The sequence below is a fragment of the Xanthomonas sp. WHRI 10207 genome (assembly GCF_040202975.1).
Taxonomy (GTDB): domain Bacteria; phylum Pseudomonadota; class Gammaproteobacteria; order Xanthomonadales; family Xanthomonadaceae; genus Xanthomonas.
In genome coordinates this window covers 342,175-395,167 of record NZ_JBEGDX010000001.1, presented here as the reverse complement: position 1 = coordinate 395,167, position 52,993 = coordinate 342,175, and the positions used below count along the sequence as shown (strand labels likewise).

At 64.1% G+C, this 52,993-nt stretch carries 41 protein-coding genes, 8 tRNA genes and 2 pseudogenes; 15 read left to right on the top strand and 36 right to left on the bottom strand.

The features are described from left to right. Positions 1 to 2: 2 nt before the first annotated feature. The 9 genes from ABQU90_RS01810 to ABQU90_RS01770 form a co-directional block, all read right to left on the bottom strand. Positions 3 to 76 (bottom strand) — tRNA-Asp (locus tag ABQU90_RS01810). A 92-nt stretch (positions 77 to 168) separates the two neighbouring features. Further along, positions 169 to 245: transfer RNA gene (locus ABQU90_RS01805), tRNA-Asp, on the bottom strand. Positions 246 to 272: 27 nt separating this feature from the next. After that, positions 273 to 347 (bottom strand) — tRNA-Val (locus ABQU90_RS01800). Between the two features lie 11 nt (positions 348 to 358). Next, positions 359 to 631, bottom strand: coding sequence for a non-specific DNA-binding protein Hbs (gene hbs / locus ABQU90_RS01795; RefSeq protein ID WP_002806049.1), 273 nt, complete (start codon positions 629 to 631; stop codon positions 359 to 361). A 214-nt stretch (positions 632 to 845) separates the two neighbouring features. Further along, positions 846 to 3,317: an endopeptidase La gene (gene lon / locus ABQU90_RS01790; RefSeq protein ID WP_055845973.1), complete on the bottom strand. Its 2,472-nt coding sequence runs from the start codon at positions 3,315 to 3,317 to the stop codon at positions 846 to 848. A gap of 145 nt (positions 3,318 to 3,462) precedes the next feature. Beyond that, positions 3,463 to 4,749 (bottom strand): ATP-dependent Clp protease ATP-binding subunit ClpX, encoded by a 1,287-nt coding sequence (gene clpX / locus ABQU90_RS01785; protein WP_055845975.1) that lies wholly within the window; start codon positions 4,747 to 4,749, stop codon positions 3,463 to 3,465. 125 nt (positions 4,750 to 4,874) lie between these two features. Then, positions 4,875 to 5,501: an ATP-dependent Clp endopeptidase proteolytic subunit ClpP gene (gene clpP, locus ABQU90_RS01780; protein ID WP_323521801.1), complete on the bottom strand. Its 627-nt coding sequence runs from the start codon at positions 5,499 to 5,501 to the stop codon at positions 4,875 to 4,877. A gap of 95 nt (positions 5,502 to 5,596) precedes the next feature. Then, on the bottom strand, positions 5,597 to 6,889 hold the full coding sequence (gene tig / locus ABQU90_RS01775; protein WP_323521800.1) for a trigger factor: 1,293 nt from the start codon (positions 6,887 to 6,889) through the stop codon (positions 5,597 to 5,599). A gap of 200 nt (positions 6,890 to 7,089) precedes the next feature. After that, a tRNA-Leu gene (locus tag ABQU90_RS01770) sits at positions 7,090 to 7,174 on the bottom strand. A gap of 272 nt (positions 7,175 to 7,446) precedes the next feature. On the opposite strand from ABQU90_RS01770, the gene ABQU90_RS01765 reads away from it, so the two are divergent. Both ABQU90_RS01765 and ABQU90_RS01760 read left to right on the top strand, forming a co-directional pair. Beyond that, complete coding sequence (locus ABQU90_RS01765) at positions 7,447 to 8,715, top strand: two-component system sensor histidine kinase NtrB (RefSeq protein WP_311239712.1); 1,269 nt, start codon at positions 7,447 to 7,449, stop codon at positions 8,713 to 8,715. A 729-nt stretch (positions 8,716 to 9,444) separates the two neighbouring features. Further along, positions 9,445 to 10,707, top strand: coding sequence for an alpha/beta hydrolase family protein (locus ABQU90_RS01760; RefSeq protein WP_323521798.1), 1,263 nt, complete (start codon positions 9,445 to 9,447; stop codon positions 10,705 to 10,707). A gap of 266 nt (positions 10,708 to 10,973) precedes the next feature. Here ABQU90_RS01760 and ABQU90_RS01755 read toward each other — a convergent pair. The 4 genes from ABQU90_RS01755 to ABQU90_RS01740 form a co-directional block, all read right to left on the bottom strand. Continuing rightward, a tRNA-Lys gene (locus ABQU90_RS01755) sits at positions 10,974 to 11,049 on the bottom strand. Between the two features lie 83 nt (positions 11,050 to 11,132). Beyond that, a tRNA-His gene (locus tag ABQU90_RS01750) sits at positions 11,133 to 11,209 on the bottom strand. 32 nt (positions 11,210 to 11,241) lie between these two features. Then, positions 11,242 to 11,318, bottom strand: a tRNA-Arg gene (locus ABQU90_RS01745). A 42-nt stretch (positions 11,319 to 11,360) separates the two neighbouring features. Then, a tRNA-Pro gene (locus tag ABQU90_RS01740) sits at positions 11,361 to 11,437 on the bottom strand. 150 nt (positions 11,438 to 11,587) lie between these two features. On the opposite strand from ABQU90_RS01740, the gene ABQU90_RS01735 reads away from it, so the two are divergent. After that, positions 11,588 to 12,349, top strand: a complete 762-nt coding sequence (locus tag ABQU90_RS01735; protein ID WP_055845987.1) for a Bax inhibitor-1/YccA family protein — start codon at positions 11,588 to 11,590, stop codon at positions 12,347 to 12,349. 135 nt (positions 12,350 to 12,484) lie between these two features. Here ABQU90_RS01735 and ABQU90_RS01730 read toward each other — a convergent pair whose 3' ends face one another. The 3 genes from ABQU90_RS01730 to grxC all read right to left on the bottom strand — a co-directional run bounded on the left by ABQU90_RS01730 (position 12,485) and on the right by grxC (position 14,519). Beyond that, positions 12,485 to 13,492, bottom strand: a complete 1,008-nt coding sequence (locus tag ABQU90_RS01730) for an isocitrate dehydrogenase (RefSeq protein ID WP_006451741.1) — start codon at positions 13,490 to 13,492, stop codon at positions 12,485 to 12,487. Positions 13,493 to 13,821: 329 nt separating this feature from the next. Further along, entirely contained in the window at positions 13,822 to 14,217 is a 396-nt protein-coding gene (locus ABQU90_RS01725) for a carboxymuconolactone decarboxylase family protein (protein ID WP_319607152.1), read from the bottom strand. Then, positions 14,214 to 14,519, bottom strand: a complete 306-nt coding sequence (gene grxC, locus ABQU90_RS01720) for a glutaredoxin 3 (RefSeq protein ID WP_055845990.1) — start codon at positions 14,517 to 14,519, stop codon at positions 14,214 to 14,216. Before grxC ends, ABQU90_RS01725 begins: the two co-directional genes overlap by 4 nt. 149 nt (positions 14,520 to 14,668) lie before the next feature. On the opposite strand from grxC, the gene ABQU90_RS01715 reads away from it, so the two are divergent. The 8 genes from ABQU90_RS01715 (at position 14,669) to lpxH (ending at position 25,221) form a co-directional block, all read left to right on the top strand. After that, positions 14,669 to 16,315 carry a M48 family metalloprotease gene (locus ABQU90_RS01715; protein WP_055845992.1) on the top strand — a complete coding sequence of 549 codons (1,647 nt, stop codon included), beginning with the start codon at positions 14,669 to 14,671 and terminating at the stop codon, positions 16,313 to 16,315. A gap of 179 nt (positions 16,316 to 16,494) precedes the next feature. Further along, a complete protein-coding gene (gene phoB / locus ABQU90_RS01710) occupies positions 16,495 to 17,184 on the top strand; it encodes a phosphate regulon transcriptional regulator PhoB (protein ID WP_002806631.1) in 690 nt (229 codons plus the stop codon). 76 nt (positions 17,185 to 17,260) lie between these two features. Beyond that, complete coding sequence (gene phoR / locus ABQU90_RS01705) at positions 17,261 to 18,589, top strand: phosphate regulon sensor histidine kinase PhoR (RefSeq protein ID WP_323521796.1); 1,329 nt, start codon at positions 17,261 to 17,263, stop codon at positions 18,587 to 18,589. Between the two features lie 120 nt (positions 18,590 to 18,709). Beyond that, positions 18,710 to 20,812, top strand: a complete 2,103-nt coding sequence (gene ppk1 / locus ABQU90_RS01700; RefSeq protein WP_055846336.1) for a polyphosphate kinase 1 — start codon at positions 18,710 to 18,712, stop codon at positions 20,810 to 20,812. Positions 20,813 to 20,869: 57 nt separating this feature from the next. Continuing rightward, positions 20,870 to 22,396 carry an exopolyphosphatase gene (ppx, locus tag ABQU90_RS01695; protein ID WP_115512381.1) on the top strand — a complete coding sequence of 509 codons (1,527 nt, stop codon included), beginning with the start codon at positions 20,870 to 20,872 and terminating at the stop codon, positions 22,394 to 22,396. 229 nt (positions 22,397 to 22,625) lie between these two features. Continuing rightward, positions 22,626 to 23,762, top strand: coding sequence for a glycosyltransferase family 4 protein (locus ABQU90_RS01690; RefSeq protein WP_323521795.1), 1,137 nt, complete (start codon positions 22,626 to 22,628; stop codon positions 23,760 to 23,762). After that, a complete protein-coding gene (locus tag ABQU90_RS01685; protein WP_055846003.1) occupies positions 23,743 to 24,285 on the top strand; it encodes a phosphatase PAP2 family protein in 543 nt (180 codons plus the stop codon). The genes ABQU90_RS01690 and ABQU90_RS01685 overlap by 20 nt, the downstream gene beginning before the upstream one ends. Before the next feature lie 192 nt (positions 24,286 to 24,477). Then, positions 24,478 to 25,221 (top strand): UDP-2,3-diacylglucosamine diphosphatase, encoded by a 744-nt coding sequence (lpxH, locus tag ABQU90_RS01680; RefSeq protein WP_323521794.1) that lies wholly within the window; start codon positions 24,478 to 24,480, stop codon positions 25,219 to 25,221. 428 nt (positions 25,222 to 25,649) lie between these two features. Here the strand turns inward: lpxH and ABQU90_RS01675 are convergent, their stop codons facing one another. The 12 genes and pseudogenes from ABQU90_RS01675 to ABQU90_RS01625 all read right to left on the bottom strand — a co-directional run bounded on the left by ABQU90_RS01675 (position 25,650) and on the right by ABQU90_RS01625 (position 39,352). Then, the gene (locus ABQU90_RS01675) at positions 25,650 to 26,069 is read right to left on the bottom strand and encodes a hypothetical protein (protein ID WP_323521793.1); all 420 of its coding nucleotides are present in this window, start codon (positions 26,067 to 26,069) and stop codon (positions 25,650 to 25,652) included. A 148-nt stretch (positions 26,070 to 26,217) separates the two neighbouring features. Beyond that, a complete protein-coding gene (locus tag ABQU90_RS01670; RefSeq protein ID WP_055846011.1) occupies positions 26,218 to 27,471 on the bottom strand; it encodes a zinc-dependent metalloprotease in 1,254 nt (417 codons plus the stop codon). A gap of 1,025 nt (positions 27,472 to 28,496) precedes the next feature. Then, complete coding sequence (locus ABQU90_RS01665; RefSeq protein WP_115553177.1) at positions 28,497 to 29,303, bottom strand: ferritin-like domain-containing protein; 807 nt, start codon at positions 29,301 to 29,303, stop codon at positions 28,497 to 28,499. Beyond that, positions 29,300 to 29,857 (bottom strand): hypothetical protein, encoded by a 558-nt coding sequence (locus ABQU90_RS01660; RefSeq protein WP_323521791.1) that lies wholly within the window; start codon positions 29,855 to 29,857, stop codon positions 29,300 to 29,302. Before ABQU90_RS01660 ends, ABQU90_RS01665 begins: the two co-directional genes overlap by 4 nt. A gap of 22 nt (positions 29,858 to 29,879) precedes the next feature. After that, complete coding sequence (gene purF / locus ABQU90_RS01655; protein ID WP_055846019.1) at positions 29,880 to 31,346, bottom strand: amidophosphoribosyltransferase; 1,467 nt, start codon at positions 31,344 to 31,346, stop codon at positions 29,880 to 29,882. 30 nt (positions 31,347 to 31,376) lie between these two features. Beyond that, complete coding sequence (locus ABQU90_RS01650) at positions 31,377 to 32,132, bottom strand: CvpA family protein (protein WP_323521824.1); 756 nt, start codon at positions 32,130 to 32,132, stop codon at positions 31,377 to 31,379. Positions 32,133 to 32,357: 225 nt separating this feature from the next. Then, entirely contained in the window at positions 32,358 to 33,422 is a 1,065-nt protein-coding gene (locus tag ABQU90_RS01645) for an SPOR domain-containing protein (RefSeq protein WP_323521789.1), read from the bottom strand. Between the two features lie 67 nt (positions 33,423 to 33,489). Beyond that, the gene (gene folC, locus ABQU90_RS01640; protein ID WP_349780873.1) at positions 33,490 to 34,791 is read right to left on the bottom strand and encodes a bifunctional tetrahydrofolate synthase/dihydrofolate synthase; all 1,302 of its coding nucleotides are present in this window, start codon (positions 34,789 to 34,791) and stop codon (positions 33,490 to 33,492) included. Positions 34,792 to 34,978: 187 nt separating this feature from the next. Then, positions 34,979 to 35,473 (bottom strand): annotated as a pseudogene (locus tag ABQU90_RS22735) (hypothetical protein). A 148-nt stretch (positions 35,474 to 35,621) separates the two neighbouring features. After that, a complete protein-coding gene (locus ABQU90_RS01635) occupies positions 35,622 to 36,179 on the bottom strand; it encodes a hypothetical protein (RefSeq protein ID WP_349780872.1) in 558 nt (185 codons plus the stop codon). A 62-nt stretch (positions 36,180 to 36,241) separates the two neighbouring features. After that, entirely contained in the window at positions 36,242 to 36,886 is a 645-nt protein-coding gene (locus ABQU90_RS01630) for a histidine phosphatase family protein (RefSeq protein WP_323521784.1), read from the bottom strand. A 384-nt stretch (positions 36,887 to 37,270) separates the two neighbouring features. Next, on the bottom strand, positions 37,271 to 39,352 hold the full coding sequence (locus ABQU90_RS01625) for a phosphocholine-specific phospholipase C (RefSeq protein WP_323521783.1): 2,082 nt from the start codon (positions 39,350 to 39,352) through the stop codon (positions 37,271 to 37,273). A gap of 104 nt (positions 39,353 to 39,456) precedes the next feature. Between ABQU90_RS01625 and ABQU90_RS01620 the strand changes: the two genes are divergently transcribed. Together ABQU90_RS01620 and tdh are read left to right on the top strand one after the other, a co-directional pair. After that, the gene (locus ABQU90_RS01620; protein ID WP_323521781.1) at positions 39,457 to 41,871 is read left to right on the top strand and encodes a TonB-dependent receptor; all 2,415 of its coding nucleotides are present in this window, start codon (positions 39,457 to 39,459) and stop codon (positions 41,869 to 41,871) included. A 653-nt stretch (positions 41,872 to 42,524) separates the two neighbouring features. Continuing rightward, positions 42,525 to 43,559: an L-threonine 3-dehydrogenase gene (gene tdh, locus ABQU90_RS01615; protein WP_193552432.1), complete on the top strand. Its 1,035-nt coding sequence runs from the start codon at positions 42,525 to 42,527 to the stop codon at positions 43,557 to 43,559. Between the two features lie 137 nt (positions 43,560 to 43,696). Here the strand turns inward: tdh and ABQU90_RS01610 are convergent, their stop codons facing one another. From ABQU90_RS01610 to ABQU90_RS01590, 5 genes and pseudogenes are all read right to left on the bottom strand, one after another. Further along, positions 43,697 to 44,416, bottom strand: a complete 720-nt coding sequence (locus ABQU90_RS01610) for a TorF family putative porin (protein ID WP_115512395.1) — start codon at positions 44,414 to 44,416, stop codon at positions 43,697 to 43,699. Positions 44,417 to 44,709: 293 nt separating this feature from the next. Then, positions 44,710 to 45,741 carry a sulfate/molybdate ABC transporter ATP-binding protein gene (locus ABQU90_RS01605; protein WP_311239722.1) on the bottom strand — a complete coding sequence of 344 codons (1,032 nt, stop codon included), beginning with the start codon at positions 45,739 to 45,741 and terminating at the stop codon, positions 44,710 to 44,712. A gap of 7 nt (positions 45,742 to 45,748) precedes the next feature. Further along, a complete protein-coding gene (cysW, locus tag ABQU90_RS01600) occupies positions 45,749 to 46,702 on the bottom strand; it encodes a sulfate ABC transporter permease subunit CysW (protein WP_055846044.1) in 954 nt (317 codons plus the stop codon). After that, a complete protein-coding gene (gene cysT / locus ABQU90_RS01595; protein ID WP_055846046.1) occupies positions 46,699 to 47,556 on the bottom strand; it encodes a sulfate ABC transporter permease subunit CysT in 858 nt (285 codons plus the stop codon). The genes cysW and cysT overlap by 4 nt, the downstream gene beginning before the upstream one ends. Before the next feature lie 2 nt (positions 47,557 to 47,558). Then, a pseudogene (locus ABQU90_RS01590) lies at positions 47,559 to 48,655 on the bottom strand (sulfate ABC transporter substrate-binding protein). A gap of 92 nt (positions 48,656 to 48,747) precedes the next feature. Between ABQU90_RS01590 and kbl the strand changes: the two are divergent. Together kbl and ABQU90_RS01580 are read left to right on the top strand one after the other, a co-directional pair. After that, positions 48,748 to 49,956, top strand: a complete 1,209-nt coding sequence (kbl, locus tag ABQU90_RS01585) for a glycine C-acetyltransferase (protein ID WP_323521780.1) — start codon at positions 48,748 to 48,750, stop codon at positions 49,954 to 49,956. Positions 49,957 to 49,958: 2 nt separating this feature from the next. Further along, complete coding sequence (locus ABQU90_RS01580; protein ID WP_323521778.1) at positions 49,959 to 50,363, top strand: HNH endonuclease; 405 nt, start codon at positions 49,959 to 49,961, stop codon at positions 50,361 to 50,363. On the opposite strand, the gene ABQU90_RS01575 is transcribed toward ABQU90_RS01580, so the two are convergent. From ABQU90_RS01575 to ABQU90_RS01565, 3 genes are all read right to left on the bottom strand, one after another. Then, a complete protein-coding gene (locus ABQU90_RS01575; RefSeq protein ID WP_323521776.1) occupies positions 50,302 to 51,162 on the bottom strand; it encodes a pseudouridine synthase in 861 nt (286 codons plus the stop codon). The genes ABQU90_RS01580 and ABQU90_RS01575 overlap by 62 nt on opposite strands. Positions 51,163 to 51,181: 19 nt before the next feature. Then, entirely contained in the window at positions 51,182 to 51,682 is a 501-nt protein-coding gene (locus tag ABQU90_RS01570; protein WP_055846060.1) for a hypothetical protein, read from the bottom strand. A gap of 201 nt (positions 51,683 to 51,883) precedes the next feature. Beyond that, on the bottom strand, positions 51,884 to 52,981 hold the full coding sequence (locus ABQU90_RS01565) for an OmpA family protein (protein WP_055846063.1): 1,098 nt from the start codon (positions 52,979 to 52,981) through the stop codon (positions 51,884 to 51,886). Between the last annotated feature and the right edge of the window lie 12 nt (positions 52,982 to 52,993).

Here is a 52,993-nt window from a genome sequence, read left to right as displayed (position 1 = left end):
GGCGGAGCGGACGGGACTCGAACCCGCGACCTCCGGCGTGACAGGCCAGCATTCTAACCAGCTGAACTACCGCTCCGCTTTAAACTTGGACATCTACCCCACGGCATTCCCATTGCAAATGCTGTGGAGAAAACGAAGCCCCCAATCGCTCAGGGGCTTCGGTGTAACTGGCGGAGCGGACGGGACTCGAACCCGCGACCTCCGGCGTGACAGGCCAGCATTCTAACCAGCTGAACTACCGCTCCGCGCTTAAAACTTTGCTTGGTGCTTAGTGGTGGGTGCTGAGGGTTTCGAACCCCCGACCCTCTCCGTGTAAGGGAGACGCTCTACCGCTGAGCTAAGCACCCTAGCGAGTCGATTAGTTTACTGCATCCTTCAGGGCTTTGCCAGCCTTGAATGCAGGATTCTTCGAAGCAGCGATCTTGATGCTGTCGCCCGTCTTCGGATTGCGGCCGGTACGCTCAGCGCGCTCGCGGACCTGGAAGGTGCCGAAGCCAACGAGGGTGACAGCGTCGCCCTTCTTCAGCGCCTTGGTGATTTCGCTCACAACCGCGTCGACAGCACGGCCAGCTTCAGCCTTGGAGATGTCAGCGGCAGCGGCAACGCCATCGATCAATTCGGTTTTATTCATTCTTGAAACTCCCTTTGCGGCAGATGCCGCGGAATCGACAATCGGCGCTCTTGCCGTTAGCGAAGAACCCGACACAAGTGGTATCGCGTGACGCATCACATTTTGCCGCGCCCACGAGTCGTGCATTTATACCAGCGCCCCCAACAGCGCGCAAGCCAAAACCCAATAACGACGCGGGTTTTGGCTTGTTTCGGGACGTCTTAGACAGCGCACGTTAGTGCTTGACGCGGGTACCCGGGGTAGTACGCGACTTGCCGCGCACGGCAACGCGCGACGCAGTCTTGCGGGCCTTTTCCTTGCCTGCCTTCTTCGGTGCGAGCGGACGCTCCAGGGCGAGATCCAGCACTTCGTCGATCCACTTGACCGGCACGATCTTCAAATCGCGCGTAACGTTGGCCGGGATATCGGCTAGGTCCTTGCGGTTCTCGTCCGGGATCAACACGGTGCGGATGCCACCACGCAATGCCGCCAGCAATTTCTCCTTCAAGCCGCCGATTGCCGACACACGACCGCGCAGCGTGATCTCGCCGGTCATCGCCACATCGGCGCGGATCGGCACCTTGGTCAATACCGATACCAGCGACGTCACCATCGCGATACCTGCGCTGGGGCCGTCCTTCGGTGTGGCGCCATCGGGCACGTGCACATGCACGTCCTGTTTCTGCAGGAAATCCACATCGATGCCCAGACGCTCGGCGCGCGAACGCACCACCGACAGCGCAGCCGATGCAGACTCCTTCATGACGTTACCAAGCTGACCGGTCAGGATCAGATTGCCCTTGCCCGGCACCAACGTCGATTCGACCTGCAACAACTCGCCGCCGACTTCGGTCCAGGCCAGACCGGTGACCAGACCGATTTCGTTTTCTTCTTCGGCACGACCGAAGTCGAAGCGACGCACGCCCAGGTACTTATCGAGATTCTTCGACCCGACCGTCATCAACGCCTTCGGCTTGCCCTTCTTGGCGACCACTTTCTTCGCTGCCGGCTGCGGGCCGGCAAGCGCGATTTCCTTGACCACCTTGCGGCAGATCTTGGCGATTTCGCGCTCCAGATTACGCACGCCGGATTCGCGGGTGTAATAGCGCACCACATCCTGGATGGCGTCGCTGCCGATTTCGATCTCTTCCGGCTTCAGGCCGTTGGCCTTGATCTGCTTGGGCACCAGGTAACGCATCGCGATGTTGAGCTTTTCATCCTCGGTATAGCCGGGGATGCGGATCACTTCCATGCGGTCCAGCAGCGGGCCGGGGATGTTGAGCGAGTTGGAGGTGGCGACGAACATCACTTCCGACAGGTCCAGATCCACTTCCAGATAATGGTCGTTGAAGGAATGGTTCTGCTCGGGATCGAGCACTTCCAGCAACGCCGACGACGGGTCGCCGCGGAAGTCCATCGACATCTTGTCGATCTCGTCCAGCAGGAACAGCGGGTTCTTGCTGCCGACCTTGTTGAGGTTCTGCACCAGGCGACCCGGCATCGAGCCGACGTAGGTCCGGCGATGGCCACGGATCTCGGCCTCGTCACGGATACCGCCCAGGCTCATGCGCACGAACTTGCGGTTGGTCGCCTTGGCGATCGACTGGCCGAGCGAGGTCTTGCCCACGCCAGGCGGGCCGACCAGGCACAGGATCGGACCCTTCATCTGCTTCACCCGCGACTGCACTGCCAAGTACTCAAGGATGCGCTCCTTGACCTTGTCCAGGCCGTAGTGATCGGCGTCCAGCGTGTCTTCGGCAACCTTCAGATCCTTGCGGACCTTGGTGCGCTTCTTCCACGGCACGCCCAGCAACCAGTCCAGATAGTTGCGTACCACCGCCGCCTCGGCAGACATCGGCGACATCTGCTTGAGCTTGTTGAGCTCGGCCTTGGCCTTGGTCTCGACCGGCTTGGGCATGCCGGACTCGGCGATCTTGCGCGCGAGTTCTTCCAGTTCGCCCGGCGCATCGTCCAGATCGCCCAGCTCCTTCTGGATCGCCTTCATCTGTTCGTTGAGGTAGTACTCGCGCTGGCTCTTTTCCATCTGCGACTTCACGCGGCCGCGAATGCGCTTTTCCAGCTGCTGCACGTCGATTTCGCCATCCACCAGCCCAACCAGCAGCTCCAGGCGTTCACCGATCTCGGTGATCTCCAGCAGGCGCTGCTTGTCGGCCAGGCGCACGCCAATATGGGCGGCGATGGTGTCGGCCAGACGGCCCGGCTCGTCGATGCCGGCCAGCGTCTGCAACAACTCCGGCGGCAGCTTGCGATTGGTCTTGACGTACTGCTCGAACAGGGACATCAGCGAGCGTGCGATCGCTTCGACTTCGCGCGGCTCACGGCCATCGCTGGCCTCCACTTCGGTGCCCTGCCCCTGCAATGCGCCGTCCAGTTCGACGACCTTGTCGACAGTGACCCGCGACAGGCCCTCGACCAGCACCTTGATGGTGCCATCGGGCAATTTGAGCAGTTGCAGCACCTGCGCCAGGGTGCCGACGGTGTACAGATCGCCGGCGGCCGGGTCGTCGGTTTCGGCCGACTTCTGCGCCACCAGCAGGATGCGCTTGTCCGCCTCCATGGCCTTTTCCAGCGCGCGCATCGACTTGTCACGGCCGACGAACAGCGGGATCACCATGTGCGGAAACACCACCACGTCGCGCAGCGGCAACACCGGCAGATCAAGAACTTCTGGTTGGGACTGGGCCATGGGGCGCTCCGCAGGAATCGGGGAAATTAGGGCGTAAAAAAAGCCGATGGCCCCGTTATGGGGCCATCGGCGAGGTGTTGCAAGTAGCTGTCGGAAACCCTTTATCCGCGAGCGGGGCCAAGGCCTGGCAACGCGAATGCGCAGCTCAATCGCCGGACGCAGCCTTGGCCGGGGCCGGTTGCGCCTGGTAGATCAGATACGGCTCGGATTTGTGTTCGATCACCGACTCGTCCACCACGACCTTGCTCACATTTTCCTGCGAAGGCAGCTCGTACATCGTGTCCAGCAGCACCGATTCGACGATGGTGCGCAGACCACGCGCGCCGGTCTTGCGCTTGAGCGCCTTCTTGGCGATCGCAGATAGTGCGTCCGGGCGGAACTCCAGTTCCACGCCTTCCATGTCGAACAGCTTCTTGAACTGCTTGGTGATGGCGTTCTTGGGCTCGGTCAGGATCTTGATCAGTGCCGGCTCGTCCAGCTCCTCAAGCGTGGCGACCACCGGCAGGCGGCCCACAAACTCGGGAATCAGACCGAACTTGATCAAATCTTCCGGCTCGACCTCTGCCAGGATCTTGCCGACTTCCTGCTTGCGCTCGCTGCTCTTGACCTTGGCACCGAAGCCGATGCCGCCAGCGTCGTTGGAGCGCGCCTGGATGACCTTGTCCAGACCGGCGAACGCGCCGCCGCAGATGAACAGGATGTTCTTGGTGTCGACCTGCAGGAATTCCTGCTGCGGATGCTTACGACCACCCTGAGGCGGCACCGAGGCAACCGTGCCTTCGATCAGCTTCAGCAGCGCCTGCTGCACACCTTCGCCGGACACATCGCGGGTGATCGACGGGTTCTCGCTCTTACGCGAGATCTTGTCGATTTCATCGATATAAACGATGCCCTGCTGCGCTTTTTCGACGTCGTAGTCGCACTTCTGCAGCAGCTTCTGGATGATGTTTTCCACGTCCTCGCCGACATAGCCGGCCTCGGTCAGCGTGGTGGCATCGGCAATCGTGAACGGCACATTGAGCAGGCGCGCCAGCGTTTCGGCCAGCAGCGTCTTGCCCGAACCGGTCGGACCGACCAGCAGGATGTTGGATTTGGCGAGTTCGACTTCGTCGTTCTTGCTGCGGCTCTCGATACGCTTGTAGTGGTTGTACACCGCCACGGCGAGCGTGCGCTTGGCGCGCAGCTGCCCGATCACGTATTGATCCAGCACTTCAAGGATCTCGCGCGGCTTGGGCAGACTGGAACGTGCCGACTGCGCCTTCTCTTCGAGCTCCTCGCGGATGATGTCGTTGCACAGCTCAACGCATTCATCGCAGATGAATACGCTGGGACCGGCAATCAGCTTGCGGACTTCATGCTGACTCTTACCGCAGAACGAGCAGTAGAGAATCTTGTTGCTGTCGCCGGAACGACCTTGGCGGTCTTCGCTCATGCTTCTGTTACCCAGTTACCCCACCCGATGCACGGGGGTTCGATTTCGAGAATAGCACAGGGTCGGGAGGACGTTCGCCCCGCCCGACCCTGCCGGTTTTTCCTGCAATTTCAGCGACCTGGCGATCAAGACGGCTGGATCGACTCTTCCGGACGACGCTCCAGCACCTGATCCACCAGACCATAGGCCTGTGCATCGACCGCGCTCTTGAAGTTGTCGCGCTCGGTATCGCGCGCAATGGTCTCAAACGACTGGCCAGTGTGCTTGGCGAGGATCTCGTTCAGGCGCGACCGCAGGGTCAGGATCTCGCGCGCATGGATGTCGATATCGGTCGCCTGGCCCTGGAAGCCGCCCAGCGGCTGATGGATCATCACGCGCGAATTCGGCAGCGCATAGCGCTTGCCGGCCGCACCCGATGCCAGCAGCAGCGCGCCCATCGAGGCGGCCTGGCCGACGCAGATGGTGGCCACGTCCGGCTTGATGTACTGCATGGTGTCGTAGATCGCCATGCCGGCGGTGACCACGCCACCGGGCGAATTGATGTAGATGCTGATGTCTTTTTCCGGATTATCCGCTTCCAGAAACAGCAACTGAGCCACGATCACGTTGGCCATATGGTCGTCGATCGGACCGACCAGGAAGATCAGACGCTCCTTGAGCAGACGCGAGTAGATGTCATACGCACGCTCGCCACGGCTGGTCTGTTCGACCACCATCGGCACCAGATTCAGGGCTTTGGTCACAATGCTCATCGGTCTTCCTGTTGTGGCACCAGCTTGCGCCGATAACCGGGTTTGACGTCCGCATCCCAGCCAGCGGGATGCGGGTTGGTGTCACACCGCCGCTTTTAGACGCGGATCGCGTCCTGGAACGACAGCGGCTGCTCGGTATGCTGGGCGCGCTCGGCGATCCAGTCGATCACCTGCTCCTCCATCACACGGCTCTGCAGCCCACCCATCAGTTGGGGATCGTTGCGGTACATCTCAATGACCTGTTCCGGCTCTTCGTAGGTCGAGGCGATCAGACGCAGCGTTTCGCTGACGCGCTTGGACTCAAGCCGCAGTTCGTTGCGGCGTGCTACTTCACCGACCAGCAGACCGACCAGCACGCGCTTGGCAGCGGCATCCATGAAACCCTGGTGTGCATCGTCCGGCACCTGGCCTGGATCGCGACCACTGCGGCGCACCTGCTCGACCTGCTGGGCCAGCATCGAACGGGCCTCGTTCTCGACCAGACGCGGCGGCATCTCGACGTGCGCGTAGGCGGCGATCAGCTGCTCGCCCACTTCGCGACGCAGGCGATTCATCAGCGCGCCCTTGAGCTCGCGCTCCAGGTTGGTGCGGATGTCGGCGCGGAACTGCTCGGCATCGCCGCTTTTCACGCCGAAGCTCTTGATGAACTCCTTGTCCACCACCGGCAGCACCGGCTCGGACACTTCAACTGCTTTGACATGCACCTGCACGGTCTTGCCAGCCAGCTGCGGCACGCGCCACTCGGCCGGGAAATCGATGGTCAGGGCCTTGTCTTCACCCTTGGTCAGGCCTTCCAGGCCCTTCTCGATCTGGTCGAACATCACGCCCGAGCCCAACACGCTGCTGCCGGTTTCCACGCCTTCGGCGGGCAGACGCTCCTCGCCGGCCTGCGACCAGGTCTCCAGCGCCACCAGATCGCCGACCTGCGCGCCGCGCTCGACCGGGTTCCAGGTACGGCGCTGCAGACGCAGGTTTTCGATCATCTGGTCGATGTCGGCGTCGGTCACGTCGGCGGTATGACGCACCACCGACAGCTTGGCGACATCGATATCGCCAAAGTCCGGCACCACTTCGAAGGTGGCGACGAAGTCGAAATCGCTTTCGCCCTGATCGATGCGCGGGTTACCGGCCAGACGCAGCGAGTGCTCGCGCACGGCCGAGTCGAAGGTTTCACGCAACAGGCCTTCCATCGCCTCGGCACGCACCTGCTGACCGAAGCGCTGCTCGATGACCTTGGTCGGCACCTTGCCGGGACGGAAGCCCTTGATGCGCGTGGTCCGCGCCAGTTCGCGCAGGCGGCCACCGACGTGGGTCTCCAGACGCTCCTGCGGCAGGGTGAAGGTCAGGCGGCGTTCCAGATTGCCGGTGGATTCGATCGATGCTTGCATGTTGACTCCTGCCACCGACAGCACAAGCGTCGGCACGAGATGGAAGAGACGGGTTGACGGATGGCGAGAATGCCGCCGAGCCTTGTAGTTTCGCCGATAACGGCGACGGCTGCCAGCGGAACGCGCGCACCGGCGTTTGCAGCGGACAAGACGGGTTTGCCGGAGCGGCAGCGGCCGGAGCACTCACGGCCGCACTGCATTGGTGCGAAAGGGGGGACTCGAACCCCCACGCCTTGCGGCGTCAGAACCTAAATCTGGTGCGTCTACCAATTCCGCCACTTTCGCGATGTCGCAGGTGCGTGCGCATTGTTGCAGGGATGCCGGCAAAGAAAAAGCGCCGCGAACGGGCTGCCAAGGCAGCGCGCCGGGTTGAGGCAGGCATGGCATGCATGGACCTGCCAAATCGGCGCTCCGGAGGTGCCCGCCAACCGAACTCAAGTGAACGATTCACCCCCCGGCCTGATCCCAGCCCAAACCTGATGCTTTTGCGTGTACATGACTGCGTCAATATTTGCGAAAATTCTGTTAAGCCCAAGTCGAGAGAGCGCGCCGTCGCAATGAGAGACCGATACCGTCAGATCGTGGCACTGTCGCGAGACTGCATCAAAGAGATCGACCTCGACGGGCGGATCACGGCGATCAATGCCAATGGACTGACCGTCTTGGGGGCCAGTCGTCCCGAGCAGTTGCTCTCTCGCCCGTGGCGGGACTTCTGGCCGGCGGGAGCCGTCGGCTTGATCGATACGGCACTTACTGCATCGCTCGCGGGCGCGGTGCACGAGTTCGAGGCCAGCTGCGTCAACTTCGTTGGCGTGCGCCAGACCTGGCAGGTGGTCACCAGCCCGTTGTTCGACGCAGACGGCAACGTCGAGGCGATCCTGGCGGTCAGCAAGAACATTTCCGACCGCCGTGCGTTGGAAGCTGCCTTCCATACGCTGGACCGCACCTTGAAGGCAGAGCGCGAGTTCTCCACGGGCGCACTGATGCTGGCACGCACGCGCGAGAATTCTCTGTCGACCGAGCTGCACAGCCTGCGCGATCTACAGGAGCGCATCGAGGACGATCTGGATATTGCGCGCGCCGCACAGGGTGCTGCCGAACGAATTTCCGAACAGGCACAGAAAGGCGAGGCGGTCGGGCAACTGCTGGCCGGCGTGGTGCACGATCTGAACAATGTGCTGCAAGCCGCTACCTCGGCGATCGACCTGGTGGTCCAGCGTGGGCAGATCGACGCACAGGACACCAAACTGCTCGGCGTGGCCGATGCCGCGCTTCAACATGGCTCGGTCATGGCGCAGCGGCTGGTGGGATTTTCGCGCCAGTATCCGTATAGCCCCGAACCTGTTGACCTTGCCGCACTGGCCGACCAGCTCAATCCGTTGCTGGAACAGGTCATCGGCACAGACCTGCGCTTGCAGGTGAACACTGCTGCGGGCGGATGCTGCGCCATGGTCGACCGGCATACGGTGGAGCGCGCGATCTTGAATCTGGTCATCAATGCGCGCGATGCCTGCGCAAGCGGCGGCGTCATCCGTGTGGAGACCGGCCAAACGCAGGTCGCCAAGGCCGATGCAACCTTGACCAAACCCGCTGGCGAGTTCGCCACCATCGCGGTTGCCGATGACGGGCACGGCATGGACAGCCATGTGCAGTCGCGTCTATTCGAGGCGTACTTCACCACCAAGAGCGCAGACAAGGGAGCCGGGCTGGGCCTGGCGCAGGTTTACAGCGCGGTGCGCCAGGCAGGCGGCTTTATCGACGTGACATCGGCACCGGGCAAGGGCGCGCGTTTCCTGCTTGCGTTTCCGCGCGTGGACCAGGCGTAACACTCGGTTGGCGAATGCAAACATGCGTAGCTGCATGCGTTTGTTATGCAGATAAATTGACGTAAATCGCTAACTGCGGCGATTGCGCGCGGCGTTGCAATTGCAGAATTCTTTCACCACTGTCTGCAACATATCGGTAACACCCTTGCCTTAATCGAGGCGAAGGGAAGTTTCGAATATCTAAGGCGGCAGTTGGTAGCCTGCTGATCCAGTGATGCAGCAGCATCCATTCGGTATTCGATACTTCTTACTTAATGCCCATGCAGATCGTTCCGGCATGGATGTGTCGTGCTGCCTACCGGGCGACTGCATGCAGTCGCCGCCATAGTGAGTTACCAGCAGGGAACCAGGCGTCGCGCACCTCTCTGCCACCTTCCATCACTCTGCGAATCTATTGCGTCAAACACCCGATAAACGCGGAGCGGCGATTAATCGCGTCAGACCGCGCGCGTTCGCGCTGGGAGTGCGGGCTTCGTTGTTGGGAAATCCTGGCCTGCCCCACAAGCACATCATCTGGCGCTGTTAACTCGCACTCGCCTTGTCGGCATATCGCGTGCCGCTTTTTTTGAAAGCCCACTGGCCGATACGCACCTGACTGCACGTCGTTATCGGATACAAAACTTGCACCAACGCCAGCAAGGGATTGCGTCGCAGCGGAAGCTTTCGAGTTCCCGGTCGCTCCCCACGCAATCCGCACTTCTCGGGTAACTACACATGAGACACCACTCCATGGTCCAGATACGGAATCGCAATGCGTCACGCCTGTTCACTGCCATTGGGACTGCACTGGCTTTTCTGCCGATGATCGCAATGGCATCGCCTGCGCGCGGCACCCTGCTCAACAGTAACTTCCTGACCAGCTATACCCGCTCGGCACTTGCCGCCTTGCTGCCCGACGACAAAGCCAGCGACCTTCCGACATGCGATGTTCGCGTGGCCGAGTTCACCTACGCCACGATCGGTGTCCAGGGAGAGCCGACCACCGCGTCGGGCGTTCTGCTGGTGCCGGGCGGCACACGCTGCACAGGCCCCTACCCGTTGCTGAGCTGGAACCAGGGCACCCAACCCAAACGTACTGCGGAACAGGCGAAGGACATCCGCGATGCAAAGGGCGACGACCCGCTTGTCACTCGATTGGCAGGCAAGGGCTATGTGGTGGTCAGCACCGATTATCTGGGATTGGGCAAGTCGCAGTATCCGTTCCATCCTTATCTGCACGCGGCCACCGAGGCCAGTGCGAGCATCGACGCGATGCGCGCCGCACGCCAGGTTCTGGCACGTTTGCACACGCCACTATCGGGCAAGGTCATGCTGTCGGGATATTCGCAAGGCGGGCATGCCGCGATGGCGACCCAGCGCGAGATCGAAGCGCACGATTCCAAGGAATTCAATCTGGTTGCCAGCGCGCCGATCTCCGGGCCGTATGCGCTGAGTCAGACCTTCCTGGACAGCTGGAGCGGAACCAATGCGGTTGGCGAAAGCACCTTCGGCCTGGTGCTGGCCACTTACGCGCTGGTCGGCATGCAGCATGCTTATCACAACATCTATCTCGCTCCGTCGCAGGTCTTTCAGGACCCGTGGGCGAGCAAGGTCGAGGGTTACTTTCCGGGTAAGGATGAGCTGACCGATCTTGCGATCGGCGACGCACTGCCGGGCATCGACAAGATCGGCAGCTATTTCCAGCCGAGTTTCTACAAGGACGTGCCACGCAATCCGAACAACCCGTTCCGCAAAGACCTGGCGCGCAACGATCTGCTGGACTGGACGCCACGCACGCGCACGCTGCTGTGCGGCTCGTCCAATGACGCCACCGTGCCACTGAAGAACGCCACCACCGCCATCGACAGCTTCAGGCGACACGGCAGTACGCAGGTTTCGGTGCTGGATCTTGGAAGCGGCAACAGCGACGACAACAGCGCTCTGGAGCACCTGATCATCAAGGAGAGCTGCATGATCGCCGTGCGCCAGCAACTGCTGGACAAGCAGCGCTAAAGCCAGGGCGCGCGATGCATCGCTGCGAGGCGAGGCGACAACACATCAGGCGGTACCCGGAGCATTGTCGCCGTCTTCGGATCACCACTTCGTCATCTCCAAGATGACGAGGTCGAGCCGATCGATTTCGCGCACCGAGGTGGGCACCAAGGGTTGCGATAAACGCGTAGATGGCCGCGCAGCGATGCGGGGAATACAGTGCGCCTGGACCAGGCATCGGCACAAAGAAAAACAGCCACTCAACTTACGCTGAGTGGCTGCCTGTCTGGTGGGCCGTCAAGGATTCGAACCTTGGACCTATTGATTAAGAGTCAACTGCTCTACCAACTGAGCTAACGGCCCTGAAACTGGTCGCACATTGTATGTGCATTTTTGCTTCGTTGCAACACCCCGCGATGCGTCGGGTCAAACTTTCCTGCAATCAGTGGGGTGGCTGAGGGGACTCGAACCCCCGACATCTGGAATCACAATCCAGTACTCTAACCAGCTGAGCTACAGCCACCACTGAAAACCTACTTCCTACCGCACCGCCGATGGCGCGCCCGACAGGACTCGAACCTGTAACCGCCGGCTTAGAAGGCCGGTGCTCTATCCGGTTGAGCTACGGGCGCCCGGACCGAACTTTGCACTCCCACGCCGTCAAGAGCTCGGAATGGTCGGGGTAGAGGGATTCGAACCCCCGACATCCTGCTCCCAAAGCAGGCGCGCTACCAGACTGCGCTATACCCCGGCGGGACCTTTCCATCCCAAAGGCTGGAAAGGTCGGCTATTTTGGGAACGATTGGCCTCGCTGTCAATCACTCTGTGTAAATTCGGCGATCCGGTATCCTCGCAGCAACGCTCACCGGTACGGCGAGCACCACTTTCATGGAGAACACGCATGCGTAGCGGTAACCCGGCTCTTCGGGAATCCACGTTCCTCGACCTCGGCTCCGGCTCGGTGGTCACCCGCGATGGTCAGGCGATGACACTCAACGGCACGGTCAACAAGACCGGCCTGCTGTTGCTGATGGCCGTCGCCACCGCTGCGTTTGCCTGGTCGCAATCGATCGGTGCCGACGGCGCGCCGCTGCCGGCAGCACGCCTGTACATGATCGCCGGTGCGATCGGCGGGCTGGTGTTTGCACTGGCGACCAGCTTCAAGCCGACCTGGGCACCGGTCACCGCGCCGCTGTACGCGCTGATTGAAGGCTTTTTTCTGGGTTCGATCTCGGCCGTCTACGAGGCACGTTTCAACGGCATCGTGTTCCAGGCGGTGCTACTGACCTTCGGCACCATGTTCGCGCTGTTGTTCGCGTATCGCAGCGGCTTGATCAAGGCCACCGAGAACTTCAAGCTGGGTGTGGTCGCGGCCACCGGCGGCATCGCGCTGGTGTATCTGGCCACCATCGTGCTGGGCTTGTTCGGTGTGCGCATTCCCTTCATCCACGACTCGGGCCTGATCGGCATCGGCTTCAGTCTGTTCGTGGTGGTGGTGGCAGCGCTGAATCTGGTGCTGGACTTCGACTTCATCGAAAGCGGCGTCGAGCAGGGTGCACCCAAGCATATGGAGTGGTACGGCGCGTTCGGCCTGATGGTGACGCTGGTGTGGCTGTACATCGAGTTTTTGCGCCTGCTGTCGAAGCTGCAGTCGCGCAATTAAACGGGGAATCGGGATTGGGAAATCGCAACAGCGATCGCCTGGCCTGATGGTTTGACACTGACGTCAAGCAATTCGCTTCCACCAAAAAGAAAGGGCGCCTAGGCGCCCTTTCTTTTGTGCGATCTACCCGCGCGCTCAGAGGCGGCTGGCGATGGCCTTGGCGAAGCCCATGGTGTTGCCGGTGCCACCCAGGTCGGGGGTCAGCGAGTCCTTGGCTTCCAGCGTAGCGACGATCGCTTCGCGCAGGCGCTCGGCGTTCTGCGGCTGACCGATGTGGTCCAGCATCTGCGCGGCGCCCAGCAGCAGTGCGCATGGATTGGCCTTGCCCTGCCCTGCGATGTCCGGCGCCGAGCCATGCACGGCCTCGAAGATCGCCGCATCCAGACCGATGTTGGCACCCGGGGCCAGGCCCAGGCCGCCGACCAGACCGGCGCACAGGTCGGAGATGATGTCGCCGAACAGGTTGGTGGTCACGATGATGTCGAACTGTTCCGGACGCATCACCAGCTGCATGCAGGTGTTGTCGACGATCATTTCCTGGAATTCGATTTCCGGGTACTGCGTGGCGACGTCACGGGCGACTTTCAGGAACAGGCCCGAGGTCGACTTGATGATGTTGGCCTTGTGCACCGCGGTGACCTTCTTGCGGCCGGTGGCGCGCGCCAGGTCGAAGGCGTAGCGCACGATGCGCTCGGAGCCCTTGCGGGTGACGCGGGCGCCGGAGAATGCGGTCTCGCCATCCTCGGACACGGTCTGGCCTTCGCTCAGATACGCGCCTTCGGTGTTTTCGCGCACCGTGATCAGGTCAACGCCATCGGCGAAACGCGATTTGGTGTTGGGGAACGACTTGGCCGGACGCACGTTGGCGTACAGGTCGAACTTGCGACGCATGGCGACGTTGATCGAGCTGAAACCTTCGCCAACCGGCGTGGTCAGCGGGCTTTTCAAAGCCACTTTGTTCTTGGTGATCGAGGCCAGGGTGGACTCGGGCAGCAGATCGCCGTGCTTTTCCAGCGCGACCAGGCCAGCGTCGGCGTACTCGTAGGTCAGGCCAGCTTGCAGCGCGTCGAGCACGAACAGCGTGGCATCCATGATCTCCGGGCCAATACCGTCGCCGCGGATGACCGTGATTGTCTGCGTCATAAGGTTGGGGTTCCGAACTTGAAGGGGGGAGCGCCAGCCGTCAAACCCGGCAGAGCGGCGCAAGGAGGTTTCACTGGCAATTATGCCCGATGCCGGTGACCGCGCCCAAACCGACCATCGTCTAAGGGGCTGGCAACAGGGGCAGCGGCCGCAGCGCGCGTGGCCCGGACGGATGCCGAACCGGTGCGTGTCCTCCCAACCCCTGCAGGCTCTCCACGACACCGCGCGCGGCAGCGCGAACCAGGTCCCGTGCGCCGGATGGCCGCCAGGCCCCAAAACGCAGCGCGCCGCCTCGGTGGGCGGCGCACTGGAGCCACAGCAGCGCTGGATCAGCCGTGGCTGTGTTCGGCCGGCGCAGGCGCGCCGCCATCGAGCTGGTCGAGGAAATCCACCGCGCGGCGCAGATGCGGGATCACGATGGAGCCACCGACCACCAGGCCAACCGAGAAGGTCTCGAAGAACTCTTCGCGGGTGACGCCGGCCTCCTTGCATTGCGCCACGTGGTAGCTGATGCAGTCGTCGCAACGCAGCACCATCGAGGCGACCAGGCCGAGCAGCTCCTTGGTTTTCACATCCAGCGCGCCGGCCTGGTAGGTCTGGGTATCCAGCGCGAAAAAGCGCCGCACGACCTGATTGGGCTCGGCCAGGATTCGCTGGTTCATGCGCTGGCGGAAGTCGGTGAACTCGCGCAGGCGATCGGCGCTGCCGTCGTCGGAACCACTCATGCCTGGCCGCCCGCAGCGGAGAACAGCGGTTCGAGTTTGCCCGCGCGGTGCATGGCCATCATGTCGTCGTAGCCACCCACGTGGGTGTCGCCAACGAAGATCTGCGGCACGCTGGTGCGTCGCGCCAGGGCGACCATCTTGTCGCGCTCGACCGGGTCCAGGTCGATCCGCACCTCGGTCCAGGTCTGGCCCTTGCTCTTGAGGAAGTTCTTGGCCGCCACGCAGTACGGGCAAATGGCGGTGGAATACAGGGTGATCTGCGGGCCGGTGGCCGCGTCCTGCCCGGTGTGGTCTTGGCTCACAGGAAACTCCGTGGTGGGTCTGAGGTCTGATACATGGTAGCGGGCGACTGGAATTTCCATGTCGTCACCGCAACACTGTGGATTAATTGCCGATTCACACCGCTGCGCTGCGCTGCCCGCATGCTCCGCGCACCACCTGGGAGTTTCACTTGCGCCTGCTTCCGCTCGCCACCGCCCTCACCCTGGCCCTCGCCATGGGCGTGGCACCTGCCCAGGAAAGCCGCCTGCCCGATATCGGCTCGTCGGCGGGCGAGCTGCTGACCCCGGCCCGTCAGGCCGAGTACGGCAAGATGATGCTGGCCGAGTTGCGCAACTACGACTACGTGCTGGACGACCCGTTGATCGGCGACTGGCTGCAGACCATGGGCACCCGCCTGGGCGCCAACAGCGACCAGCCGCAGCAGCCATTTACCTTTTTCATGCTGCGCGACCGCCAGATCAACGCGTTCGCCACGCTGGGCGGCTATATCGCGGTCAACGCCGGGCTGGTGCTGACCGCCGAGCGCGAGGATGAAGTGGCGGCCGTGCTCTCGCACGAAATCGCCCACGTCACCCAGCAGCACGTGCTGCGCGGAGTGGAACGGGCGCAGCGCGACCAGATTCCGATCTTGCTCGGCATGCTAGCGGCGGTGGTTGCGGCGCAGCAGGCCGGCGGCAATTCCAAAGGCGATGCCACCATGGCCACCATCACCAGTGCGATGGGCCTGATGCAGCAACGCCAGATCGACTACACCCGCTCCAACGAATCCGAAGCCGACCGACTGGGCATCCGTACGCTGGTGCGCAGCGGCTACGACGTGGACGCGATGGCCGGCTTCTTCGAGCGCATGTCGGTGGCGATGCGCGCCAACGAGGGCGGCTATAGCGCGCCGGACTTCCTGCAGACCCACCCGGTCACCACCACCCGCATCAGCGAGGCCAAGGCGCGCGCCGAGCAGATGAAGAAGAACACCGTGGTGTTGACCACCTCGGTGCCGGGCGGGACGCGCCAGGAGCGCGTGGACCCGTCCGACCCGTCGTTATCGGAACCATTGAGCCGCAATGGCAACGCGCTGCTGCCGTATGCACTGCGGCTGCCGGTGGATGCGTTGAGTCGTGGCGGCGATCAACAGAGTTTCGACTGGGCCAAGGAACGTCTGCGCGTGCTCAGTGCGAGCACGCCCGATGCGGCCATTCGCGAATACGAAAACCTGCGCCGCAGTGCCAAGCAAGGCCTGACCGATGCGCAGCGTTACGGGCTGGCGCTGGCACAGCTGCGCAACAGCGGAAGCCGGCCGAGCGAGCCGGTGGCCGAACTGGCCGGCCTGCTGGAGGCGCATCCGGACAACCTGTGGCTGGCGTTGGGCCTGAGCGAGGCGCAGGCGCGCGTGGGGCAGCGCGAGGCGGCCAATGCGCGCTTCGATGCGTTGCTGAAGCGGCTGCCGAACAACCGTGCGGTGGCGTTGACCTATGCCGGCGCGCTCAACGAACAAGCCAGCAAGGAATCCGGCCAGCGCGCGCGCCAGGTGCTGGAACCCCTGCTCTACCGCAACGGCGAAGACCCGTTGCTGCAGCAGACCTACGCCCGCGCCTGCGAACTCGCTGGCGACCATCTGCGCGCCAGCGAAGCCTATGCCGAATCGGCGTCGTTAAACGGGCGCCCGGAGCAGGCCCTGATCCAGCTGGAAGCACTGAAAAAGAAGGATCTGGATTATGTGACGCGGGCGCGTGTGGATGCGCGCATCGCTGCGATTACGCCCACCGTGCTGGAGCTGCGTCGCCAGGGCATTCGCGACCCGGATCTTTCCACGCGTTGACAGCTGGCACGAGATTGGCGCCGACGGCGGCATGCGGCGCCCGGGCCTGGAAACGCTCGCAACGGCTCAGCCCGCTTCGCAAAATGGCAGCCTGTCTACAAGCAACGCCAGCGATGTCACATTAGAGTCACAAAACCGTAGTCTACTGGCGATCACCAAAGCCAGACGGTAAGCCCCGCGTGCAAAAACGCATTCTAATCGTCGATGACGAACCCGCGATCCGCGACATGGTGGCGTTCGCGCTGCGCAAAGGCGAGTTCGAGCCCATCCATGCCGGCGACGCGCGCGAAGCACAGACCGCCATTGCCGACCGCGTCCCCGACCTGATCCTGCTGGACTGGATGCTGCCCGGCACCAGCGGGCTGGATCTGGCGCGGCGCTGGCGCAAGGAACAGCTGACGCGCGAGATTCCGATCATCATGCTGACCGCGCGTGGCGAAGAAAACGACCGTGTTGGCGGGTTGGAAGCAGGCGTCGACGACTACGTGGTCAAGCCGTTTTCGGCGCGCGAGTTGCTGGCGCGTATCCGTGCGGTGATGCGCCGCACCCGCGAGGACGACGAAGACGGCAGCGTGGCGGTGGGTCGGCTGCGCATCGATGGCGCGGCGCACCGCGTGTTCGCCGGCGATGCGCCGGTGCCGATCGGCCCGACCGAGTACCGCCTGCTGCACTTCTTCATGACCCATCCGGAGCGCGTGTACACCCGCACCCAGTTGCTGGACCATGTCTGGGGCGGCAGCGTGTATGTGGAAGAACGCACCATCGATGTGCACATTCGCCGCCTGCGCAAGACGCTGGAACCGTTCGGCCTGGAAAACATGGTGCAGACCGTGCGTGGCTCGGGCTATCGTTTTTCGTCGGCAACTTAAGTACGTGCCGCACGGCAACCCGGCCGCTGCCTGGCCGGGTTGGCTACCTACCTGACGCTTCGTGGTAACGCCTTCCATGCCCCAACATATCCGTTCCGCCTGGCTCAAGACGCTCGGCACCCTTGCGCTGTTATTGGGCGCTGCCGTCGTAGCGGGCGTGCTGATCGGGCATGTGTGGATAGCACTGACGCTCACCGCGCTGGGCGTGCTGGCCTGGCATTACTGGCGGCTGCGCCAGGTGCTGCGTCGCCTCACCGCACGCCAGCGTGCCGAACCTGCCGCCGGCGTGGGTGCCTGGAACGAACTGGACCGTCTGCTGTATCGCAGCCAGGCCGAAATGCGTGGGCGCAAGCGCCGCTTGATCGACATGCTGCGCACCTACCGCGCCGCCGCGCAGGCGCTGCCGGATGCGGTAGTGGTGGTGGATCGCAACAGCCAGCGCGTGCAGTGGTTCAACAAGGCGGCCGGCGGCCTGCTCGGCTTGCATCATCCCGGCGACATGGGCGTGTCGGTGGTGGAGCGGCTGCAGCCGTTGCCGCTGGCGCACTGGCTGGCAGCCGGCCGCAACGCCGAGCCGATGCTGGATGCGGCCTCGCCAGTGGACCCGGATCTGCGCCTGAATCTGCGCCTGATCCCCTACTCCGACGACTACTGGCTGTTGGTGGCACGCGATGTCAGCAAGCTGCTGCGTCTGGAACAGGTACGTCGCGATTTCGTGGCCAATGTGTCGCACGAGCTGCGCACGCCATTGACGGTGGTGCACGGCTATCTGGACATGCTCGATCCGGAGGACTTCCCGGACTCCGGCCCGATGCTGGCGGAGATGCGCAAGCAGTCGCAGCGCATGGCGCAGCTGGTCGAAGATCTGCTGACCCTGTCGCGGCTGGAATCGCAGGAAGAACTCGGCGAAGAACACGTGGCGATGGCGCCGATGCTTTCGACACTCCGCCGCGAGGCCGAGGCGCATAGCCAGGGCCGGCATACGGTGGACGTGATTGATGAGGCCGGTGTGGATCTGCTCGGCTCCAACAAGGAATTGCACAGCGCGTTTTCCAACCTAGTCACCAACGCGGTGCGTTATACGCCCGGCGGCGGCACGGTGACGATCCGCTTCGTGCGCGAAGGCGATGGCGCGGCGTTGGCAGTGCGCGACACCGGCTACGGCATTCCTGCCTCGCATCTGCCGCGCATCACCGAGCGCTTCTATCGCGTATCCAGCAGCCGCTCGCGCGAGAGCGGCGGCACCGGGCTGGGGCTGTCGATCGTCAAGCACATCCTGGGGCTGCACCAGGCACGGCTGGAGATCGAAAGCGAAGTGGGACGCGGCAGCGAATTCTCGTGTCATTTTGTGGGCGCACGCATCGTGCAGCGCGAACAGTCCCTGCCACTGTCACGCTTGGCATGATATGTAGGGAGTGCGCGTCGCCGCGCGACGCGATGCACCTGCGCAACGCACGTTGCACGCGCTGCACCGCAACGCGCCTGTAGCAACACCGCACACCAACTCGTCTTGATGACCGACTCCATGGGCCACGCCAAACAACTGCACGACGTCACACCTTCCGAAGACATCGCCACCGATCCCTTGCGTGATCCGGCGCTGTACATCAATCGGGAACTGTCGCAACTGGACTTCAATTTCCGGGTGCTGGCGCAGGCGCTGGACGAACAGGTTCCGCTGCTGGAACGGCTGCGGTTCCTGTGCATTTCGTGCACCAACCTGGACGAGTTCTTCGAGATCCGCGCCGCCACCGTGCGGCATGCGCAGGAATTTGGCCTGCCGCCGGCGCCGGACGGATTGAGCCCCACGGCCATCCTCAATGCTGTGCACGACCGCGCGGCCAAACTGGTGGAACAGCAGTACCACGCATGGAACGACGTGCTGCGCCCGGCGATGGAAGAGGCCGGCGTTGCCGTGCTCGGCCGCGCGACGTGGACCTCGCGCCAGAAGCGCTGGTTGCGTGCCTACTTCCGCAACGAAATCATGCCGGTGCTGTCGCCGTTGGGGCTGGACCCGGCGCATCCGTTCCCGAAGATTCTCAACAAGACCTTGAACATCGTGGTGGTGCTGGAAGGCCAGGACGCGTTCGGGCGCGCCGGCCATCTGGCCATCGTGCGTGCGCCGCGCTCGCTGCCACGCATCATCCAGTTGCCGGCCAGCCTGTCGCCGGAGGGTGCGCAGAGCTTTGTGTTCCTGTCCTCGGTGTTGTCGGAGTTCGTGGACGAATTGTTCCCGGGCATGCAGGTCAAGGGCTCCTACCAGTTCCGCGTCACCCGCAATTCCGAACTGGTGGTGGACGAAGAAGAAGTCGAAAACCTGGCGCTTGCACTGCGCGATGAGCTGGTCACGCGCGGCTACCGGCCGGCGGTGCGGTTGGAGATTGCGCACGATTGCCCGGCGCCGATCATGCGCACCTTGCTGCAGAACTTCGGCTTGAACGAGAACGCGGTGTATCGCATCGTCGGGCCGGTCAATCTGAGCCGCGTCACCCAGGTCTACGACCTGGTGCAGCGCCCGGAGCTCAAGTACCCCTCGTTCAACCCGCGCACTTTGCGCGACAGCGAGGGCATCTTCCAGATCGTCAGCAAGGGCGATGTGCTGCTGCATCATCCCTTCGATGCGTTCACTGCGGTGCTGGATGTGATTCGCCAGGCAGCGGTCGACCCGAACGTGCTGGCGATCAAGCAGACGCTGTATCGCACCGGCAAGGATTCGCTGATTGTCGATGCGCTGATTCTGGCCGCGCGCAACGGCAAGGACGTCACCGTGGTGGTGGAGCTGCGTGCGCGCTTCGACGAAGAGGCCAACCTGGGCCTGGCCGACAAGTTGCAGGAAGCCGGCGTGCAGGTGGTCTACGGCGTGGTCGGCTTCAAGACCCACGCCAAGATGCTGCTGATCGTGCGGCGCGAGGGGCGCAAGCTCAAACGCTATGTGCATCTGGGCACCGGCAATTACCACAGCGGTACTGCGCGGCTGTATACCGACATCAGCCTGATCACCGCCGATGCGGAGATCGGCAACGACGTGCACATGCTGTTTCAGCAGTTGTCCGGGCTTGCCCCGCGCATGAAGCTGGAACAATTGCTGCAATCGCCATTTACCTTGCATGCCGGTGTGCTGAAGCGGATCGAACGCGAGACCCGCCTGGCGCGTAACGGCCGCCCCGGCCGCATCATCGCCAAGATGAATGCCCTCAACGAACCGCAGGTGGTGCGTGCGTTGTATTCCGCCTCGCAAGCCGGGGTGCAGATCGATCTGATCGTGCGTGGCGCCTGCACGCTGCGGCCGGGAGTGCCCGGTGTGTCGGACAACATCCGCGTGCGTTCGATCGTGGGGCGGTTCCTGGAACACAGCCGTGTCTATTGGTTCGGCAACGACGGGGCGGCCGAGTTGTACTGTGCCAGCGCCGATTGGCTGGAACGCAACCTGTTGCGCCGCGTGGAAACCTGCTTCCCGATCCTGGACCCGGATCTGGCCAAGCGCGTCTATCGCGAAGTGCTGCAGAACTACCTGGACGACAACGTCAGTGCCTGGGAACTGGATGCCGAAGGCGTGTACCACAAGCGCACCCCCGGCCCTGGCGAACCGGCACATTCGGCGCAGATGACCTTGCTCGATCGGATCTGAGAACGCCGCGGCCGTGGCCTCTCACGTGGCCGACCGCCCATCGGCTACCATGCGGCCATGCCAACGCCCTCCCCCACGATTCCGCCCCTGCGCGACGGCGATTTTCTTGCCGCCATCGACTTAGGGTCCAACAGTTTCCACATGGTCATTGCGCGCTACCTGATGGGTCAGCTGCGCGTCGTCGACCGCCTGCGCGAAACCGTGCGCATGGCCGACGGCCTGGATGGCAAGGGTGGCCTGTCCAACGAAGCGCGGCAACGTGCGCTCGAATGTCTGGCGCGCTTCGGTCAACGCATCCGTGAAGTGCCCTCGCTGCGCGTGCGCGCGCTGGCGACCAACACGGTGCGTCAGCTGCGTTCGCCGCAAGCGTTTTTGATGCCGGCGGAAACTGCGCTCGGGCACGCGATCGAAGTGGTCAGCGGGCGTGAGGAAGCGCGCCTGATCTACCTGGGCGTTGCCCATGCGCAACCGCCCAAACCCGATCAACGCCGGCTGGTGATCGACATCGGCGGTGGCTCGACCGAATTCATCATCGGCCGCGGATTTCAGACGCTGGAACGCGAGAGTCTGCAGGCCGGCTGCATCGCCAGCACGCGGCGGTTTTTCCCGGGCGGCAAGCTGTCGAAGAAAAAATGGAAAGATGCGCTGACCGAGATCGGCGCCGAATTTCAGCAATTTGCCGGCCAGTACAAGGCGCTGGGCTGGCATGAGGCGATCGGCTCGTCCGGCACGCACAAGGCGATCGGCGACATGTGCGCGGCGATGAAGCTCACCAAGGGTGCGATCACCGCGCAGGCGCTGCCGGCGCTGCGCGATGAGCTGCTCAAGGCCAAGCGCATCGAAGATATCCAGTTGCCCGGCCTGGCGGCCGAGCGCCGGCCGATCATCGCCGGTGGAATTCTGGTGCTCGAAGCGGCCTTCCAGGCCCTGGGGCTGGAGAAGCTGATGGTCAGCAAGGCGGCGATGCGCGAAGGCATCCTGTACGACATGCTCGGCCGCGGCGGCGAAAACGATCCGCGCGATAGCTCGGTGGCCTCGCTGGTGCAGCGCTACGGCATCGATGAGGTACAGGCGCAACGTGTGGAAGCCACGGCCTGCCGCCTGTTCGATCAGGTGTGCGAATCCTGGCAGCTGGATGGCGACGACGCGCAGGTGCTGCGGCGTGCCGCCCGCCTGCACGAGCTGGGCCTGATCATCGCGCACAGCCAGTACCACGTGCATGGCAGCTACATCCTGGAACATTCGGATATCGCCGGTTTTTCGCGGCAGGAACAACAGGTCGTCGCCTCGCTGGTGCGCACGCATCGACGCAACGTGCCCAAGACCGCCTTCGACGCGCTTCCCGACCGGCTGCTGCTGCCCACCCGCCGCAAGGCTGCGCTGCTGCGGCTGGCAGTGCTGCTGCACCGTGCGCACGAATCGGACCCGATTCCGACACTGGAACTCACCGCCGACGACACGCGGCTGTCGCTGATCCTGTCGCAAAGCTGGATCGATTCGCGCCCGCTGCTGCGCGCCGATCTGATCGGCGAAGTCGAAAGCATGGCCGGCCTGGGCATCGCGTTCAAACCGTTTGTAACCTGAGGCCTGCGGCCTCAGGCGGGAATCGGGAATGGGGATTCGGGAATAGTCGACCACGGGGCTCTGAGAAGTTTCTGACTGGCGGCGATTACGCCGAACGAATGCAGCACGCTGCCTTTGCGATTCTCGATTCCCGATTCCCGATTCCCGGCGCCACTGTCACTGCCGCGTCTTGTCGGCGCAACATCAATGCCATCGCCCTGCCGGAAGCTAGCGAAAACGGGAGAGCGGCATGCGCTACGCGATCGTTACCGAAACCTATCCCCCCGAGGTCAACGGTGTTGCGCTGACCGTCCACGGCCTGGAAACCGGCCTGCGCGCACGCGGACATCAGGTGGACGTTGTGCGTCCACGTCAGAGCAGCGACACCGGCACATCCGATGCGTTGCTGGTGCGTGGCGCTGCGCTGCCGCGCTACCCGGGGCTGAAATTCGGGCTGCCAGCGACCCAGCGACTGATCCGTCATTGGCGAACGACGCAACCGGATGCGATCTACGTGGCCACGGAAGGCCCGCTGGGCTGGTCGGCGATGCGGGCGGCACGCCGGCTGGGCATTCCGGTCGCATCCGGCTTCCACACGCGCTTTGACGAATACCTGCCGAACTACGGTGCCGCCTGGCTGCAAGGCACCGCGCTACGCTGGATGCGGCGCTTTCATAACCAGGCCGATGCCACGCTGGTGCCGACGCGCGAGCTGCAACAGTTGCTGCGCGACGACGGCTTCGAACGTGTGCAGTTGCTGGCACGCGCGGTGGACAGCCAGCAGTTCGATCCCGGCCGTCGTGATCATGCCTTGCGCGCCGAGTGGGGCATCGAAGACGAAGGCTTTGCAGTGATCTATGTGGGACGGATCGCCAACGAAAAAAATCTGCCCTTGGCGGTGCAGGCATTTCGCAAGCTGCAGCAGATCCGCCCGAAAGCGCGCTTTGTGTGGGTCGGCGATGGCCCGGCGCGCGCAAAGATCGCGCAAGAGAATCCGGACTTCATCTTCTGCGGTGTGCAGCGTGGCGATGCCTTGGCGCGCCATTTTGCCAGCGGCGATCTGTTCCTGTTTCCCAGCCGCAGCGAGACTTTCGGCAACGTGACCCTGGAGGCGATGGCCAGCGGTGTGGCGACGGTCGCCTTCGACTACGGTGCCGCCCGCGAGTATCTGCGCAATGGTCAGACCGGCGCGGCGGTAGACACCGATGCGGCCTTTATCCAGGCCGCCGTCACGCTCACCCAAGACGACGCGCTGCGCCAACGCCTCGGTACGGCGGCAGCGCAGGCGATGAAAAGGCTGCATCCGGACAATGTCGTGTCCGACTTCGATGGCTTGTTGTTGGGAATCACTGCGGCACGGGGGCGTTATGTCGTCAACGCGGCTTGAGGTCTTGCGCGGCCACGAAGCGCGCTGGTGCCGGCGCGCAAATCACTGGTGCCGGCGCCACCCGGTACGCCGCGCATTCGCCACCGTCAGCCGGCTGGGCGATGGGGTGTTCTGGTACAGCCTGATGGGCATTCTGGTGCTGCTCGACGGCATGGACGGCGTTCGCGCATCGGCGCACATGGCCGCCACCGGCGTGCTCGCATTGACCCTGTACAAGGCACTCAAACGCTGGACCCGCCGCCCGCGCCCGTATGCGGCCGACGTGCGTATCCGCGCCTGGGTGGCACCGCTGGACGAGTTCAGTTTTCCGTCCGGCCATACCTTGCATGCGGTGTCCTTCAGCATCGTGGCACTGGCCTATTACCCATGGCTCGCGCCGTTGCTGGTGCCATTTTCGGCATGCGTGGCGCTGTCGCGCGTGGTGCTCGGGCTGCATTACCCCAGCGACGTACTGGCCGCCACGGCGATCGGGGTGGGACTGGCGAGCCTGTCGTTGTGGGGGCTGCCGGCGCTGATTGGGTAGCGGTGTGTTGCGACACTGCACTGCGCGTCCTCGCATGTGCCCTCGCTTCATGCCTCATCGTTTTCCGCAGGAGAGCGGACTCTGCCCGAGTTGCCTGCGCAGGCATGCCCCGCTGCAATGCGCTAATCGCCCCCTCACGCAATCGCAGTTCCCGCGCCTCGCCATCCGGCGGTCGCGCCGTACAATGGCGCGATGACGACACTGTTCATTTCCGACCTGCATCTGGATCCGGCCCGGCCGGCGATCACCGCGCTGTTTCTGGATTTCCTGCGGACGCAGGTGCCCGGTAGCGATGCGCTCTACATCCTTGGCGATCTGTTCGAAGCCTGGATCGGCGATGACACGCCGTCCACCGCGGCAGACGAGGTGGCGGTGGCACTGCACGCAGTGGCCGATTCCGGCGTCCCGGTCTTCTTCATGCCGGGCAACCGCGATTTCCTGGTGGGCGATGCCTACGCACAGCGCGCGGGCTTCCGCATCCTGCCCGACCCCACCGTGATCGATCTCTACGGCCATACGACGCTGCTGATGCACGGCGACCTGCTGTGCACCGACGACACCGCCTACCAGGCGTTTCGCACGCAGACGCGCGACCCGGCGTTCCAGGCGCAGTTTCTGGCGCAGCCGCTGGCAGCGCGCGTGGCGTTCGCGCAGCAGGCGCGTGCGGCTAGCCAGGCCCGCTACGCCGAACTCAAGCAGGGCGACCAGGCGCAGCTCGAAACCGTCACCGACGTGTCGCCGGCCGAGGTGGAAGCGACCTTCGTGCGGTACGGGCTGGATCGGATGATCCACGGCCATACCCATCGCCCTGCAATCCACACTCTGCAAGCCGGTGGCAACACCTGCTCGCGCATCGTGCTGGGCGACTGGTACGAGCAAGGTTCGGTGCTGCGTGTGGATGCCGATGGCGTTGCGTTGGAGCAGTTGCCGCTGTAGATCCGGCACTTGCAGCTGCAGCTGCACCTGCATGCGGGGATCGCGCCGCGGTGAGCCGTGACGCCGCCGGTTGTGCGCGCGTCGCCGCTGTTATCCGCATCGCAAGCCAATCGTGACTCATGCTTTGCAAGCACGACAGCGTTCCCTGGATACCGGCAAGGACGTTCGGTAAGGCCAGCCAATGCAGAGCGCGCTCAAAACGACGCAGCGCGCGCGTTCTGCATTTCAATCCGAGTGTCGCAGCGAGTCCACCCGGCACCGGACATATCGATGAATCGCGCTGTTGAAGGGCCGCACTTGGCGACGCTCATCGACAACCGATGCCGCTAGCAGTAGCGCGCTTTGGTGCGGAAACCCTCAATTCTCAGCGCTCGGCGGCAAACCCAATGCGGGCGCGCACTCCTGCCTGGTCAAACCACTTCAACGCGTCACTGCGTGCTGCGCGCCCGCTCGGCGTAGTCGACGAAATCCGCATTGACCACGTCGTACCAGAACAGCGTGCCGTCGGCCTGAACGCGGAAACGGTCACGCACCGGGCTGGTCTGCGGGTCGCCTGGGCAGCCGTCGCCGTGGCGTTCGTGCACGGCAAATTCAAACACGTCCGGCGATGGCGGATCGTCTTGTTCGGCCATGATGCTGATGCAGTTGTCCGGGTACACCTTGTCGCTCTGCAAGCGCGTTTCGAGTACCTGCAACGCACGCGCTTCGGCAGCGTTTTCGGTGGTCGGCGCTGGCGCCGCAACTGCGGGCTTGGGTGGAGTGGCGGCGGGCTCGGCAGGTTGCTGTTTGCATCCGGCAACTGCCAGCGCGGCCAGGCACAGCAGCGCATAACGCGAGGACATGGACATGAGTGCTCCGCTGACGGGACGTGGCCGGCAGGTGCCGACGGTGCGTCTAGTCTGCGCGATCACCGCGCTCGGGTGTAGCGCAATGGCCCGACACCTGTCGGTGCCGGGCCATCGCAATCACACAAGGAATCGGCAAACGCCGCAAAGATCAGCGGAAGCCGGCGATCGTGGCCTTGGTGTTGACCAGCACGCGCTGATTGTCGGCGGTGCTGGCATTGCCCATGGGCACGCCGTTGTAGCTGATGTTGGGGTTGGACCAGTAGTTCAACCGGGGGCAGCCGCTGGTGCAGTCGTAGGCCATGATGGTGCGCCAGCTGTTGCCGTAGCGATAGCCGTGACCGTAGGCGTATGGCGAGGTGCTCGGGTCGTTGGTGGAATCGTGGCGGGCACTCTGCAAATGCCCGATTTCATGCGCAAAGCTGTAGTAGCCAGTGGCGCAATCCCAGTACACCGATGCGAAGGCGCTGGCGGCCGTGGAGCCGATGCCAGAGGCCAAGCCGCAGTAGCTGCTGTTGTCCAGCACGATCACGCCCACATCGGCCGTGTAGGTGTTGCGGCTGGTGTGGATGCTGTCCATGTAACCGTCGTTGGTGACGCGGAAGCGCTGCAGGTCGGTGGTGAAGTTGCCGGTTTCGGTGTAGCTGGTGGTCTCGTAGCGGGCCAGCTGCAAGGTGATGCCGACATTGCTGTTGATGTAGCCCTGGTTGGCTTCGGCCACCGCCAGTTGCACCAGCGACTGCATGTTGCCGCCGTACGCGGTTACCGCCTTGTTGGTGGCCACGACCAGCACGCGGATGGTGGCCGGGCTGCCGGATGAGGCCGCCGCCGCGGTCACGCGCCCATCGCCAGGCATGTCGAACTTGGGCAGCAGGCTGTATTCGGCCGGATGCTCCTGCGGCATGCGCTGCTCGTCGACCTGCACCAGCACATGGCGGCCATCGGCCAGCGGACGCAGGCGATACAGCTTGCCGGCGTAGCGAATGGTGCCGGTGACGGTGTCGCCGCTACGCACCAGGATGGCCGAGTTCAGCGGATCCACGCCCGACAAGGTGCGTGCACGGGTGCCGGCACGCGGGCCGAGGTTGCCGTACCACACGCTATCGCCGCCTTCCAACGCATCCACCTTGGCCTGCGTGGCGGTGATGGTCTGGCCATCCAGCTGCAGTTCCAGCAGTTTTTCACCGGCAACCACTGCACCGGCGTCGAGCTGCACCACCTGTGCGTTGGTGGTGGACGGGGCGCTCAACAGGCGTTGCAACGAGGGTTCTGCGGTAGCGGTTGCCGCAGCGCCGCGGCTGAGTGCCGGGCCGGTCTGATACAGCGGCTTGCCGGCAGCGGCAGCCGATCCGGCCAGGCACATGGCGATCAGACCCACTGTGGTGCACATCGACTTCGACTTCATCGTCTCTCTCTCCTAAGACATGGAAGCAACGGGTGCGAAACACCGGGCCCCTGTCCCCGGGACGCCATTAGGGCGCGCCGGAATGTACCGAATGCAAGTTGTTGCAAAAGAAAATTACATTTCTGTGATGCTTGCCGATGACTGGATGCGATTCCGGCGCGCCTGCGCAACGACGTAGCGCACAGTTCCGGTCGCCCGGGGTGGCGGCGATGCGCGTGCGTTGTGCCGCACCCCGGATATCGAGGCGGCGAGAGTCAGCCGGTTCACGCAGGTGCATCGATAGACTGGGAGCCGGTAACGCACCACTACTTGTCGATCAGCAGGGTGTCGGTGTTGTTCGGCTGGGCCTGCATCAGGTGGAGATGCGGGATGCCGGTTCTGGGTGCGCCTTCTGCAGCCGTCGGCCTCTCGCTCGCGGCGTTTTGTCAGATGCTCTAACAGCGAGGTGGGTTCTCGGTTTCTTGGAAAGCTTGGGTGCTTTGACTGGGTCGGTTGCGGAGCGCTTGATCTGCGTTTTATCTGCAGGGCCCTTGCCCGCCCACCATCGCGGGACGCGCCGTGCATCCATCCATGGAGCTCTCCCGCTGTCTTGGGAAGCTTGGGTGCTTTGACTGGGTCGGTTGCGGAACGCTTGATCTGCGTTTTATCTGCAGGGCTCTTGCCCGCCCACCATCGCGGGACACGCCGTGAATCCGTCCCTGGAGGCTCTTATGCGGCATCCATGCCGCATAAGGTCCCGCGACGGTGAGCGGGCAAGGACCCATCGTGATGGTCGGTGTGTCTGGTTTTCAATCGCACAATCGGCCAGGGCTCTGACGCGATGTACTCATTGCCTGCGGGAAAAACGGCGGCGGCAGGAATGGATTCACTGCGTGCCTTCCGACTGGTGAAGGCACCGCGGCATCGACCAGCGCAGCTTGCGAAGCTCCGACTACAAAAAGCGCACGTACCGCGCCACTCTGCGGCCAGTGCCCGACCAGGCATGCGTGTGTTCCGCTCCACAACAGCACGATCAACCCGCTTACTCAGCCGGCCTGCTCCACCAGATCGGCCAGCTCGTCTTCGTCGAAACCGGCAAGCAGCCGCGCCTGCAGATTGAACGGGCCATGCAGGTAGCCGCCGGCGTACTCGCGCAGCAAAGCCTTGAAGCGTGCCCGTGGTTCGATACCGGCCTGCGCGCAATACCAGCGGTACCAGCGCGAGCCGGCCGCGACGTGCGCCACTTCCTCGCGCAGGATGGTCTCCAGCACCTCGGCCGTGGCGGCATCACCGAGCGAGCGCAATTTGACGATCATCGCTGGTGTCACGTCCAGGCCGCGCGCTTCCAGCACCCGCGGCACCAGCGCCATGCGCGCCAGACCGTCATGCGCGGTTTTCTCGCACATTTCCCACAAGCCGTTGTGCGCGGCAAAGTCGCCGTAGTCGTGTCCATGCGCTTGCAGGCGCGCGCGCAGCAGCATGAAGTGGCGGGATTCGTCGTCGGCCACCGCCACCCAATCGGCATAGAACTCATCGGGCAGGCCGCGGAAGCGATAGGCCGCATCCCAGGCCAGGTCGATCGCATTGAGTTCGATATGCGCAATCGCATGGATGAAGGCGGCGCGCCCTTCCACCGTCCCCAGTCCACGCCGCGGCAACTCGCGCGGATGCACCAGTGCCGGTGTGGCCGGCCGGCCCGGCATGCAGATCGGCGCAGGTGCCGGCGCGGCCGCATTCAACCGCAGCTCGCCATCACGAAACGCGGCGGCGTATTGTTGCGTCAACGCGACTTTTTGCAGCGGATCGGCAGCATCCAGGCAGGCGCGTGCGGCGTCGAACAGATCGGTGATCACGGCGCCTGCCGCACCTGTTGCTGAACCAGTGCCGCGAGCGATGCGGCACGTACCCGCTCGCAGGCGTTTGCCTTGAGCCGCAACTCGCAGGCCGTACGTTTGGCACACACCAGCGCGAACAACCGCGCGCGATCGGCCTGCGCAGGCGCTGGCACCGATGACGGCAGCGCGCCCGGACCACCCGCACCAACACCGATTCCTGCCCCGAGCAAGCGCGCCTGGTCGCTGCGGCAATCCACCGCGTACGTCCATTCCGCCAAACCCGCTGGCGGCGCGCCTGCAGCTGCCGCTGCGCGCAGGCGCACGATAACAAGCGCCTCGCCCACGCGCGTGGCGCCGGCTAGATCCAGCCGCTGCGCGCCGGCAGGCGTGGCGAATGCGGGGTCCAGCGCGGCCTGTTGCTGCCAATCCAATTGCATGTCCAAGGTGGTGCTCAGCGCAACAGGCACCTGCCCGTTGCGCAAACGCGGGTCGTCCAGCGTGCGGATCGCCGCAGCGTCATCGGCGGCGCAGCCCGCCAGCAGCGCTGCCACCCCGGCAGCGACTACAGCCAATAGCGCACTGCGCCGTGACAACTCAGGCGCGGCGACGCTTCTTGGCATCGTCCGAGCGCAGTTGCTGGATGCGTTCGAAATAGCCCGGTTCGATGCCGGTGATGTACTCGCCGTTGAAGCACGAGGAATCGAACTGCTTGATGTCCGGGTTGCCTTCGCGCACCGCCACTTCCAGATCTTCCAGGTCCTGGTAGATCAGCCAGTCGCAGCCGAGAAATTCCTGGATTTCCAGCTCGCTGCGGCCATGCGCGATGAGTTCTTCGGCGGCCGGCATGTCGATGCCGTAGATGTTGGGATAGCGCACCGGCGGCGCGGCCGAGGCCAGATACACCTTGCGCGCGCCGGCATCGCGCGCCATCTGCACGATCTGCCGGCTGGTGGTGCCGCGCACGATGGAATCGTCCACCAGCAGCACCACGCGGTTGCGGAATTCCAGGTGGATCGGGTTGAGCTTGCGACGCACCGATTTCTGCCGTTCGCCCTGCCCCGGCATGATGAAGGTGCGGCCCACGTAGCGATTCTTGACGAAGCCTTCGCGGTACTTCACGCCGAGCACGTTGGACATTTCCAGCGCCACGTCGCGCGAGGTGTCCGGGATCGGAATGATGGTATCGATGTCGTGATCCGGGCGCAGGCGCAGGATCTTTTCGCCCAGCTTCAGGCCCATGCGCATGCGCGCCTTGTGCACCGAGATGTTGTCGATCATCGAATCGGGACGCGCGAAGTACACGTACTCGAAGATGCACGGCGCATTGATGGTCGGCGCTGCGCAGACTTCCGAGAACAGCTCGCCGCGCGCGGTGATCACCATCGCCTCGCCGGGACGCACGTCGCGCACGCGCTGGTAGCCGAGGATGTCCAACGCTGCCGATTCGGAGGACACGATGTATTCGGTACCTTCGGCGTGCTCGCGCTTGCCCAGCACCAGCGGACGGATGCCGTGCGGGTCGCGGAACGCCACCAGGCCCAGACCCAGCACCACGCTCACTACCGCGTAGCCACCCTTGCAACGACGGTGCACGCCGGCCACCGCGCGGATCGCCGCCTCGGGGGTCAGCATGCGCTGTGCGTCCAGCTCGTAGGCAAACACGTTCAGCAGCACTTCGCTGTCCGAATCGGTGTTGATGTTGCGGCGGTCGGCTTCGAACACCTGCTGGCGCAACGCCTCGGTGTTGATCAGGTTGCCGTTGTGCGCCAGCGCGATGCCGTAGGGCGAATTGACGTAGAACGGCTGCGCCTCGTCCATGCCTTCCGAGCCTGCGGTCGGGTAGCGGCAATGCGCGATGCCGACGCGGCCTTCCAGCACCGCCATCTTCTTTTCGTCGAAGACATCTCGCACCAGGCCATTGGCTTTTTGCACGCGCAAGCGCGTGCCGTCGGCGGTGGCGATGCCTGCGGCGTCCTGCCCACGATGCTGCAGGACGGTCAGGCCGTCATAAAGTTGCCCGGCGACGTTTTGGTTGCCGACAATACCGACGATGCCACACATGGTGCGCGTTCTCCGCTGCGGCTTGCGCCGTTACTGTGAAGGTGGCCGTGCCTGGCCTTGGGATTCGACCCGAGCCGGGTCGCTTTCTCCGCCGCGAACCTGCGCCGGATCGATATTGGCCGGCATCGCCTGCGCCGGATCGCGTCCGTCGCTGGCGGCATTGCCGGGTTTGCCAGGTTTACCGAGCGCCCGCGACACGGTGTCGCTCAAGCCAGACCCGGACAGCATTTTGCCCAGGTCGGTATTATCGCCTGTCGAGGGCAACTTCCCCAACTCCGTGGGCAATTTGCCGAGTTCCATGGATGGCATGTCCATCGACGGCATGCGCCAGGCCGGCAGTTGTGCTCGCATCCAGCCGGCGCCGGGCTGCAGGATCGGCAACAGCACCGATTGCCGCCACGCTGGCTCACGCGGCAACGGCGTAAAGCCCATCAGCAGCACCAACACGCTGGCCAGAAACCCGCCACGCACCACGCCCAGACCGAACCCGAGCATGCGGTCGGTCCCGCCGAGTTTGACCGCATCCACGCCGGCGCGAATGACCATGCCGATCACCGCCACGCTGATCAGCACACCGACAAACACCATGGCGTAGCCACCAAACGACTCAGTGGCCGACGGATGCTTGCCATCGGCCAGCCAACGCGCGGCCGTGCCGCCAAACAGAAATGTGGCCCAGCCCGCCAGCAACCACGACAAGGTGCCGACCACGATGGCGACAAAGCCGCGCAGCAAGCCCAACAGGGCCGACACCAGAATGATGACGCCCAGCACCATGTCGATCATTGGCGACTTCTCCGCGCGGCGCATGGGCCGGTCCAACGTGGCTTGCTGATCATTGCCTTCCCCTCCGTGGGCGTGAGGCTGTCGAAGTTGCGGGTATGGCCGAAAGATGCCAGCGCTGATCATCCGCCACTGCGGTGCCTACAACACGTGGACGGACGCGTGGCTCACACCGATTCGCACCGCTGTCGCGCTCGCTACGTGGCGGCGCGACGCGTTGCGCTCATCTCAAGGATGCGGACGCACCATGCCGGAAATGCCGACCTTGGCCGCGACCTGCGCGCGCAACTGCTCGGCATCGCCACGGTTGGCGACCGGGCCGACGCGCACGCGGTTGAGCGCGCCCTTGTCGGTACGGACCTGTTCGACAAAGGCGCTGAAGCCGGCAGCGCGCACACGGTCGCGTAGGGCATTGGCGTCTTCGGCGCGGCCGAACGCGCCGAGCTGCACGGCAAACCCGACGCCGCTCGCGGCAGGGGCCGCCGGCACGGTGGGTGCGGCGGCAACGGGCTTCGCAGCCTCGGGCTTGGTCGGTTCTACCTTGGCAACTTCCGGCTTGGGCGGTGCGGGTTTGGGCGCTTCGGCCGGCTTGGGAGCGGCGGCGACCGGCTTGGCCGGTTCCGGCGGCAGGCTTTCGGTCTTGGGCGCAGCAGGCGCGCTGGCAGCGGCCACGCTGCTGCTGGGTTTTGCGGCCGACGCGGGTGTCGGCGTCGCAACCGGCGCCGGTGCGGCGGCATTGGCGTCCAGCGTCACCACCTGCGCATTGACGTCGCCGCGCACCTTCACTGCCTGCAGCCTGGCCGATTCGGCCTGGGCCTGATCGGCATACGGCCCCACGCGCACGCGCCAGGCAGGGCGGCCATTGATCTGGGTCTTCTCGCTGAAGCCGGGCAATTGCGCCTGCTTGAGCCGCGCGATCACCGCATCGGCATCGGCGCTGGTGGCATACGCACCAAAATTCACCGCGTAGTTGCCGGCCGCCACGTCCGGCGCAGACGGCGCGCTGCTGGGGTTCGCCAGGTCGGCTGCGTCCGGGTTGTCCTGCACCGCCGCCGGAGCGCTGGGGGCACCAGCCATGCCCAGCGCACCACCCGCCGGCGCATTGCCAGGGGTGACCAGCGGCAATTCGCGGGTTTCGAACTCGCCATTGCCGGGCGCGGCAGGCGCCTCCAGCGGCACATCGGCGACACCGCTGGACGGCGCGGGGCCCTTGACCAGCATCGGCAGGAAGATCACGGCAAGCGCCACCAGAACGATGGCGCCAATCAGTCGCTGTTTCAGAGCAGTGTCCACAGTAAAAAGAGCTACAGGCGTGGCGGGGTGCCGCGGCGATTATAAGGCCGGCGCCACCTCGCCGACCCTAGTGGGCTGAACGAAGTGCGTTCAGCGCGTCGGCAACGGTATGAAACGAGCCAAACACCAGCACGCGGTCGCCCGGGTTGGCCATGGCGAGCACCGCATGCACGGCGCCGGCGACGGTGTCATGGCATGGCGCCTGCGCAGCAACCGTGCCTTGCAGGCGCTGCTGCAGAGCCTGTGCAGACTGACCACGCGCACCTTCCAAGCCGGCCAATGCCCAATGATCGATCTGCGCGGCCACCGCCTCCACCACCGCCGAGACGTCCTTGTCTGCCAGCGCCGCGTAGATCGCATGCGTGCTGCCGGCAATCGGCTGCGCGCCGAGCGCCTGCGCCAGCGCGCGCGCAGCCTGCGGGTTATGCCCAACATCCAGCAACACTTCCACGCCGGCGACGTCGCTGCGCTGCAGGCGCCCCGCCACCTGGGCATCGGCGATGCCCTGCGCCCATGCTGTTTGCGGCAGCTCGACCGGCAAGGCCTGCAGCGCAGCGATGGCGGCGGCAGCGTTGGCCAGTTGCACCGGGGCCTGCAATGCCGGCATCGGCAGCTCCAGGCGCACCGCCACATCGCGCCAGCGCCAATGCTGTGCGTCGATCGGCTCGAAGAAATAATCGCTGCCGGCGCGGATCGCGTTGGCACCAAGTTGGTAGGCGCGGCGCAGCACGCTGGAGGGCGGGTCGATCTCGCCCAGCACCACCGGCTTCCACGCGCGGATGATGCCCGCCTTCTCGGCGCCGATCGCCTCGCGGTCCTCGCCTAGCCAATCGGTGTGGTCGATATCCACGGTGGTGATCACCGCCACATCCGAATCGATGAGGTTGACCGCATCCAGGCGTCCACCCAGGCCGATTTCCAGCACCGCCAGGTCAAGTTCGGACCGCTGAAACAACCACAGCGCCGCCAGCGTGCCGTACTCGAAATAGGTCAGCGGCGTCGTGCCACGCGCCGTCTCCACTGCTGCAAATGCGGCGACCAGCGCGGCATCGCTCGCATCGACACCATCGATGCGCACACGCTCGTTGTAACGCAGCAGATGCGGCGACGTGTACGCCCCCACCTTCCACCCAGCGGCGCGGCCGATCGCCTCGACAAAAGCCACCGTCGAGCCCTTACCGTTGGTGCCGCCCACAACGATGACATGCGTGGCAGGCGCCTCGATCTGCAGCCGCGCAGCCACCTCGCGCACGCGCTCCAGCCCCATCGCAATGCTGCTGGGGTGTTGCTGCTCAATGTAGGCGAGCCAGTCGGTGAGTGTGGTGGGAGTGGTCACGGGGTTACCTGATGTCGTGCGGGCGGCAGACATTATCCCGGTTGATGGAGTCTTGGACCAATGCAGGCAAGCCCGCTCCAGCGTAAATCGCAAGCGTTGACACCTGCTGTGTGCCGCGGCAACCGGCGAAGGTATACAGGGATAAGAGACTTACGTGCCAGAGCGGAGACAGCTGGGCGACGATACCCCTTACTGCGCCCCCGTAAATCTCATCGATACGTTAGCCGAACATCGAGCGCTGGCCTTTCAATGTCACTGCAATCTGTTGCTCGGGATAGCGGCGGTACAGGCTTTCGCTGATGCAGAGGTAACCTGGAAACGCATACTCCATTGGTCCGCCACGCAACCGATACCCGCAAAAGTGTCTGCTCGATTGATAGCAGCTCTGCATAACGTACGGTTCTTCAAACCCACCACCGATGGCGAAAGTCAGCGACCAAGGCACTGTTTTTGCGCAACAGCCTGGACAGAAAACCCAGCATCACTGGTGTCCCGAAGAGCATGAATACATACAAAGACGCGTCCCTGGCCTTCCATGTCCGCTGGTCGACCAAGACGACGACTGTATTTACGTCGCAGCACTGTTAGCACGATGCCGACAATCAGGAATAGTCATCTCCAATAGCGTCCTTGCATGAACTCGCGCCGGTATGGAATCGGCAAATGCGCCGAGCAAGATCAGGCCCAACAGGAGGAATACGGAAGCTGCCTTCATCCAAGCAAACAGCTTTCACTTCACTGCACAACCCTTGAAATTTTCGTTGGACCGCACATAGGCAAGCGGGGCAGTGATATCTCATCCATCCTAGAAAAACAAAGAGGTCAATGAATGTGGCACGGGCGCATACAGCACACCACAATAGCTAAGGTACCGCTGCTTGCGGTGCGGCGGGATAGTAGTCATGCACTGTGGAACCCAGCGAGGAGCGCTTCCCTTGGATGACCGCACTCACCGCACCATTCGGGAAGCTCATCATTTCGTGCTCGCGAATGCAAAGCCGCACAGGTGTCCCATGAGGCAATGGGGAAATCCTGAGTGCGTAAGGGCACATCAGGCTTTTCGGCGCCGAATGTATGAGCACTTGCTCTGAATACGTGCTGCCGAACGCCTCAGTCCATACCCAAGGCACAATCCTGACGACCAGCGCCCATGCAACCAGCCCGACCACCATCGTCGACATCAGCCAACGAAAGACACAGCGTTCAACACCTATTCGCTGCAACTGACGTTTGAGCCTGCCAGTTGCATTGGCCCAGCACAGCGTGCCGAACAGGGCCATCGCGGTGAGACTGAACACCACAAGAGTAAGATCGATCGAGGCGTTGGACGGCGGAAGGAATCTGAAGGAATTAGCAAAAAAGAGCAACGCCACTGGCGTTAAAAACAAGGCTCCCGCACGCAGAAGATGTGGTCTATGCATTCATTGCAAACCCGGCAAACGTGGATACAGCCACTTTGTGCACCACACCTGCCGCGTGATTACTACAACGCCCGATGCTTGGCTTCCCCAAAGAACGGGGTGTGGTGCGCGCAGTCGTTGAGGCGCACCACGTCCAGGTGATCGACGTCGTCGCCTTCGAGCAGGTTGAGCGTGGTCGGGGCCTGGCGGAAGCTCCACAGCTTGGACGGCGGCAGGCCGAGGATCTTGCACAGGATCACGCGGTTGACCGCGTCGTGCGCGACCACCAGCAAGGTGTCGTCGGCACCCAGGCCATCGGCCGCGCGCGTCAGTCCGCGCCAGCTGCGGTCCAGCACCTGACGCAGCGATTCGCCGCCCGGCATCAGCACGGTGTCCGGCTCTTCGCGCCAGGCGCGCAGGCGCGCGGGGTCCTTGTCGTTGATCTCGCTGGCCAGCAGGCCTTCCCACTCCCCATGGGCAATTTCCTGCAGGTCCGGATCGGTCTGCAGCAGGCTTTCGCGCGATGCGCCCAATGCAGCTTTGGCAGTGGCCTGCGCGCGCGACAGCGGCGAGGCGACCGCACGGGTGATCTGCAGCGCCTGCAGCCGCTCGCCCAACGCACGTGCCTGGCCTTCGCCAACCGGCGACAGCGGAATATCGATCTGGCCCTGGTAACGGCCTTCGGCGTTCCACGGCGTCTCGCCGTGACGAGCAAGCAGGATGCGCATGCGCTGAGAGTTCCTTGGGGGAGGGGCCGGCACGCCGCGGCGAAACCGGACCGCATCATAACCGCTCCCCGCCCCTTCCCTCTGCGCTTCAGCGCACGCCCTGTTCCCTGCTGACCGCCGCGCGGCCTTTATGCACCCATCTGAGCCTCTAGACCCTCCAAGCTGAGGCTGTGCGCTTCCGATCCTCGGATCCTGGTGAACTTGTCGAGGCCGGCAGCGGTGCCGGCGCGTTCAACCTGGAGATCGGCCGCTGTGTGCCGGTGTCACGCGCGCGATGCAGCCAACAGCACCGCCACGCTGGACCTGCAGCCCTTGCACGCAGTACGCGTCCCGATAAGGCAGGGCGCTGCTCCGGGCCAATATCCGCCACCCCGTGAGGCGCACTCAGACGCGACCGAACGCCGGATCGCTGCGACTGGGCTTGCCGGTTTCCAGATGGCCGGCCAGACGCCGCCGGAACGCGCCGCCCGGTTGCTCGACGACCACGTCATACCAGTGGTCGCTTGCGGCGAGCGGCAACTGCAGGATCTGGCGCTGACCTGCAGAAAGTTGCAGCGCGCGCGGGGCCGGATCTGCGTAGTCCAGCGCGCGCAGTTGCATCGTACAAGGCTGTTGCCCGGCGTTACCGATCTCCAGGATCAGCGTGCCGCCGTCCTGGCGCGCTTCGAGCCACGGTGCTGCCGCTGGTTGCGGCGTGGTCGCCAGATCGCCTGCAAATTCGCGCAGAAATCCATTCGGCCCGTGCACGCGCAGCGCATATGCGCCGTCGTGCGCGGCGCCCATCGGCACGTCATCGAGCCGGGTACCAGGTAATACCGTGTAGTACCACGGCCCGCCGGTGGACGCGCTGGTGTAGACGTTGAATGCCGCCGCAGCCGTCCCGGTATTGACGAACTGCAACTGCAGCGCGCCATCGTCCTGCACGCGTGCGTGCACCTGTACGGCATACGGCAACGCGCGCGCCGGGCGTTGGCCGGGCTCCTGTCGCGGCATGACGGCGTTGGTCGGCGGCAACGGCAACGGCTTATTGCGTAGCGCCGCCGTGCGTGCGCGGTAGTCGCCGATGGACGGCAATGCGCTCAGCGCCGAATCGTCCGGCTTACGGAAATCGAACACGCTGGTGAGATCGCCACTGACCGCGCGACGCCACGGGCTGATATTCGGCTCGGCCACACCGAAGCGACGTTCCAGCAACCGCAGTACCGAAGTGTGATCGAATACCTGCGAATTGACCCAACCGCCACGCGTCCACGGCGAAATCACCAGCATCGGCACGCGGATGCCCAGACCCACTGGCACGCCGTTGTAGGCCTCGCCGCGTACATCGACATTGCTGCGGCCCATGCGCGCGTCCAGCGCTGGCAATGGCGCCGGCACATGGTCGAAAAAGCCGTCGTTCTCGTCGTAATTGATGATCAAGGCTGTTTTCGCCCAGACCTGCGGATTGGAGGTCAGCGCATCGATCAACCGCGCCACCAGCGATTCGCCGTAAGCCGGCGGCGCTTCGGGGTGTTCGCAATATGCGGTGGGCGGAATGATCCACGACACCTGCGGCAAGCGATTGCCCTGCACGTCGGCGGCGATCGCGGCAATCAGGTGGTCGGCCTGCGTGCTGGCTGCATTGTCTGCGGTGGATCCAGGCACACAGGCACGCGCGCGGCGATAACGTTCGTCGGCTGTGTCCAGCCCGCGGTAGTGCGCAAAATACGCCAACGAGTTGCAGCCAAAATTGTCGTATTCCTGATACACGCGCCAATCGATGCCGGCCGCCTGCAAGCGCTGTGCATAGGTGGTCCAACCCATCGCCGCATAGCCGGGTTTGTCGCGCGCCATGTCGGCGGTCCAGTTGCCGTCATCGGCGTTGTCGGCCACCTGCGCGCGGGTATCGCCCACACTCAGCCCGCTGGTGCCGGTGAACAGATACATGCGATTGGGATTGGTCGGCCCGTGCATCGAGCAGAAATAACCATCGCAGATGGTGAACGCGTCGGCGAGTGCGTGGTAGTACGGAATGTCGTGACGTTGGAAGTAGCCCATCGTCAACTCGCCCTTGTAGGGCACCCACGCGTCGTATTCGGCCCAGCGCGCCGGGTCCTGCCCGTGGCCGGCTTTCCACGAATGGTCCAGGCTTTTGATCAGCGGCGCGCTCGTGGTTTGCGCATCGAAGGCAAACGGCAGCAGCCGGCGTCCATCGGCTGCCGGCTGACTCCACACCGGGTGGCCATCGCGCAACTGCAGCGTATGCGGATCGCCGAACCCGCGCACACCGCGCAGCGTGCCGAAGTAATGATCGAACGAGCGATTCTCCTGCATCAGGATCACCACGTGTTCGATATCGCGCAGCGTGCCGGTCCGTGCATTGGCTGGCAGTGCCAGCGCGCGGCCGATCGACGACGGCAATGCCCCGGCGGCGGTGAGCGCAGCAACGCGCTTGAGGAAATCGCGGCGCGAAGAAGATGACGTCATGACGAAAAACCCTGCAAAAGTCGGTGACGTGCAGCGCACATGGCGGCCGCACACGACACGTATAGCGGGCCTACGCGACAGTTTTGCGACAGCCACCGTCATCAATGTTTCATGAGCCATTGACACCCTGCGTCGCGAAACGCCGGTCTTGCACCGTGCGTCCGCCCTCAGCCGTGCTCGAACAGGACTCCCCCATGACTCCCGCCCGTCGTTTCCATGTCACGCCACTGGCACTCGCCCTCGCCGCGCTGCTTCCCGTCATTGCGCACGCCACCGATCCGATCGCTGCCAGCGTGGCGGACGCACCGGTCACGTCCGCCGATGCGGCCGGCAACGCGACTCAGCTGGATGCGATCAACGTGGTCTCGCAAGGCAGCACGCGGCAGGTGCAGCGCATCAGCCGGCAGGATATCGAGCAGCTGACGCCAGGCAGCAGCGCCTTCAAGGCGGTGGAAAAACTGCCCGGCGTGCAGTTCCAGTCCGCCGATCCGTTCGGCACCTACGAGTGGTCCACCCAGGTCACCCTGCATGGCTTCGACCAGAGCCGCCTGGGCTACACGCTCGACGGCATTCCGCTGGGCAACATGAGCTACGGCGTCACCAACGGCCTGCACATCACCCGCGCCATCATTTCCGAAAACCTCGGCTCGGTAGAGATCGCACAAGGCGCCGGCGCACTCGGCACCGCGTCCAACACCAACCTTGGCGGCACCATGCAGTTCTACTCCGCCGATCCGCAGACCACGCCCGGCGCGCGGCTGGTGCAGACGGTGGGCAGCGATGCCACGCGACGCACCTTCGTGCGCGCCGACACCGGCGATCGCGATGGCTTGTCGGCGTATCTGTCCTACGCCAATGCCACCACCGACAAGTGGAAAGGCTTCGGCGATCAGCAATCCGAACAGGCCAACCTCAAGACCGTGTACCAATGGGGCGACGGCAATCGTCTGAGCCTGTTCCTGGATACCTCGCGGCGCAAGGAATACGACTACATGGATCTGTCGTTGACCAGCCAGCGCGCACTGGGCTGGGACTACGACTACCTGCAACCGGATTGGGCCACCGCCGTGCAGATGGCGCGCGCCTACCAGAGCACCGGCGCCACCAGCGGCGTGGCCAACGGTTACCCGCAATCGCTGGCTGGGTTGCCCAGCGACTACAGCTGGCTCGATGCCAGTTACTACGCCGGCGGCGGCCTGCGCCGCGACAATCTTGCCGGCCTGTCGGGCACGTTCGTGTTCGGCGGTGTCACGTTGGATGCCACCGGCTACTACCACGCCAATCGCGGTGAGGGACAGTGGGTCACGCCGTATGTCGTCACCTCGGCGCAGATTCCGGTGTCGATGCGCACCACCGACTATGGCCTGGACCGTTTCGGCGGTACCAGCGCACTGAAGTGGTCGTGGGGCACTCACGATCTGGAAGCCGGCGTGTGGGCCGAAAATGCGCGCACCACGCAGGGCCGCAACTACTTCGCGCTCGGCAACGAGGGCTACACCTCGCTGTACAACGTGTACGAAGCGCAGACCCCGTTCCGCCGCGACTTTCTGCAGCGGTACACCACCCAGACCCGCATGCTCTACGTGCAGGACACCGTGCGTTTGCTCGATGACCGCCTGACGTTGAACTACGGCGCAAAGGCGCTCAACACCACCACGCGCGCGCAATCGCTGGTGCCCACCACATCACTGGCGCAAGGCCGCATTCGTGCCGAAGACAGCTTTCTGCCGCAAGTCGGCGTGAACTACAAACTCGACGAACGGCAGGACATCTACGCGTCCTACAGCAAGAACATCGCCGCCTTCGGGTTCACCCCGTTCGCCACCTCGCAGGCCGCGTTCGATCGCAGCCGCTCCACGCTGGAGCCGGAAGAGTCGCAAACCGTGCAGATGGGCTACCGCATGCAGGACGAGCAGTTCCAGCTCTCGGCCGATGCCTACTTCACCAAGTTCTCCAACCGCCTACTGACCACCTCGCCGTGCAGCGCGGTGCAGACCTGTGCCTCGATCCTGAGCAATGTCGGCGCGGTGCATAGCGCCGGTGCGGATCTGGCGGTGATGTGGCGCCCGACCGACGGCCTGAGCTGGTTGAACTCGCTGTCGTGGAATCGCTCGCGCTATCAGGACGATTACCTCAACAACGGTGTGGTCGCGACCTCGGGCAAGGACGTGGTTGGCATCCCGGCGCTGATGTTCTCTTCCAGCGCCAGCTATCAACTGGGTAACCTGCGCCTGGATCTGGACGGCAAGTACGTCGACAAGCGCTACATCACCTTTCTCAACGATTCGCAGGTGCCCTCGTACTGGCTGTTCAACGCCGGTGCGCGCTACGACTTCGGTCGCGTCGGCGGCGTGGCGGATATCGCGCTGGCGCTCAATATCACCAACCTCACCGACAAGCGCTACTTCGCCAGTACCGGCACCAACGGCTACGTCGCTTCCGATCCGAACGGCTACAACCAGACCATGGTGGTCGGCGCCCCACGCCAGTACTTCATGAGTCTGGACGTGAAGTTCTGAGCAGCCCTGCAATCGCCGCTCTCCCGCTGGGGAAGAGGTTGGGGTGAGAAGACGGGCGCCAAGCGAGGGCGCATGGCGACGCGATTGTGTGGCTGACTGCCTCGGTGACTGAGGCGGCCCTCATCCGGCGCTGCGCGCCACCTTCTCCCGCACGCGGGAGAAGGGATGCGGACGATCGCCTGGCATCTGGCGTCGATCCGCCGCTGCGTAGCCCGACCCAATCCTTCTCGTCCTCTTGCCTTCTCGTCCTCTTGCCTTCTCGCCCTCTCGCCCTCTTGCCTTCTGGCCTCCTGGCCTCCTGGCCTCCTGGCCCTCTCGCCTCCTGGCCTTCTCGACTTCTCGCCTGCGAGCCTTCTGGCCTTGTCGACTTGTCGACTTGTCGACTTGTCGACGTATTCGCCTTCTCAACGTGCCCTGCTTCTCTGGCATCCCCGCCCTTCCCCCGCCAGCGGGGGAAGGTGCCCGCAGGGCGGATGGGGGCAGCAGTGGTCAGCCAACCCACGCATGCGGCCCCCAGCCCATCCAACGCCGCCTTCACCACCACCCACCCAAACGGCAGCCATCACTGCAGACCGGTTCTTGCACCGCCGCATGGCAGCCACCTCGCCCCGCATATAATCGGCAACTTACTTTTACTCAGCAGGCCCCGCCAGATGGCGCAGACGATGAAGGCGCTGGTCAAGCGCGAAGCGAACAAAGGCATCTGGATGGAGCAGGTTCCCGTGCCCACGCCCGGCCCCAACGAGGTGCTGATCAAGCTGGAAAAGACCGCCATTTGCGGCACCGATCTGCACATCTATCTGTGGGACGAATGGAGCCAGCGCACCATCACGCCTGGCCTGACCATCGGCCATGAGTTTGTCGGCCGTGTGGCCGAGCTCGGTTCGGCGGTCACCGGTTACCAGGTCGGCCAGCGCGTCTCGGCCGAAGGCCACATCGTCTGCGGTCATTGCCGCAACTGCCGTGGTGGCCGCCCGCACCTGTGCCCCAACACGGTGGGCATCGGCGTCAACGTCAACGGTGCATTCGCCGAATACATGGTGATGCCGGCGTCCAACCTGTGGCCGATCCCGGACCAGATCCCTTCCGAGCTGGCCGCGTTCTTCGACCCGTACGGCAACGCCGCGCATTGCGCGCTGGAGTTCGATGTCATCGGCGAAGACGTGCTGATCACCGGCGCCGGCCCGATCGGCATCATTGCCGCCGGCATCTGCAAGCACATCGGTGCGCGCAACGTGGTGGTCACCGACGTCAACGATTTCCGCCTGAAGCTGGCCGCCGACATGGGCGCCACGCGCGTGGTCAACGTGTCCAACACCTCGTTGAAAGAGGTGATGAAGGACCTGCACATGGAAGGCTTCGACGTGGGCCTGGAAATGAGCGGCAACCCACGCGCGTTCAACGACATGCTCGATTGCATGTACCACGGCGGCAAGATCGCCATGCTCGGCATCATGCCGCGCGGCGCCGGCTGCGACTGGGACAAGATCATCTTCAAGGGCCTCACCGTGCAGGGCATCTACGGCCGCAAGATGTACGAGACCTGGTACAAGATGACCCAGCTGGTGCTGTCGGGATTCCCGCTGCAAAAAGTGCTAACGCATCAACTGCCGATCGACGACTTCCAGAAAGGCTTCGACCTGATGGAAGAAGGCAAGGCCGGCAAGGTCGTATTGAGCTGGAATTGACCGAGCGGCAGTGAGCAACGCAAAAGGCGCCGCAAGGCGCCTTTTGCATGTCGCGTGTTCGGTGTCCGACAGTTGCATCACGCGTGGCAGTCATCGCCCGCCACGCATGCACCAGCCCCGCGTTTAACGCATCGCACTCACGGCCAGGTGACGGTGGCGGTCGCCACAAGATGGTTCTGCGAATTTTGCCGCCCGAAGCCGAATTCGGCCGCTTCGCTGGTGTCGTAATAGCCCACGGTCAAACCCAGCGGGCCGAAGGTCTTGCCCACGTTCACGCCGAAGTCGTTGTAGTCGTGGTCCACCTGGCTCAGCGCCGAGGTGTAGATGCTGTGCCCGGCATGCGCGCCAACGGTGAAGTCATGCGGCAACGCCCAGTTGGCGTCCAGTGCGTAGTAATACCCATCGGTGTCGGTGCCGTACAGATCGTTGGTGTAGGCAACGGTCAGGCTGTAGGTCTTCAGGAACGTGGTTTTGGTGATCAGCTCGGCGTAGTTGGAAGCGCCAGCGCCCAGGTACTGGTAGCGGTTCACCATTACGTCGAGATTGAAATTGGTGCTCAGATCGGTGTTGTAGCCGACAAAGCCGTCCACTTCCCAATCCGGATCGCCAGCGCCGAAATCGACATTGGAGGCCCAGGTGCCGACGTAGAACCCGTACGGCAATTTGTAGGTCAGCCCGGCTTGAAACGCGGGTTCTTCGTTGGTCTGCGAGATACCGCGGAACAGGTAATCGCTGGTCACCGCAAAGGTGCCGCTGAGCGGCGACGCTGGCGCCTCTTCGTCCTGTGCCTGTGCAAGCGGCACCACACCCAACAGCAGCAACGACGACAGACAACAAGCGAGCGGGGAAGGCTTCATGGGCATCTCCTGAAACGATGGGCGGTCGGTTGGCGAGCGAAGACTGCAATGACTTCTTAGTCCAACTGTCATTGCAGCGCAACATAAAAGTCGCGCTCGCTCGATCCAGCGCACATCTCTGGTCGCCGATGCGCTGGTCAGATGCCTGTTTCATCGACCGATCGGGCCGAATCTTGATGGCGGGGAGTGGAGAGTGGGGAGTCGAGATTCGCAACAGCCACAGCAAGACACCTTTGGCGAATCTTTGGTGCCGATCGCTTATCCAGACGCAGGGCGTCGCCCACCTGCCTGCATCAGACTGGAAACACGCCGTAGTGCCGTGCGGACAGTCGCAGCTGCTGGCCGGGCTCGAAGCTTCCTGCCGAGGCCGGTAGTTCCACTTCCACCTCATTGCCTGCCGGCTGCAGCGTGGCACGCAGGCGCAGGCGCGCCCCACTACGCTGCGACCAGGCCACCGTGGCCGGCCAGCCGGCGTCGTCGGGCACCAGATCTTCCGGACGCACGTACACCTCGACCGGGCCGGCGGCCAGTGCGGCGTTGGCTGCCGGCAACGCGTGGCCTGCCACCTGGATCTGCCCTTGCGCCAGCACACCGGGAATGCGGTTCACCGCACCCACGAACGAATACACGAACGGCGAAGCCGGCTTGTCGTAGATCATCGCCGGGGTGTCGAGTTGCTCGATGCGGCCACGGTTGAGGATGGCGACACGGTCGGCCAGTTCCAGTGCTTCTTCCTGATCATGAGTCACGAACACCGTGGTCAGACCGGTCTGCTCGTGCAGCGCGCGCAGCCAGCGCCGCAGATCGCGGCGCACCTGCGCATCCAGCGCGCCGAATGGCTCGTCCAGCAGCAGCACACGCGGCTCGATCGCCAGCGCACGCGCCAGTGCCACACGCTGGCGCTGCCCACCCGAGAGCTGGGTGGGATAGCGTTGCTCCAGGCCCTGCAATTGCACCAGCGCCAGCAGTTCTTCCACCCGCGCACGGATACGCGCTTCGGCCCAGCGTTCGTTGCCGCGGCGCACCCGCAGCCCGAAGGCGATGTTCTCGAACACGTCCATATGCTTGAACAATGCGTAGTGCTGAAACACGAAACCGACCCGGCGCGACTGCACGCTCATGCGCGTGGCATCTTCATCGCCGAACAGCACCTGCCCGCCATCGGCGTGCTCAAGTCCGGCCATGATCCGCAGCAGCGTGGTCTTGCCCGAGCCGGAGGGGCCGAGCAAAGCCAGCAACTCGCCCTGACGCACGTCCAGGGTGATGTCGTCCAAGGCGGTGAAGGTCTCGAACTGCTTGCGCAGGCGGTGGATGCGGATGCCCATGGTCACCTCAATGGCGGTGGTTGGCGGCCAGCGAATCGCCGTGCCGCCATTCCAGATACGTCTTCAGCGCCAGCGTCAGCAGCGCGGTCAAGGCCAGCAGCGACGCGCACGCAAATGCGGCGCTGTAGGCGTATTCGTTGTAAAGAATTTCCACATGCAGCGGCAGCGTATTGGTGCGTCCGCGAATATGCCCGGACACCACCGACACCGCACCGAACTCGCCCATCGCACGCGCCGCGCACAGCAACACGCCATACAACAGGCCCCAGCGGATATTGGGCAAGGTCACGCGCCAGAACATCTGCCAGCCGTTCGCACCCAGACTCAGCGCGGCTAGTTCTTCGTCGCTGCCCTGTTGCTCCATCAGCGGCATCAACTCGCGCGCAATGAACGGAAAGGTGACAAAGGTCGTCGCCAGCACGATGCCCGGCAGCGCGAACACGATCCGCGGCAGCTGGATCACCAGCTCGCCCAAGGCCGGCAACTGCACCCGCCAACCTTCATCGATCAACGGCCAGGCCCAACCGCTGCGGCCGAAGATCAGCACGAAGATCAAGCCCGCCACCACCGGCGAAACCGAGAACGGCAGGTCGATCAGGCTGACCAGCAGGCGTTTGCCCCAAAACTGATGTTTGCTGATGGCCCACGCCGCAGCAACGCCGAAGATCAGATTCAACGGCAACACGATCGCCGTCACCAGCAGCGTCAGCTTGATCGCCGACAACGCATCCGGGTCGACCACCGCGCGCAAAAACACGTCCCAACCACCGCGCAGCGCTTCGGCAAACACCAGCACCAGCGGCAGCAGCAGGAACGCCAGCAGAAAGACCAGCGCCCCCAGAATCATCAACCACTGCACCCAGCGCGGCTCATTGGTGGCCGAGTCGGTGATGCGGCGCGCCTGCTCGGTCATCGTGCGGGTCTGCAACATGGAAGGCAGCGACGAAGCAGCATTGCTCATGCGGGCCTCTGTTGATAGCGCAGCAGGCGTGCCTGCAGCGTGTTGACCAGCAGCAGGATCACGAACGACAGCAAAAGCATTGCCGCTGCAATTGCGGTAGCACCGGCATAGTCGAATTCTTCCAGCCGGATGGTGATCAGCAGCGGCGCGATCTCGGTGGAATTGGGCAGATTGCCGGCGATGAAGATCACCGAGCCGTACTCGCCCACACCGCGCGCGAAGGCCAATGCAAACCCGGTCAGCACTGCCGGCCACAGCCCCGGCAACACTACTCGCCACACGGTCTGCCAGCGCGACGCGCCCAGCGTGGCGGCGGCAGCTTCCAGCTCACGCTCGCTCTCGGCCAGCACCGGCTGCACCACCCGCACCACAAACGGCAATCCCACAAACACCAGCGCCAGCACGATGCCCAGCTGGGTGTAGGCCACCTTGATGCCGATCGCCTCCAGCCAGCGTCCGACCCAGCCGTTTTCACCATACAACGCGGTCAGCGCAATGCCGGCCACCGCAGTTGGCAACGCAAACGGTAGATCGATCACCGCATCGAACAAGCGCTTGCCCGGAAAGCTGTAACGCACGAACACCCACGCCACCCAGGTGCCCATCACCGCATTGAATGCGCCCGCTACGAAGGCCGTACCAAAGCTCACCCGCAGCGCCGACAGCACGCGCGGCTCGCTCCACACCTTCCACAAGCCCTCCCAGCCCAGGCCGCTGGTCTTGATGAAGATCCCCAGCAGCGGGATCAGCACGATCAATCCGAGCCAGGTCAGGGTGATGCCCAGACTCAGGCCCAGCCCCGGCATCACGCGTCGGCGCGAGGGCGACGCTGGGCGTGCAACCGACGTCTGCATGCCTACTTCTTGGCCTGGATCTGGTCGAACAGGCCACCATCGGCAAAGTGTTCCTGCTGCGCCCTATCCCAGGAGCCGAACGCCTGCTGGATGGTGACCAGCTTGATGTCCGGAAAACGGGCCAGGTCCGCCGGGTCGGCGAATTCGGGGTGGCGCGGGCGATAGAAATGCTTGGCGGCCAGCTTCTGGCCTTCCGGCGCATACAGATAACGCAGATAGGCCTCGGCCACATCGCGCGTACCGTGCTTGTCCACGTTTTTGTCGACCAGCGCCACCGACGGCTCGGCCAGGATCGACAACTTCGGCACCACGATCTCGAACTTGTCCTTGCCCAACTCTTCGCGCGCCAGCAACGCCTCGTTCTCCCAGGCCAGCAGCACATCGCCGATGCCGCGCTGCACGAAGGTCGTCGTGGCGCCGCGCGCGCCGGTATCCAGCACCGGCACGTTGCGGAACAGCGCCTGCATGTAGCGCAGGATGCGTTCGCGGTCGCCCTTGAAGATGTGATCGGCGTAGGCCCAGGCAGCCAGATAGTTCCAGCGCGCGCCACCGGAGGTCTTGGGGTTGGGGGTCACCACCGCCACGCCCGAGCGCAGCAGATCCGGCCAATCGTGGATGTTCTTCGGGTTGCCCTTGCGCACCAGGAACACGATCGTGGAGGTATACGGCGCGCTGTTGTCGGGCAGTCGCTTCTCCCAATCGGTATCGATCAGCTTGGCCTTCTGCGCGATGGCATCCACGTCGTAGGCCAGCGCCAGCGTAACCACGTCGGCCTCGATCCCGTCGATCACCGCGCGTGCCTGCTTGCCGGAGCCACCATGCGAGGTCTCCACGGTCACCGTGTCCTGCGGGTGCTGCTGCTTCCACTGCGCCGCAAACACCGTGTTGTAGTCGCGGTAAAACTCGCGCGTAGGGTCGTAGCTCACATTGAGCAGCCCGATGTCGCGCGCCCCCGCCGGGCCGGCCAGGGCCAGCAGGGTGCAAAGAAGGGAAGCAAGACGGATACGGGGGTGTGTCACAACGATCTCCTGGCCGGTGGGCGCAGCTGAACAGCAAGCATGCCATGCTGCGCAGCGGCACGCGGGCGGTGAAATGACATCAGTGCCGCCGCTTATGCCGATTTTGCATGACGTAGTGGTATGCCATTGTGATCGTTAACATTGCGCTTCTTTCTTTGCCACAGCGACCGCCATGACCCGTCCGCCTGCCGCGCTAACCGCCCACTACGCCGCCGAACTGGAGACGATCCAGTCCCAGGGCCTGTTCAAGTCCGAGCGCATCATCACCGGCCCGCAGTCGGCGCGGATCACGCTGGCCGACGGCCGCAGCGTGCTCAACTTCTGCGCCAACAACTACCTGGGCCTGGCCGACCACCCGGACATCATCCAGGCCGCCAAGGACGCACTGGACACGCACGGTTTCGGCATGGCCTCGGTGCGTTTTATCTGCGGCACCCAGGATCTGCATAAGCAGCTCGAGCGCACCATCTCCGCGTTCTTCGGCACCGAAGACACCATCCTCTATGCGGCCTGCTTCGACGCCAACGGTGGCCTGTTCGAGCCGCTGCTCGGCGAGCACGACGCCATCATTTCCGACGCGCTCAACCATGCCTCCATCATCGACGGCGTGCGCCTGTGCAAGGCCAAGCGCTTCCGCTACGCCAACTGCGACATGGCCGACCTGGAAGCGCAGCTGCAGGCCGCCGATGCGGCCGGCTGCAAGACCAAACTGATCACCAGCGATGGCGTGTTCTCGATGGACGGCTTCATCGCACCGCTGGACGAAATCACTGCCCTCGCCCGCAAGTACAACGCGCTGGTGCATATCGACGAATGCCACGCCACCGGCTTCCTGGGCGCCACCGGGCGCGGCTCGGCCGAGGTCAAGGGCGTGCTGGACCAGATCGACATCTTCACCGGCACCCTGGGCAAGGCGATGGGCGGCGCACTGGGCGGTTTCACCACCGCAAAGCGCGAGGTGATCGAACTGCTGCGCCAGCGCTCGCGCCCTTACCTGTTCTCCAATTCGTTGCCGCCGCACGTGGTAGCGGCCGGCATCAAGGCGTTCGACATGCTGGAAGCGGCCGGCGACCTGCGCACGCAACTGGTCGAAAACACCCGCTATTTCCGCGAGCGCATGACCGCCGCCGGCTTCGACCTCAAGCCTGGCGTGCATCCGATCAGCCCGGTGATGCTCTACGACGCACCGTTGGCGCAAAAGTTTGCCGAGCGCCTGCTGGAAGAAGGCATCTACGCCATCGGCTTCTTCTTTCCGGTGGTGCCCAAGGGGCAGGCGCGTATCCGCACCCAGATCAGTGCCGCGCATACCCGCGAGCATCTGGATCGGGCCATCGACGCCTTCATCAAGATCGGCCGCGAACTCGACGTCATCAAGGCCTGAGCATGCGCACGGTGCTGCGCCAACGGCTCCTGCTCGCGGCGCACACCGATGCCCAGGCGCAGCTGCTCGCCGGCAGTTGGGAAACCCGCTGCCTGCATTGCCGTCGCCGCCTGCAGATTCGCATCGATGGCGAACCGCTGGGCCACACCACCCTCGAACACGTGGTCCCGCAGGCCTGGTTCGGACGCCGCGCGGCGGCAGCGCTGTGCGCGGTGGTTGGCGACGACCCCAACGACGCGCGCAATCTGGCGCTGGCCTGTGCCGGCTGCAATCACGCCAAAGGACGGCGCCACGATGCCAATGGCGCAGGCGATGCACGCGCCGTCGAGGTCGTCAGCGCGCTGCTCAGTGCGCGCCTGGCACGCTGGCGGGAACCGACGTCAGTGCCTGAACTTCCTCCGCGCTAAGCATCCGCCAGGCGCCTTTGCCCAACTCGCCCATCGGCAGCGGCCCGATCGCCACGCGCACCAGCCGCAACACCCCGATCTCTACGGCCGCCAGCAGCCGACGAATCTGCCGGTTACGGCCCTCGTCCAGCACGATTTCCAGCCACGCATTGCGCTCGCCCTCGCGCAGCAAACGCACCTGCTTGGCGCGCAGCAGGGTGCCGTCGCCATCGGGAGCGGGATCGATCACCCCGGCCTGCAACTGCGCCAGCTGCTCGGCGCCAGGGCGGCAGTCGATCTGTACGTGATAGGTCTTGTCGGGCCCGGTCGCCGGGTCGGTCACCGCCGCCGCCCATTGCGGGTCGTTGCTGAAAAGCAGCAGACCCTCGCTGGCCTTGTCCAGCCGCCCCACCGGCGCAATCCACGGCAGGCCGGCGCCGTCGAAACAGCGATACACCGTGTCCCTGCCCTGCTCGTCGCGCACGGTGGTGACCACGCCGCGCGGCTTGTTGAGCATCAGATAGACCCGCGCAGGCCCGGCCAACGGCTGGCCATCGACCGTGATCGCCTCGTGCTGGTCGGCACGGATCGGACATTCAGGGTCGCGGATCACCCGCGCGTCCACGCTGACCCGCCCATCGGCGATCCAGCGTGCCGCTTCGGTGCGCGAACACACCCCCAGCTTGGACAACACCCGCGCCAGCCCATGGCGTGGCGCGGCGGTCACCGGTCCTGCAGCCGATGGACGCGAGACGCGCGTCGGCGCTGCCGAACCACGGTTGCGATGCCGGGACGTTGCCGGCGGAGGCCGCCGGGTCATGCCGTCCCGACCGTGCGGCTTACTTGTTTTCGATCGGCTTGGCGTCGGCTGCGGGCGCAGCCGGAGCCGGTGCCGCAACCGGACGCGCCTTGACCACACGCACGCCGCGCGCCTTCATCCAGGCATCGAACTCTTCGGCGGTCATGCGCTTGCCGTTCTGGCTCATGTCGAAGCGCCACGGCGTGTTGTCGAACGCAGTGGTGGCCTTGTAGGCCGCAGGATCGTTCGGATTGACGGTGCCGCCCGGCGGAATGACCTTGGCCAGATCCTGGCAACCTTCCACGCGCAGGCGCAGCAGCACGCGGTCCACCGACTGATCGCTGCTGTACGGCTGTGCCAGCACGCCGGTGGGCATGCCCAGCTGCACGCTGCGGGTGTAGAACTCGGCGGCTGCCGGTGCGATGACGGTGGCGGGCAACGGCAGCGGCTGGGACACCGTGCTGCCGGCGCAGTTCGGAGCGGCGTAGGCGGCGGGAATCAAGGCGAGACAGAGCAATCCTGCCGAAGCGGTACGCAGCATCGTTGGTTCTTCCAATAAAAGTGTGGTGTCGACGCGGCGAGTGTAGGCAGCGATGAACGCCGTTTCAACCGGAACCGTGCCTGGATGGCAACACAGACAGCATTGCGGCCTGTGTGCGAAGGAATTTGGGGATGTTTGGAGCGCACATAGACAAAACCCGGCACAAGGCCGGGTTTTGTATGGAGCAAGCTAGCGGTCCAATTAGTTCTGGACGTTCAGCTCGGTACGACGGTTCTTCGCACGGCCTTCCGGATTGTCGGAACCATCCGGGTTGGCGTTCGGAGCAATCGGACGGCTCTCGCCGTAGCCGATCGGGCCAACCAGACGCGACGCATCAACGCCGTTCTTGGTCAGGTAGTCGTACACGGTGGTCGCACGACGCTCGGACAGCTTCTGGTTGTACGCGTCGGTACCCTTCGAGTCGGTGTGACCGGCAACCTCGACCTTCAGGTCGGGGTAACGCTTCAGGATCTCGGTCGCTTCGCTCAGGATCGACATTGCGTCAGGACGCAGGGTCGACTTGTTGAAGTCGAAGTTCACGCCCTTCAGGTCGATCGACACAGGCACCGGGCAACCGTCCGGACCGATGGTCTGGCCAGGCTGCGAAGCCGGGCACTTGTCGTCGCAGTTGTTGACGCCGTCACCGTCGTCATCCAGGTCTGCGCAGCTCGGAGCAACCGGAGCCGGAGCCGGCGGCGGAGCGGTCGACGGAGCCGGTCCCAACGGGATCACGACGCCGACCGAAGCCAGCACGTCGCCGAACCAGTCTTCCTGCGGAGCAGCAACGCTCTGGTCGTTGAAGTCGGCGCGGTAGGCCAGTTCAGCACGCACGGCGACGCGCTTGTCGAAGGTGGTCTGCAGACCGACACCAGCCTTGGCGGCAAAGTTGCCGTCTTTCTGCTGGCCCGGCGAAACCGGGTTCGGGGTTGCGTCGAACTCTTCTTCCGAACGCTGATAGCCCAGACCGAACAGCAGGTAGGGGTTCCAGCCGCGGCCTTCCTGGATGAAGTGGCGACGCAGGTCGAACGAGATGCCGTACTGGCTCCAGTTCTGATCCTGGTTGGCATCGAAGTTCGGGTTCTGATAGTTCAGTTCACCGTCGATCGACCAGTTCGGGCTGACAAACTTGCCCAGGCCCAGGGTGACGAACGGAGCATCATTGGTCAGACGATCGCTGTCCTGGAAGTTGAAGCCAGCGCTACCGGTCAGGTACCAACGGTCATCGAACTCCTGCGCGGACGCAGCCTGGGCAACTGCCAGACCGCCGAGCAACGCGGCAGTGAGAATTTTCTTGTTCATTTATACAGCTCC

Excerpts from the sequence above, each read along its gene's own strand:
- ABQU90_RS01725 (WP_319607152.1), bottom strand. The coding sequence starts at position 14,217 with ATGAGTGGTTCCGACGACGGCAGCGCCGATCGCCTGCGCGAGTTCACC.
- lpxH (WP_323521794.1), top strand. The coding sequence starts at position 24,478 with ATGACGACACTGTTCATTTCCGACCTGCATCTGGATCCGGCCCGGCCG.
- clpP (WP_323521801.1), bottom strand. The coding sequence starts at position 5,501 with ATGAGCATTGTGACCAAAGCCCTGAATCTGGTGCCGATGGTGGTCGAA.
- purF (WP_055846019.1), bottom strand. The coding sequence starts at position 31,346 with ATGTGTGGCATCGTCGGTATTGTCGGCAACCAAAACGTCGCCGGGCAA.
- kbl (WP_323521780.1), top strand. The coding sequence starts at position 48,748 with ATGACCCGTCCGCCTGCCGCGCTAACCGCCCACTACGCCGCCGAACTG.
- ppx (WP_115512381.1), top strand. The coding sequence starts at position 20,870 with ATGCCAACGCCCTCCCCCACGATTCCGCCCCTGCGCGACGGCGATTTT.
- folC (WP_349780873.1), bottom strand. The coding sequence starts at position 34,791 with ATGTCTGCCGCCCGCACGACATCAGGTAACCCCGTGACCACTCCCACC.
- ABQU90_RS01565 (WP_055846063.1), bottom strand. The coding sequence starts at position 52,981 with ATGAACAAGAAAATTCTCACTGCCGCGTTGCTCGGCGGTCTGGCAGTT.
- ABQU90_RS01605 (WP_311239722.1), bottom strand. The coding sequence starts at position 45,741 with ATGGGCATCCGCATCCACCGCCTGCGCAAGCAGTTCGAGACCTTCACC.
- ABQU90_RS01570 (WP_055846060.1), bottom strand. The coding sequence starts at position 51,682 with ATGCTGCGTACCGCTTCGGCAGGATTGCTCTGTCTCGCCTTGATTCCC.
- ABQU90_RS01580 (WP_323521778.1), top strand. The coding sequence starts at position 49,959 with ATGCGCACGGTGCTGCGCCAACGGCTCCTGCTCGCGGCGCACACCGAT.
- ABQU90_RS01625 (WP_323521783.1), bottom strand. The coding sequence starts at position 39,352 with ATGACGTCATCTTCTTCGCGCCGCGATTTCCTCAAGCGCGTTGCTGCG.
- tdh (WP_193552432.1), top strand. The coding sequence starts at position 42,525 with ATGGCGCAGACGATGAAGGCGCTGGTCAAGCGCGAAGCGAACAAAGGC.
- ABQU90_RS01650 (WP_323521824.1), bottom strand. The coding sequence starts at position 32,132 with ATGATCGACATGGTGCTGGGCGTCATCATTCTGGTGTCGGCCCTGTTG.
- ABQU90_RS01620 (WP_323521781.1), top strand. The coding sequence starts at position 39,457 with ATGTTTCATGAGCCATTGACACCCTGCGTCGCGAAACGCCGGTCTTGC.
- ABQU90_RS01730 (WP_006451741.1), bottom strand. The coding sequence starts at position 13,492 with ATGACGCAGACAATCACGGTCATCCGCGGCGACGGTATTGGCCCGGAG.
- hbs (WP_002806049.1), bottom strand. The coding sequence starts at position 631 with ATGAATAAAACCGAATTGATCGATGGCGTTGCCGCTGCCGCTGACATC.
- cysT (WP_055846046.1), bottom strand. The coding sequence starts at position 47,556 with ATGCAGACGTCGGTTGCACGCCCAGCGTCGCCCTCGCGCCGACGCGTG.
- ABQU90_RS01670 (WP_055846011.1), bottom strand. The coding sequence starts at position 27,471 with ATGAAGTCGAAGTCGATGTGCACCACAGTGGGTCTGATCGCCATGTGC.
- tig (WP_323521800.1), bottom strand. The coding sequence starts at position 6,889 with ATGCAAGCATCGATCGAATCCACCGGCAATCTGGAACGCCGCCTGACC.
- ABQU90_RS01610 (WP_115512395.1), bottom strand. The coding sequence starts at position 44,416 with ATGAAGCCTTCCCCGCTCGCTTGTTGTCTGTCGTCGTTGCTGCTGTTG.
- ABQU90_RS01765 (WP_311239712.1), top strand. The coding sequence starts at position 7,447 with ATGAGAGACCGATACCGTCAGATCGTGGCACTGTCGCGAGACTGCATC.
- ABQU90_RS01630 (WP_323521784.1), bottom strand. The coding sequence starts at position 36,886 with ATGCGCATCCTGCTTGCTCGTCACGGCGAGACGCCGTGGAACGCCGAA.
- ABQU90_RS01760 (WP_323521798.1), top strand. The coding sequence starts at position 9,445 with ATGGTCCAGATACGGAATCGCAATGCGTCACGCCTGTTCACTGCCATT.
- ABQU90_RS01575 (WP_323521776.1), bottom strand. The coding sequence starts at position 51,162 with ATGACCCGGCGGCCTCCGCCGGCAACGTCCCGGCATCGCAACCGTGGT.
- ABQU90_RS01690 (WP_323521795.1), top strand. The coding sequence starts at position 22,626 with ATGCGCTACGCGATCGTTACCGAAACCTATCCCCCCGAGGTCAACGGT.
- clpX (WP_055845975.1), bottom strand. The coding sequence starts at position 4,749 with ATGAGCGAAGACCGCCAAGGTCGTTCCGGCGACAGCAACAAGATTCTC.
- ABQU90_RS01635 (WP_349780872.1), bottom strand. The coding sequence starts at position 36,179 with ATGCATAGACCACATCTTCTGCGTGCGGGAGCCTTGTTTTTAACGCCA.
- ppk1 (WP_055846336.1), top strand. The coding sequence starts at position 18,710 with ATGGGCCACGCCAAACAACTGCACGACGTCACACCTTCCGAAGACATC.
- cysW (WP_055846044.1), bottom strand. The coding sequence starts at position 46,702 with ATGAGCAATGCTGCTTCGTCGCTGCCTTCCATGTTGCAGACCCGCACG.
- ABQU90_RS01675 (WP_323521793.1), bottom strand. The coding sequence starts at position 26,069 with ATGTCCATGTCCTCGCGTTATGCGCTGCTGTGCCTGGCCGCGCTGGCA.
- ABQU90_RS01735 (WP_055845987.1), top strand. The coding sequence starts at position 11,588 with ATGCGTAGCGGTAACCCGGCTCTTCGGGAATCCACGTTCCTCGACCTC.
- phoR (WP_323521796.1), top strand. The coding sequence starts at position 17,261 with ATGCCCCAACATATCCGTTCCGCCTGGCTCAAGACGCTCGGCACCCTT.
- lon (WP_055845973.1), bottom strand. The coding sequence starts at position 3,317 with ATGGCCCAGTCCCAACCAGAAGTTCTTGATCTGCCGGTGTTGCCGCTG.
- ABQU90_RS01685 (WP_055846003.1), top strand. The coding sequence starts at position 23,743 with ATGTCGTCAACGCGGCTTGAGGTCTTGCGCGGCCACGAAGCGCGCTGG.